The organism is Roseateles chitinivorans (assembly GCF_002761755.1).
Lineage (GTDB): Bacteria > Pseudomonadota > Gammaproteobacteria > Burkholderiales > Burkholderiaceae_C > Roseateles > Roseateles chitinivorans.
In genome coordinates this window covers 1-54,809 of the sequence record NZ_PEOG01000016.1, presented here as the reverse complement: position 1 = coordinate 54,809, position 54,809 = coordinate 1, and the positions used below count along the sequence as shown (strand labels likewise).

Sequence of the window (54,809 nt, the reverse complement as noted above, 5' to 3'; positions counted from 1 at the left end):
AGCGTGCAACCGATGCCGCCGCCCACCAGGTTCATCAACGAGAAGATGTCGTTGGTCTTCATCACGATCTGCGGCTCGAAGCCGGCGATGCGGAAGGCGTCGACGAAGCGGCTGTAGGTGACGAAGCCTTCCTGCAGGCTGACGAAGCGTTCTTCGGCGCAATCGCGCAGGTCGATGGCGGCTTGTCCGGCGTAGGGCGACTGGGCGGGCGCGGCGAAGAAGACGTCGTCGTCGAAGAGGGCGTGGGTCTCGAGTTCCGGCGCGGACTCGGGCAGGCCCATGACGGCGGCGTCGAGGGTGCCGTCGCGCAGGCGCTGGATGAGGTCGGAGTTGGAGCCCAGGATCAGCTCGGCCTGGACCTCGGGCTTGCGGGCCTTGAGCGCCATGATCATCGACGGCACGGTGCCGCTGGTCAGCGAATAGAGCGAGCCGATGCGGATGCGCTCGGCGCCGTAGCCGGCGATGGCGCGGGTGGCATTGATGCCCTCGTCCATGCGCTGCAGGATCTCGCGGGCGACGTCGGCCAGCGCATGGGCCGCGTCGGTGGGTTGCAGGTTGCGGCCCTCCAGCCGGAACAGCGCGCAGCGCGTGCCCGCCTCCAGGGAATGCAGCGCCCGATGCACGCTGACGGCGCTCGTGCCCAGCCGCTCCGCGGCGCGCGCCAGGCTGCCGCTCTCCAAGAACGTGATCAGGATCTCGAGCTTGCGGAAGGTGATTTCTTCGCTGATGCGGGGAAGCATCACATCTCCTCGAAGGCGTTCCTGACGGCGGCGACGATGCGCGCATGGTGCTCGTGGAGCTTTCCGCTCTCCTGGAAGATCTCAGGCAAGGTCTTTCGAAGCTTGTTGCTGACGGACCAGTTGCTCTCTTTCAGCGAGCGGATGATGCGGTCGGCGTCCTGATCCGGCATTTCGACGATGCGCTTGATGCCGGCGCGTGCACGGTCGTTCTGGCGCAGGAGCAACGCCTCTTCGGCCATCTCATGCTCGACGGTCTGGCGCAATACGCCGCTGAGGTAGCGCACATGCTCGCTCAGGTCGGGAAAGCGCCACACATGTCCCGCATCCTCGTCTTCGAGGAACTCGAAGTCGGTCGTGACCCCGTCGAGGCACTGGCGGAGTTCACCGAACCGGTAGCTGGTGGCATAACGCTTCATGAACGGCCGGGACACGACCTCCAGCACCTGGTCGTATTCGGCACGGGCGCGAGCATTGGCGGCGATGGTGGCTGACACCGGAACGACGATGTTCGGCGGCACCAGCCCGTCGCCTGCGAGCAGATGGTTGATCAGGAAACGGTGGATGCGGCCGTTCCCGTCCGCCAGGGGATGCAGATAAACGAATGCGAACGAGATCGCCGCGACCCGGGCGATGCCAGGAACGCCTCGCGTCCGGGCCTCGAAGGCGCGCAACGCGTCCAGCATCGGCTCCACACGGTGCTCGGACGGCGCGATGTAATGAACGAGTTGACCCCGGAAAGTCGTTTCGCCGATGAACACGGGTGATTGCCGAATCCCGGTGCGCAGAGCCGCCTCACCCAGGACCGCAGTCTGCAGCATCTGGAGGTTGGCGGGCGCCATGACGTCGTCCAACCGGCCGCTGAAGTCCTGGATCACCGAGGCGAATCGCTTGACCCGGTCTTCCTGGTCCGCTTCATGTTCGATCGCAAAACTCGCGCGTGATTCCTTGAAGGTGAGCCACGCCGAACTGCGCAGCAACAGCTCGGCGCCGTAGGTGTCGTCGAGTTCCTGAACGCCGGCAGCCACGTCGTACAGCCATTGACGCGACGCTGCCGGCCCAAGGTGGACCAACGGACAGAAGCCAGGCGTGCCTGGCAGGTTGTCATTGATTCGCCAGCGACGGTTGCGATCGGGATTCCGGGTTGTCAGGTAGAGGTCGGAGTCGAGTGCGTCGACGTAGCCGACGTTGCTCGCAGTGTCGGGAACGGGCACGGCCCTGCCGGTGAACCACTCGTAGAAGAAGCCGGCTCGGCGCGCGTAGATCCCCGTCGGTGCGGTCCGCACCCAGGCCGCCACGACTTCAGGATCGAGCTGCTGGAAGAGTCGCGAGAAGAACTCGAAGTTCAGCCGCTCGTACTTGAGACCGAACTCGAAATGACCCGCGAATGAGTCTTCCGGTTGATATTGGGCCGGCCATGTCCGGACCTCGCGTCCATGGGACTCTTCGCGCTGCCGCACACTCCCCAGGACGCTTCGCGTGACCAGCGGCTGCACCGGACTGATCGGGTGCAGTTCCGTCAGTCGCTGAAATCCAAAGTGGGTGGGAGCCATGGCGCCTATTTCGCTAGCGGATCGAATATTTTGCTAGAGAAAGCCAAAATTCTTTCCAAAAGACTAAGCGGCGATCGGTTTCGATGCACTGCAGGCCTCGATCGCGGCTCGCAGTCTTGAGAACCAGTAGGAGTTCGCCGCGCTTTCCCGGCTGGCCTCCTCGATGAGACGAAGGCGAGCTGCCAAACACGGTTCCCCGAGCGCTTCCGCCGCGTCCAGCTCATACACATGGCAGTCCGGCGTGAGCCGCTCCATTAACAGGTCGACGATGCCCTCGTCCCGTCGCCGCGCCAGTCCGACCAGCGCCTCGCCGCGGACATCCGGGTCGGCATCGTCGAGGTTGCGACGCAGCGCCGCGCGGATCGCCGGCGTGTCCTCCATCCGCAGCGTGCCCAGGCCGAAGGTGGCCCAGTCGCGCACCTCGTCCCACGGGTCGGCGCTCAGCCGGATGAGCCCCTCGATCGTCTCCGGCTCCTCGTAGGAGCCCAGCGCCACCGCGACCTGCCAGCGCATCCTCGCGTCCGGATGCGAGGCCAGTCGCAGCAGTGCCTCGACGCTGGCCCCGTGCGGCCGCAGGCCGAGCCCGCCCACCGCCGCGCGGACGACATCGTGATGCGGATCCGCCAGGCCGCGCAGCAGCAGGCGCTGCGTTTCCTCCTCGGCCAACAAGGCGAACCCGCCCTGGGCGCGGTGGCTGAGCTGCGCCGCGATCGACACGCCCACGGCCCGTCGCCGGGCACTCGGGCTGGCGCACAGCGCGATGACCCGCGCCAGCAGCGCGGGCGATCCGCGCCGCTGCAGCGCCTCGATCGCGCGCCAGCCGGCGTCGGCGTGCCAGTGCCGCAGCGCATAGCGCAGCAGGCGGTCGACAGCCAGGGACTTCCAACGGGGGCGGGCGGTGCGCTTCATCGGGCGGAGCTCGCAGTCGCGGAGCCCCGACTCTACCCAGCCCGTCGGGTGCTCATCGCGGGGCGGTCTCCTCGTCGCCGGTCGGCAGGCGCAGCGCGCCGGTGTTGTAGTCGTACTCGAACACCTCGCCATGCCGCGCCCAGGTCACCGCCGTCTGGAGCACGGCACTGGCCTCGGTGTCGTCCAGGTGCTCGCTCAGCAGCCGCAGCACCGGCTTGTCGGGCATCTCGCCGCTGGGCTCCTGCTCCAGGCTGTGGCGGATATGCGCGATCAGCGGCACATGGGTGACCAGTTGCTGGCCGAAGAGATCGCGCCGCAGGCCATGCGAGCCCTCGACGTAGCGCCGGCCCAGCGACGTGAGCTGCAGGTCCCCGCTGTCGAGCTGCGCCAGCCCCAGCAGCGCCAGCGCGTGTGCCACCGGCAGCAGCTCCGCGTCCGGCAGCCCGGCCTCCTCGCAGAGCTGCGGCAGGTCCGCGCGGCCGTCGAAGGGCGGATCGGCGAGCAGCTCCAGCAGGCCATCCATGCGCGCCACGTCGGCGGCGGGCAGGCGCTCGGCCAGCGGCGCCGGGGTGGTGGTCGCATCGACCGCGCCGGCCGCGCGCACCGGACGTGCCGCGCCGGCGGTCATCAGCGCGTAGACCTCGTCGATCAGCGCGCGCACGTCGGCGCTCTCGGGATCGCGCGGCCGCGTCAGCTGCACCGACAGCTGGCAGCGGATGCGCCCCGGATCGCTGGCGAAGATCAGCACGCGGTCGGCCATCATGACGGCCTCCTCGATGTTGTGCGACACCACCAGCATCGCCTGCGTCGGCATGTGCCCGCCGTCCCACAGCTCCAGGATGTCCTCCCGCAGCCGCTCGCCGGTCAGCACGTCCAGCGCCGAGAAGGCCTCGTCCATCAGCAGCACGTCGGGCTCGGTCACCAGCGCGCGCGCGATGCCGACGCGCTGCCGCATGCCGCCCGACAGTTCGCGCGGCAGGGCGCCCTCGAAGCCGGACAGGCCGATCAGCGCGATCGCCGCCTCGGCCTTGGACGCGCGTTCGGCCTTGGCCACGCCGCGCGCCTCCAGGCCGAGTTCGACGTTCTGCTGCACCGTCAGCCACGGGAACAGGGCGAAGGACTGGAACACCATGCTGATGCCGCGCGCCGGGCCCGACAGCGGTTGTCCGCGATAGCGGACCTGGCCGGCATCGGCCGGCACCAACCCGGCCATGATGCGCAGCAGCGTGCTCTTGCCCGAGCCCGACTGCCCCAGCAGCGCGACGATCTCGCCCTCGCGCAGGTGGAAGTCCACATCCGCGAGCACCGGCCGCGGATGCCCGTCGGCCGAGCGGAAGCGCTTGCCGACGCCATGGAGTTCGATGATGGATGCGGTCATGCGGTGCTCCTCACAGGTGCATGCGGTCTTCGGCCAGCCGGTACAGGCGGCGCCAGACGAAGTGGTTCAGGCCCATCACGAACAGGCACATCACGCCGATGCCGAGCGCGATCCGCGGGAAGTCGCCCCTGGCGGTCATCTCCGCGATGTAGCTGCCCAGGCCGTGCGCCTTGAGCGTGGTGTCGCCCCAGGACACGTACTCGGCCACGATGCTGGCGTTCCAGGAACCGCCGCTGGCGGTGATCGCGCCGGTGACGAAGCTGGGGAAGACCGCCGGCAGCAGGTAGCGGCGCCATTTCAGCCAGCCGCTCAGGCCGAGGTTGCGCGCCGCATGCCGCAACTCGGCCGGGATGTTGGAGGCGCCGGCGATGACGTTGAACAGCAGGTACCACTGCGTGCCGAAGATCATCAGCGGCGAGAGCCACACATCCGGATCGAGCTTCCAGCGCACGATCAGCACCACGACCACCGGGAACAGCAGGTTGGCGGGGAAGGCGGCCAGGAATTGCGCCACCGCCTGCAGGCGACCGGACCAGCGGGGATTCATCCCGATCCAGATGCCGACCGGGACCCACACCAGCGCCGCCAGCGCGATCAGCACCAGCACCCGCACCAGCGTCAGCACGCCCAGGCCGAGCACATGGCCGGCCTCGGACCAGCCGACCTCGGCATGGATGAAGCGCACCAGCTGGTACAGCGCCACCATCACCGCGGCGGCCAGCGTCGCATCCCAGGCGCGCTGCCAGGCGGCGACGGCGATGCGCGGGCGCGCGCGGATCGAGGTGCCGTCGTGGTGCCGGCGGAACCAGATCAGGCTGCCTTCGAGCTGGTCCACCAGCCATGCCGCGGCACGGCGCGTGAACGCGGTGCGGCGCAGCCAGTTCAGCATCCAGGAGCTGGGCGCGGTGTCGGTGCCGCTGTCCTCGAAGCGGAACTTGTCCGCCCAGGCCACCAGCGGCCGGAACACCAGCTGGTCGTAGAGCACGATGCCCACGAGCATCGCCACGATCGCCCAGCCGATCGCGCCGAGGTCGCGCGCCTCGATCGCCATCGCGATGTAGGAGCCCACGCCGGGCAGCTTGATGCTCTGGTCGGACACCGAGATGGCCTCCGACGCGACGACGAAGAACCAGCCGCCGGACATCGACATCATCATGTTCCAGAGCAGCCCGGGCATCGCGTAGGGCAGCTCCAGCCGCCAGAAGCGCTGCCAGCCCGAAAGCTGGAACACCCGCGCCGCCTCGTCCAGTTCCGACGGCACGGTGCGCAGCGACTGGTACAGGCTGAAGGCCATGTTCCAGGCCTGCGAGGTGAAGATCGCGAAGATCGCCGCGCACTCGACGCCCAGCAGGTTGCCGGGGAACAGCGCGATGAAGCCGGTCACCGTGATCGACAGGAAGCCCAGGATGGGGATGGACTGGAGGATGTCCAGCATCGGCACCAGCACCTTCTCGGCGGCGCGCACCTTGGCCGCCAGCACCGCGAAGACCGCGCTGAACAGCAGCGCCAGCACCATCGCGGCCAGCATCCGCAGGTTGGTGCGCAGCAGGTAGTAGGGCAGGTGGGACGGGTCCAGCGACAAGGGCAGCGGATCGCCCAGCGCGAACGGACGCGCCATCTGCGCCGCGCCGTAGGCCAGCAGCACGAGCAGGCCCAGCACCAGCGGCAGCAGCGCCCAGTCCCAGCGATTGGTGCCCGCCTCGACCACGGGGCGGGGGAAGAATTGGCGGCGGTCCATGCGCGCTCTCTTCTCTACATGGATTCCAGGGAACAGACGACCCCCTGGGGCCCCCCGCGCGAAGGTCCGCAGGATGCCTGCGGCGGCCTTCAGAAACCTGTCCGGTGTCTGGCCGCGGGCTGTCGATGCCTCAGCGCCGCAGGCTGTGCGCCACCTCGAAGAAGGAGCCGAGCAGCAGGCTGTCGCGGCGCTCCTTCAGGCAGTACAGATGCGTCTCGGTGAAGGCAGGGTCGCCCTGGATGCGCACCGGGCGGAAGCGCGCGTCGGGGATGAACTCCGCCTCGGACACGACGCCGATGCCGATGCCACGCGCAGCCGCCTCGCGCAGCGCCTCGCGGCTGCCGATCTCCATCGCGACGCGCGGCGTGATGCCCGCCTGGCGCAGCGCCGATTCCAGCGCGCGGCGGGTGCTCGATCCCGCCTCCCGCTGCAGCAGCGGCTGCTCGGCGAGCTCCCGCAGCGACACGCTCTCCCGAGCGGCGAAGGGATGGTCGAGATGGACGAAGAGGATGATCGCGTGCCGTGCGTAGGCCATGGTCTCGAAGCCGGGTGCGTCATGGAAGCGCGCCAGCACGCCGACGTCGATCACATAGTTCTCCAGGTCGCCGAAGACCTGCGCCGAATTGCCCAGCCGGATCGAGACGTCCACCTTCGGATAGCGCTGGCGGTAGGCATCGACCATCTCGATGACGTGGAAGGGGCCGACCGCGCCGAGCTTGAGCTGCCCGCGAGTGAGTTCGCCGCAGTCGTGCAGCAGGTTGTAGGCCTCGACCTCGAGCGCGGCCAGCTGCCGCGCGATCGGCAGCAGCTGATGGCCGACGCTGGTGAGTTCGATGCGATGACCGCGGCGATGGAAGAGCTCGACCTTGTGCTGCCGCTCCAGGCCCTGGACCTGGGTCGTCAGCGTCGGCTGCGAGAGCCCGAGCGCGCGCGCCGCCGCGCTGAAGCTGCCGTGACGGGCGACGGCGAGGAAGGCGCGGAGCTTGGCGGCGGACATGTATAGACGCTCTTGATGATTTCTTGCGGTCGGCCATATTGATTCGATCGAGTGACGGTCACGTGACGTTCCTAGGCTGCGTGGGCAGTTCCCCTCAACCCGACCTGGAGTGCCCATGACCCGGACCCGTTTCCCACGCCCGCTGGCGCATCGCCTGCCCGTCTCCTCCACCGCCCTGTTCAACGCGTCGATCGCGGCGCTGATCGCCATGGCCCCGCTGCCCGCGCCGGCGCAATCGGCCCCGAGCCCGCTGGCCTCGTTCACCCGCACGCTCAATGCCGCGATCTCCGGCTACAACCGCGAGCACCTGAACGGCGTCTCGCCGGAAGCCTGCGCCACGGCCTGCCTCGCCGACGCGCGCAAGTCCTGGTGCGTGAGCTTCGACTACTACAAGGCCTCGCAGCAGTGCGACCTCAGCGACAAGCGCGCCGCCGATGTGGGCGGGCTCAAGACCGACTACGCCGGTAACCCCTATGACCATTACGCGCTGAACCCGGGCCCGGGCGTGCCCAACCCGATCGTGGGCCCCTACGGCCGGCGCCATGTGTTGGTGATCGGCATCGACGGCCTGCGGGGCGACGCGCTGTTCTGCGCCGGTTGCGCGACCACGCCGGCGCTGAGCCAGCTCGCCGCGGTCGGCGCTTTCCACGGCAACGTGCTGGCCGGCGGTTCGCAGTCCACCTACAGCGGCCCGGGCTGGGGCACGCTGTTCACTGGCTACTGGGCGGACCAGCACGGCGTCACCAGCAACGACGCGAGCCTGCCGCTGCGCAAGCCGCATGTGTTCGACCGCATCAAGCAGGTTTACCCGACCGCCACGGTCGCGGTGGTCGGCGACTGGGCCAACATCACCGGCAACCTCAAGCCCGCGGGGGCGGACTTCGTCGTGGCCAACGCCGCGAAGAACTCGCAGCAGGCGACGGATGCGGTCAAGGGCTGGCTGTCCTGGACGAATCCGCCGACCGTGATCTTCTATTACCTGCACAACGTCGACATCCACGCCGCCAGCTACGACCCGTACAACGCGTACTACCAGTCGAAGATCGTTGGCGAGGATGCGCAGATCCAGCAGGTGCTGGACGGGCTCGTGGCGCGGCCGACCTATGCGCAGGAGGAGTGGCTGATCGTCGTCGTCTCCGACCATGGCGGCACCGGCAGCGGCCATGGCGGCCAGAGCGCCGGGGAGCGTGATGCGGCGCTGGTGCTGACGAACCGCTACCGCAACCCCACCAAGCCGCCCTATTGCCAGGGCGACCTGACCGGCACGGCGCTCCCGCAGACCGGGGCACTGACGCCTCACGTGCTGGACTTCCTCGGCTTGGTCAACGACACGGCGGGCAGCAAGCACCCCGCCTGCGGCGCCCGCTGAAGGCAAGCTGACCAATCAGCGGAGGGGCACGCCCCCTCCGGCCGGCACCGCCCGACGAGGCCGACCGGTCCGCTCATAGGTCACATGAATGGTTTGGTCGAGAAATCAGTATGGGATCGATGGATCTGCTGTCATGTGCGATTCATAGAGTGCCGGCATCCGCTCACCACTCCTGGATGCCGCCATGTCCCATCCCCGCTTCTCCGCCGCGCGCCGCACCGCGCTGGGCGCCGCCCTGGCCCTGACCGTCTTCGCGGGCCTGCCGCAGCAGGCGTCGGCCCAGCCGCAGGCGCTGACCATCGGCCTGATCCCGGCCGAGGACGCCCAGGCCATGATCGAGTCCAGCCGCCAAGTGTTGGACGCGTTGCAGCAGCAGCTGGGCATGCCGGTGAAGCCCTTCGTCGCCACGGACTACAACGGCGTCATCGAGGCGCTGCGCGCGAAGAAGCTGGACGTGGCCTACCTCGGTCCGTTCTCCTATGTGCTGGCGAGTTCGGTGGCCGAGGTCGAGGCCTTCTCCGTCGCCGTGACGAAGAAGACCGGCCAGAGCGCCTACCGGAGCCTCATCCTCGCCCGCAGGGACAGCGGCCTGCGCAGCGTCGCCGAACTCAAGGGCCGCAACTTCGCCTTCGTCGATCCGAGCTCCGCCTCCGGCCATCTGTTCCCCAAGGCGGGGCTGCGGCAGACCGGGCTGGACCCGGACGCCTACTTCGGTCGCGTCGTGTTCTCGGGCTCCCACGACGCCAGCATCCTGGCGGTCGCCAACAGGAAGGTCGACGCGGCCGCCGTCGCGGACCGCATCTTCAACAGCGCCGTCGCCAAGGGGACGGTCAAGCCGGACGACTTCGTCGTGCTGTGGTCCTCCAGGCCGATTCCCGAATCGCCGATGGTCTGGCGCAAGGACCTCGACCCGGCGCTCAAGGAGAAGCTCGCCCGGGCGCTGGCCAATCTCAAGGAGGTGAAGTGGGGCGACCAGGGCGTGCTCAACGGCTTCCAGCCGACCAGCGACGCCGCCTACGACGTGGTCCGCGACACCGCCAAGGTGCTCAAGCTCGACCTGCGGAGCATGAAGTGATCGCGCTGCGTGGCGTCACCAAGCGCTTCGGCGACAACGCCGTGCTGCGCGGCGTCGACCTGGACGTGCGGCCCGGCGAGTTCCTGGTCGTGCTCGGCCCGTCCGGCGCCGGCAAGTCCACCCTGCTGCGCTGCATGAACCGGCTGGTCCAGGCCGACGGCGGGACGATGACGATCGCCGGCCTGGAAGCGCGCGGCGCCGCACGCGCCACCGAACTGCGCGAGCTGCGCCGGCGCGTGGCGATGGTGTTCCAGCACCACCAGATCGTGCCGCGGCTCAGCGTGCTGAAGAACGTGCTCAGCGGCCGGCTCGGCACGATGGCCGTCTGGCGCTCGGTGCTGCAGCTGTTCCGCGCGTCCGACATCGCGCTGGCCATGGCCTGCCTGGACCGTGTCGGCCTCGTCCACAAGGCGGCGTCGCGCACCGACGCGCTGTCGGGCGGGCAGATGCAGCGCGTGGGCATCGCCCGCGCGCTGGCGCAGCAGCCGCAGGTGATCCTGGCCGACGAGCCGGTCGCGAGCCTGGACCCGCACACCGCGCGCCAGGCGCTGGGCTATCTGAAGCAGGCCTGCCGCGAGCTCGGCATCACGGTGGTCTGCAACCTGCACCAGGTCGACTACGCGCGCGAATTCGGCGATCGCATCGTCGGACTGTCCCAGGGGCGCGTGCTCTTCGATCGGCGGCCGCAGGAACTCTGCGAGGCGGAACTCGAGGCGCTCTACGCGGTCAGCGCCGCGCAGGCCGGCCCGCAGCCGATTGCGCCGGTGACTGCGCCGATGAATGCGCCGATGAAAGACCTGGCAAGCCTGGCCTCGATGGAGGCGTCGGCGCCGCCGGCCACCACTGCCCCGACCTGGAGAACGGCATGACGACGATGACCGCTGTCGACCGCGCCACCCGCGATCGCATCCGCTGGCTGGTGGCGCTGCCCACGACGCCGGGCGGCTGGACCAAGCTGCTGGCGCTGATGGTGTTGGGCCTGTGGGCCTTGCAGTGGAGCGCCCGGGGCGCGCAGCTGAGCCCGGCCGAGCTGGCCAACGGCCTGCCGCAGATCGCCGATTTCCTCGGCCGCACCTGGCCGCCGGACTGGCGCATCCTGGAGCGGCTGTGGGCGCCGGCGCTGGAGACCGTCCAGATCGCCGTGTGGGGCACGCTGCTGGGCGTGATCGGCGCGATCCCGGTGTCCTTCCTCGCGGCGCGCAACCTGCAGGGGCCTCGCTGGCTGTATCACCTCACCCGCCAGGGCCTGAATGTGACGCGCAGCATCAATGAGCTGATCCTGGCGCTGGTGTTCGTGTCGGCCGTGGGCCTGGGCCCGTTCCCGGGCGTGCTGGCACTGGCGGTGCATGGCGCGGGCATGCTGGGCAAGTTCTTCGCCGAGGCGATCGAGGAGATCGACGACGGCCCGCTCGAGGCGCTGCGCGCCACCGGCGCCCGGCCGCTGCAGGTGATCGCCTTCGGCGTGCTGCCGCAGGTGATCACCGCCTGGATCGCGGTGGTGCTCTATCGCTTCGAGGTCAACCTGCGCTCGGCGACGGTGCTGGGCATGGTGGGCGCGGGCGGGCTGGGCTTCGAGTTGGTGGGCAGCCTCAAGCTCTTCAAGTATCCCGAGACCGCGACCTGCATCCTCGTGATCACGGCGATGGTCGTCAGCGCCGACCTGGTGTCGAGCCGGCTGCGCCGTGCGATCCAGGACGCCGGCCGGCATTGAGCGCGAGGAGCCATCCATGACCCCGTGGACCTTCCACAACCCCGTCAAGGTGCGGGCCGGCAGCGGCGCGCTGGCGGCGCTGCCGGGCCTGGTCGGCGAGCGCGACGCGCTGCTGATCGCCTTCCCGGAGGCCGAAGCGCTCGGGCTCGTCGGCCGGGTGCGCGAGCTGCTGGGCGATCGCCTCGTCGCGGTCGAGACCGACATCCGGCCCAATCCCGACCTGCGCTGGCTGGCGCCGCTCTACGAGCGACTCTGGCGCGAGCACCGCGGCGCGCGCTGCGTGATCGCGCTGGGCGGCGGCAGCAGCATCGACTGCGCCAAGGCGATGCTGACGGCGACGCCGTCGGGCCGCTTCGATGAACTGCTCGATCACCTGGTCGACCCCAAGGCCGCGCCCCTGTCGGCCGATGCGCCGCACCGTGCGCTGATCGCGGTCCCGACCACCGCCGGCACCGGCAGCGAGGTCACGCCCTGGGCGACGCTGTGGGACGCCACGCGCGGCCGCAAGCATTCGCTGCAGCTGCCCTGGACCTGGCCGGAGGCGGCGATCGTCGATCCGTCGCTGATGGTGAGCCTGCCCGCGGCCGCCACGCTCGCCAGCGGACTGGACGCGCTGTCGCATGCGCTGGAGGCGTTGTGGAACGTGCATCGCAATCCGGTGTCGTCCAGCTTGGCGGCGAGCGCGGCGCGGGCGATCGTCGCGACGCTGCCGGCGCTGCTGCGCGAGCCACGCCGGCTCGACCTGCGGGAAGCGCTGGCCGTCGCGGCCCTACAGGCCGGCATGGCCTTCTCCAACACCAGGACCGCGCTGGCGCATTCGCTTTCCTACGACATCACGTTGACGCGCGGCACCGCGCACGGCATCGCCTGTTCGTTCAGCCTGCCGCGCGTGATGCGCCTGGCCTTCGGGCGCGACGCGGCGCTGGACGCGCGGCTGCTGTCGATCTTCGACGCCGCCGATGCGGACGGCGCGGTCGCCGCGCTGGAACGTTTCCTGGCCGCGCTCGGCGTGTCCACCGATCCCGCCGACTACGGCATTCCCTCCGACGACTGGGACGCGCGCGTCGCGCAAGCGCTGCGCGGTCCTCGCGGACGCAACTTCATCCAGGCTCACCCATGAACCCCGTTTCGACCGCTTCCACCGCCCCGGCCTCCACCACGACCTCGGCCGGCCCGCGCTATCCGCACCTGCAGGCGGTGATCTTCGACTGGGCCGGCACGCTGGTCGATCACGGCTCGCTGGCGCCGACGCAGATCTTCGTCGACGCGTTCGCGACCTTCGGGATCGCGCTGACGCTGGACGAGGCGCGGGGACCGATGGGGCTGTCCAAGCGCGACCACATCCGCACGCTGCTGGAGGACGCGGGGCTGCAGTCGCAGTGGCAGGCCCGCTTCGGACGCGCGTCGACCACCGGCGACATCGACGCGATCTACGAGCGCTTCATGCCGATGCAAATCGCGCACGTCGGCCGGTATTCGGCGCCCATCCCGGGGGCGGTGGAGGTGCTCGCCGCGCTGCGCGGCGCGGGGTTGAGGATCGGCTCCTGCTCGGGGTATCCGCGTCAGGTGATGGACGTGCTGCTGCCGCAGGCGATGGCCGCTGGCATCTGGGCGGACCACGTCGTCGCCGGCGACGACCTCGCCGCGGGCGGCCGCCCGGGCCCGTTCATGGCGCTGGGCAATGTGCTCGCGCTGGGCCTCGGGGATGTGCGCGCCTGCGTGAAGGTCGACGACACGACCCCCGGCATCGAGGAAGGTCGCCGCGCCGGCATGTGGACGGTGGGGCTCAGCCTGTCGGGCAACGAAACCGGCCTGACGCTCGAGCAGCTGCAGGCGCTGCCGGATGCGGAAGTCGCGGCGAAGCGCGCGGCCGTCACGCAGCGGCTGATGGCGTCGGGGGCGCATCTGGTGATCGACTCGGTGGCGCAGCTGCCGAAGGCGCTCGCGGAGATCGACGCGCGAATGGCGCGAGGTGAGCGACCGTGATCCCGCGGCGGGCGAGTTCGACGACACTCGCCCGATGGCACTGACACTCTTCGGATCGGCCGCGTCCGGCTCCACGGCGGTCGAGGCCGCATTGACGCTGCTGGGCATCGACTTCGACCTCATCGAAGGCGCGACCTGGGAGACCGAGGCCGCTCGGGCGCGTGTCGGCGGGACCAACCCGATGCGGCAGATCCCGACGCTCGTGGACGCCGACGGCCGCGTGATGACGGAGAGCGCGGCCATCCTGATCCATCTGGCCGACACGCACCCGCAGGCGGGGCTCGCGCCGGGCGTCGAGGAACCGCGACGGGCGGAGTTCCTGCGCTGGATGGTGTTCGTGTCCTCGGCGATTTACTCGCTGCATTGGATCAAGCCCGACGTCACGCGCATCGGCGCGCGGCCCGAGCAGCGCGATGCGGTGGTCGACGCGGTCCATGAGCGCATCGCGTTCTGCTGGGGCGTGATGGATGCGCAGGTGATGCCGGACGGGCCGAGTGCTTACCTGCTGGGAGATCGGCTGAGCGTGCTGGATCTGTACGTGGCGGTGGTGTCGCGTTTCGGCCCGTGGCGCGAGCGCTTCGAGCAGGTCGCGCCGCGCATGACGCCGGTGGTGCGGCGCGTCGACGCGGAGCCTCGGCTGCAAGCGTTCTGGCGCGCGCGGTTTCCGCTCGACGACATCTGACTGCGACCGCTGCAGACCCTCAGCCCTCCCTCTCCCGTGCGAGGCGCGTCCGCATGCGTGGCCCGGCGGGGAAGGGCGCTCCTATCATCGGCGGCGAACTTCCAGCCCCATGAGGTCGCCGTGTCCGCCAATCCCTCGATGCCTGCTCCCACGTCCTCGCGCCGCAAGCTGCTGGTGCTGATGCCGACGGCGGAGGAGCACCTGGCCCAGTTCCGCCAGCGCTATGACGTGATCTACGCGCCGACCGCCGAGGCGCGCGCCCAGGCGGTCGCCACGCAAGGCGCGGAGATCGAGCTCGTCGTGACCATCGGTGCCGTCGGCCTGCGCGCGGACGAGATCGCGGCGATGCCGCGGCTGGGGGCCGTCGCGGCGCAGGGCGCCGGCTACGAAGCCATCGACCTGGCCGCCGCCAGGGCCCGCGGCCTCACCCTCTGGAACGGCGCGGGCACCAACGACTCCTGCGTCGCCGACCACGCGATGGCGCTGCTGCTGGCCTCGGTGCGCGGGCTCCCGCAGCAGGAGGCGGCGCTGCGCGCTGGCGTCTGGCGCGACGCGCTGCCGCTGCGTCCCAGCGTCAACGGTCGCAAGCTCGGCATCCTGGGCATGGGCACCATCGGACTGCGCATCGCCAGGCGGGCACAGGCCTTCGACATGGAGGTCGGTTATCACAACCGCCGCGAACGCCACGACGCCCTGGGCTCGCGCTACTTCGGCTCGGTGCTGTCGCTGGCCGAGTGGGCCGATTTCCTCGTCGTCGCCGCGCCCGGCGGTCCGGCCACCCGGCACATCGTCAACGCCGAGGTGCTGAAGGCGCTCGGCCCGCAGGGCCACGTCGTCAACATCGCGCGCGGCAGCCTGATCGACACCCAGGCGCTGGCCGCGGCGCTGGCGGCTGGCGAACTGGGCGGCGCGGCGCTCGATGTCTATGAATCGGAACCCAAGCCGCCCGAGCCCCTGCTGGGCTTCCGGAATGTGATCCTGACGCCGCACATCGCCGGATGGTCGCCCGAATCGGTCCAGGCAACGGTGGATCTGTTCCTGGAGAACGCCCGGCGCTGGGAAGCCGGTGAGCCGGTGCTCACGCCGCTCTGATCCAGGCGCCTGCGGCCGAACGCCCAAAAAAAACGTCCGCGGCCCCCGGAAGGGCAGCGGACGAAGTACTTGAGAACTGAAATAACTGAAAAGAAAGGTCCCCTCGAAAGGGGACCCCGGCTCCGCGGACGGAACGAAGGAGGCGACGGATGATGGGTTGAGGCAGCGGTCTCGAGTTGGGATGCACCGCTAGGCGCAAACCGCAGCCATAGCCCAGCTATGGCGAGGATTTGCAACGACGCGGGGCGCCCAAATCGTGGCTGCTGATCAACCCAGCAGGCCGGTCGCCAATCCCAGGCAGGACATGACGCCGATGCAGACCACCCAGGCATCCGCGTTGTTCAACGAGGTCCAGACCGTTTGCTTGAGCATCTGCATTGCCATCTCCTGCTGCAGCCGGAAGTGGCTGCGATGGATGGCAATGTACTGTATGCCCATACAGTATTCAACAGGGAATCGCCGGATTGTGCGTCTTGCGCCACGGCGACCCGCCGGCCGGGTTGCCGATCACCGGCGCCGGGCGCGGCACGCCGGGTTGCCGCACAGGCCGTACAGCGCCAGCGCATGCTCCACCAGCTCGTAGCCGCGCTCCTCGGCGATCTCTCGCTGGCGTTGCTCGATGCCGGCGTCGTAGAACTCCTCCACCCGGCCGCAGGCCAGGCAGACCATGTGGTCATGGTGCTGCTCGGAGTTGAGCTCGAACACCGCCTTGCCTGACTCGAAGTGCTGCCGCGCCAGCAGCCCGGCCTCGACGAACTGCATCAGCACCCGGTAGACCGTCGCCAGGCCGATGTCCGCCTCCTCCAGCAGCAGCTGGCGGTAGACATCCTCGGCGCTGAGGTGGCGCTGGTTCGATTGCTCGAAGATCTGCAGCACCTTGATGCGAGGCAGCGTGGCCTTCAGGCCGCTGGATTGCAGGCTCTCGATCTGGTGTTTGGGAGAGTCGGGCTTGTGCGAGTCGGGCATGGGCGGGAAGGGGCAACTTGCGGACTGGCGATCAGGCGGCCGCGGTTTCTGGGTTCTTGGCGTCCTCCGGGTCCGGCGACGCGTCGGCCGCGGCGCCGGCCGGAACGCCCTTGCGGGCGCCTTGCGGCTTGCGCAGCCACAGGTACAGGCCGCTGCCCAGCACGACGATGGTCGCCACGTCCAGCAGCGCCCACAGGATCTTCATCGGCATGCCGCCGTAGTCACCGAAGTGCAGCGGCTGCGACACCAGCAGGGCGGTCAGGTACCAGGGCAGCTCCGGCGCCGCGGTCAGGCGCGAGGTCCGGGCGTCGACCAGCAGCGGCTGCAGCAGCTTGGAGGTCAGCGGCGTCGTGCCCTTCAGGAAGATGGTGTTGTGATGCGGGCTGGAGAAGGCCGTGCCCGGGAACGCGATGAACGACACCTTGCGCTGCTGGCCGTGATGCATCGCGGTATCGAGCGAGGCCTGCAGCGGACCGCGGTCCCTGGCCTCGAGCAGCGGCTGGCCCTGGTAAGGCGCCAGCAGCGTGGAGACCTCGGTGTACTGCCAGTACTTCACCAGCAGGTCGGCCCAGGTGTTGATCATCCCGGTCGCGCCCACGACGAAGCACCACACCAGCGTGACGATGCCGACCAGGTTGTGCAGGTCCAGCCACTTGACGCGGGTGGAGCGGTCCTTGCGCACCGCGCCGAAGTCCAGCTTGCGCATGAACGGCGCGTACAGCACCACCCCGCTGACCAGCGCGACCAGCAGCAGCAGGCCCATGAAGCCGAGGAAGAGCTTGCCCGGCAGGCCCGCGAACAGGTCCACATGCAGGCGCAGCATCAGGTCCATGAAGCCTTCGCCGACGCGGTATTCGCGCACCACCAGGCCGGTGCGGGCGTCGACGGCGACGGACTTGAAGTCCTCGGTCGGCGCCGGTGTCGGCGCGAGCGTGAACCACCACAGGCGGGGGTCGTCCTCGTTCTCGCCGGCGTACTGGATGACGCGGGTCGGATGCACCGCGTTCGCGGCCTTGGCCATGACGTCCAGCGACACCCGCTGCCTGTCCATGGCGGCGGGCAGTTCGGGCGCCTCGATCTCGTCGCCGAGCAGGTGGCCGATCTCGTGATGGAAGATCAGCGGCAGCCCGGTCAGGCACAGCAGCAGCATGAACAGCGTGCAGACCAGGCTGGTCCATTTGTGCAGCCAGGTCCAGACGCGGATGGCGCGCGAGCTCAGCATCGTCGTGTCCTCAGAAGTCCGCCGCCAGGCTCAGGTTGAAGCTGCGCGGCTGACCGACGACCAGATAGCTCTGGTCCGGATAGCCGCCCGCCGAGGCCCAGTACTTGCGGTTGGTGAGGTTGTCGATCCGCGCCCGCAGCGTCAGCAGCGTGCCCTGGACCTCGAACAGGTAGCGCGCGCCCGCGTCCAGGCGGGTCCAGGCCGGCACGCGCAGCGTGTTGGCGCTGTCGGCGAAGACCTTGCCGGTGTGCACCACGCGCGCGTCCAGCGCCAGGCCCTGCAGCGCGCGGACCTCCCATTCGGCGCCGAGGTTGGCCTGCACCTGCGGGATGCCCAGCGTGCGCTTGCCTTCGGTGGCGGCCACGCCGGTGCCGTGCTGCTTGGCGTCGAGCCAGGTCAGGCCGCCCAGCACCTTGAGGTCGCGGGTGGCCTCGCCGAAGGCGGTCAGCTCGACGCCGCGATGGCGGTCCTCGCCCTGGGCGGTGGCTTGCGCCAGCACCGCGCGCGGCTTGTCGGTCGTGAAGTAGGAGGCGCCGAAGCCGAGGCGTCCGCCGTCGTACTTCAGGCCCACCTCCTTCTGCTTGGAGGCATAGGGCGCCAGGTCACGCGCCGGCAGGCCGTTCTGCGCGGCCAGGCTGTCGCCCTTGTTCAGGCCCTCGATGTAGTTGCCGTAGACCGACAACTGCCTGGACAGGCGGTAGACGACACCGGCGACCGGGCTGGTCTTGCTCCGGTCGTAGGTGGTGACGACGCCGCCCGGCGTGATCGTGTCCAGGAAGCGGACGGTGGCGCTGATCGAGTCGACCTTGAGCGTCTGATGCCGCAGGCCCAGCGTGATCAGCAGCGAGTCGTCCAGCAGCGACAGCGTGTCGCCGATGGCGACGCTGCGGTTGCGGATGCGGGTGTTGATCCGCGGGTCGTCGACGCTGTTGCCGACATACACACTGTCCGAGAACGCGGGCAGGGCGCTCCGGGCCGGCGTGTAGAGGTTGGTCGGCTGCGTGTTCAGGAAGTCCATCGCATAGCCGTTCTTCGTGTCCAGCGAGAACACGGAGGCCGACACCACCCATTCATGCCCGACCGAACCGGTGCGGAACTTGCCGCGCAGGCCGGCCTCGCCGGTGTCGACGCTGTCCTTGCGGCCGTTCTCGAAGCGATAGAAGGTGCCGTCGCCGGTGGCGGGGTCGGTGACTGTCAGGTTGGCCAGCCGGTTCGCTTCCTTGCTGCGGCGCGCGCCATAGGCGGCCCAGGCGGTGACGGCGTCGTTGAGGTCCCATTCGCCGCGCAGCGTGCCGAAGGTGTCGCGCTCGTTGGAATAGGTCCAGGGCTGGGCGTAGTTGGCCTGGTTGTCCGGCAGGGCCGGCAGCGCGGTCAGGCCGTTGACGGTGACGCTGGGACGGGTGCGGGTGAGCTGGTTGTCCTGCCAGCCCAGGTCGGCGCTCAGGCGCAGGTCGCGGCTGCGCCAGTCCAGGCCGAGCGCGACGACGCTGGTCCTGGCCTTCTCGTCGTCGACCGCGGTGCCGCCGTCGCGGTACGCCGCATTGAAGCGCACGCCGGTGGCCTTGTCCGGGCCGAAGCGCCGCGCCACGTCCAGCGCCGCGCCGCCCGAGCCGCCGCTGCCGGCGTTCACCGTGAGGCGCGTCAGCGGCTCGACCGGCGCGCGCTTGGGCAGCAGGCTGATGTTGCCGCCGATGCCGCTGCCGTTGGGGCTCGCCCCCATTAGGAAGGCGGAGGCACCGCGCAGCACCTCGACGCGTTCGAAGAGCTCCGAGGCGATGTACTGGCGCGGCAGCAGGCTGTAGAGGCCGTTGTAGGCGACATCGTCCGAATTCAGGATGAAGCCGCGGATGAAGTAGGCCTCCTGGAAATTGCCGAAACCGCGCGCCGCGCGGATGCCGGGATCGTTCTGCAGCACCTCGGCGACGCTCCGGGCCTGGCGGTCCTGGATCAGTTCGTTGGTGTAGGCGGTGATCGAGAACGGCGTCTCCAGGTTGTCCTTGGTCCCGAGGATGCCGGCGCGACCGCCGCGCGCCACCTGGCCGCCGGCATAGGCCTTGGACAGGCCCTGCTTGTCCGCGGTGGCGCTGACCGTCACGGCCGGCAACTGCGACGGCATGTCGCCGTCCTTCTCCTTGGGCGCCTCCTGCGCGAAGGCGACCGGGGCGGCGAGGGCGCACAGGCCCAGGGCGATGGCGAGCGCCAGCGGGCGCATCGGGGGGTGATTCATGGGACGGGGACCTTGAGGGAGTTCTTCTTCGGGGAGGGACAGCGGCCGGAGCCGACGGGACACGGTGCCGGCGTCAGGCCGCTTTGCGGGGCCGCCAAGCGAACCAGGCGATCACGGCCACCGGCACGCCGAGCCCGACCCAGGACCAGACGTCGCCCCAGGCGTCCGAGACCAGCGCCGACAGCAGGCCGGAGGTGCTCAGCACGCCCAGCGCGATCGGCCAGGTCCAGAGACGGCGGGATTCGGGAGACAACATCGGCGGACGCCCAATTTGCAAATAACAATTATTCGCATTCTAGGGCGAAGCCAGCGGCGGAGGGAGTCGGGATCGCCTGCCCGAGCGCTCGGAAGGGCGAAATGGGAACGAAGCGGGAAGGGCACCGCAGCCTCGCGGGCGGGCGCGGGCGGACGGGAGGGCGCCCGCGGGGTGGGCGCCACGGACGAGGGATCGTCCGCTAGACGGTGGCGCGGTCCGACGCCGCCTGGCTGGCGCGTTCGGCGCGCTCGGTGTCCTGGCGGGCGAGGTACTGGTGGATGCTGGCCACGACCTGTGCGCCTTCGCCGATCGCGCCGCCGACCCGCTTGACCGAGCCCGAGCGCACGTCGCCGACCGCGAAGACGCCCGGGATGCTCGATTCCAGCAGCTCCGGCTTGTAGGCCGACAGCGGGCAGGCACAGGCGCGGCCGGTGATGATGAAGCCAGCCTGGTCCAGCTCCAGGCCGCACTGCGAGATCAGGCCGGTCTCCGGCTCGGCACCGATGAACATGAACAGGTGCTGCAGCGCCAGCCGGCGCTGCTGGCCGTTGCGGCGGTCGCGCCAGCTGACGGCCTCCAGCGCGTCGCCGCCCTCGAGCTCGCACAGCTCCTGGTGCGGCAGCAGCTCGATGTTGGCGGTGCCCTGGATGCGGTCGATCAGGTAGCGCGACATCGTCGCCGCCAGGCCCGGCCCGCGGATCAGCATGATCACCTTGGCGGCGTGGTTGGCCAGGAACACCGCCGCCTGGCCGGCCGAGTTGCCGCCGCCGACGATCACCACCGTCTGCCGGCTGCAGATGCGGGCCTCGATCGGCGAGGCCCAGTACCAGACGCCTCGGCCCTCGAAGCGCGCCAGCGCGTCGAGGTCGGGGCGGCGATAGCGCGCGCCGGTGGCGATCACCGCGGTGCGGGCCCGCACGGTGCGGCCGTCTTCCAGCGACAGGCGCAGTTCGTCGTCCTCGCCATGGCGCTCGCAGCTCATCTCGGTGACCTTGGCCGGGATCAGCATGTCGGCGCCGAACTTCTGGGCCTGGACGAAGGCCCGGCCCGCCAGCGCCTGGCCGGAGATGCCGGTCGGGAAGCCGAGGTAGTTCTCGATGCGCGAGCTCGCGCCGGCCTGCCCGCCGAAAGAGCGGCAGTCCATCACCAGCACCGACAGCCCCTCCGAGGCCGCGTACACCGCGGCCGACAGGCCCGCCGGGCCGGCGCCGACGATGGCCACGTCGTAGAGCTCGGGGCGCTCGCGCATGTCGACGATGCCCATGCAGCGGGCGACCTCCTCGTCCGTCGGGTCCACCAGCACGTCGCCGCCGGGGCAGATGACCAGCATCTGCACGCCTTCGCTCATGTACTGGTCGGCGAGCGCCTTGGCGTCGTCGTTCTGGTCGGGCTCCAGCTGCTGGTGCGGATAGCCGTTGCGTCCGAGGAAGCTGCGCAGCCGCATCACCGGCGCGGACTTGGCCCGCCCGATCAGCGTCGCGCCGCTGGCGCCGGCTTCGATCAGGCCGACGCGGCGCAGGATGAAGGCGCGGGTGAGGCGCTCGCCGAGGTCGGCCTCGGCGATCAGCAGGGCGCGCAGCTGCGGCGGGCTGACCTCGACCGCCTCGACCTCGGTCTCCGCGATCGCGTCGATGAAGGAGGGCCGACCGCTGAGCTGGCCGACCTCGCCCAGGAAACCGCCCGGCCCGTGCCGATGGATCGGCGTCACATGGCCGAGGCTGTCGCGCTGGGAGACGGTGATCTCGCCGCTGAGGATCAGGGTCATGCCCATGCCGGCATCGCCGGCACGCACGACCCACTCGCCTTGGGAATAGCGCCGGAACCGGCCGAAGCGCGCGACGCGCGCGATGTCGGCGACGCCGAGGGTGGGGAACATCTGGGCACCGCGCGTGTCGGCGATGCTGGGCTGCTGGACCTGGGCCATGGGACCTCCTGGCGCGCACCCTAACCGACGGGCGGGTCAGCGGCAAGCGCCACAAGGGAGAGCCCGGGCAGGGCGCGCGCCCGCCGCGCCGGCGCGCGACTCTGGCACCATGGCGGCCGCCCCTTCCTTCACGATCCGTTCCGGAGCCTTCGCCATGGACCTGCCTTCCCACCAACTGACGATGACCGTGCTGATGACGCCGGACATGGCCAACTTCTCCGGCAACGTGCACGGCGGGACCATCCTGAAGCTGCTCGACCAGGTGGCCTACGCCTGCGCCAGTCGCTTCGCCGGCCGCTACACGGTGACGCTGTCGGTGGACCAGGTGATGTTCCGCCAGCCGATCCATGTCGGCGAACTGGTCAGTTTCCTGGCCTCGGTGAACTACACCGGCACCTCGTCGATGGAGATCGGCATCAAGGTCGTGACCGAGAACATCCGCGACCAGGTCGTGCGGCACGCCAACAGCTGCTTCTTCACCATGGTGGCCGTCGGCGAGGACGGACGGCCGGTCCCGGTGCCGCCGCTGTCGCCGAGCACGCCCGACGAGAAGCGCCGCTGGGAAGCCGCGATCGAGCGCAAGAAGCTGCGGCAGGAACTGCAGCGCCGGCACGACGAGCTGCGCAGCTCGTCCCTGCCGGGCTGATCGGCGGCGTCAGCCGCGCAGCTGCGCCGGATCGAGGTATTGCTGGCGGAAGGTCTCGAAGTCGACCGTGTCGGCCGCCTCGATCGCCGCCTGGGCCTCCAGCGAGGCCCGCGCCGACTGCTCGAAGCGGGCCATCAGGCCCTCGGGCATCGGCTGCGCCAGCACATGGGCACGGGCGGCCTCGGAGCGGGCAGCGACGAAGTCCAGGTGCGAGCAGCGATGTCCCGCGCTCATCGCGGCCAGCACCCGCGCCGAGGGCAGGTCATCGGGCCGGTCCCAGCGCTCGACCGCCTGGGCCAGGGCTTCGCGGTACAGCGAGCCGCCCAGCGTCTGGTCGATCTTGCGCGCGATCGGCGCGAACTCGGTCAGCAGCTCGCGCCCCCAGTCGCGCAGCGCGATCTCGCCGCCGCGGCGCTCCAGCTTCAGACCGGGCTCGCGCCCGGCCGAGGCGGTGCGGTGCTGGTTGCGGGCCAGCGCGCCGAGTTCTTCCGGCGTGTCGTTGGGGCTGTCGGTCAGCCAGCAGTGCAGCAGGAAGATATCCAGGAAGCGCATCGTGCTGGCGGCGATGCCGACCGGCTCGAACGGGTCCAGGTCCATGCAGCGGACCTCGATGTACTCGACGCCGCGCTCGCGCAGCGCATGCAGCGGACGTTCGCCCGAGCGGATGGTGCGCTTGGGACGGATCGTCCCGTAGAACTCGTTCTCGATCTGCAGCAGCGTGGTCGACAGCTGGTTGTATTCGCCGCCCGGATTGACCACGCCGACCTTCTCGTACGCGGGGTAGGGGCGGGTCAGCGCGTCCTGCAGCGAGGCGGCGTAGCCGTCCAGGCTGTTGTAGCTGACCGCCAGCGAGGCCTGCGCATCGCTCTGGTAGCCGAGGCGGCCCATGCGCAGCGAGGTGCCGTGAGGCATATGCAGCGTGCCGTCGGTCAGCGGCTGCAGGCCGTGCTCGCGGCCGGCGACGAAGCTGGCGCACAGCGCTGGCGACGCGCCGAACAGCGTCAGCAGCAGGAAGGAGTGGCGCCGGAAGTTGCGGATCAGCGCGAAGTGGTCGGCGTTGTCCAGGCCCGGCATCGACCAGTTGTAGTGGATGCCGGAGATGGTCTGCATGCGCCGGCCGTAGCGGTGGCCCAGGCCCATGCGGTAGACGCTCTTGGCGCGGCCGATGTTGGACGCGCCATAGCGGCCGATGGGGATGGTTTCATCGGCGGGGAGCAAACAGGGCATGCTCGACGCCCACATCAGTTCCTCGCCCAGGCAGCGGTAGACGGCCTGGTGGATCTCGGTGAGCTGCGCCACGCACGCCTCGGCGGAGGCATGCACGCCGGTGATCAGCTCGAGCTGCGACTCGCTGAAGTCGGTGGTGACCGTCTCATGCGTCAGCGCGGAGCCGAGCGCCGTCGGATGCGGCGTCAGCGCCAGCGAGGCGGCGGTCGGCAGCGCGCGCAGGCTTTCCTTCTCCACGCCGCGGCGCATGCCTGCCAGGCGGGCCGGATCCAGGGCCTCCAGTCGCTTCAGCCAATCGCTCAAAACCCGCTCCTCGTTCGATGTGGGCGCGCAAGTTAACAGATGTGCACGAATTCCGCTTGACTGGGATTTCTTGAGTTTGTGCTAAGCGGGCTCGGGCCCGGGGACCCTCGAAGCCGGGTCCTCAGGCCGGCGCATTCATCCGGCGGCGGGTACGCCGCAGCTGCTGGTCCGAGCTGAAACCGGCGGCCAGCGCGGCCTGCGCCGGCCGCTGGCCTCGCGCCAGTTCGCGCCGGGCGAGTTCGAGCCGGATCGCGCGCAGGTAGTCGAGCGGCGTCGTGCCGCCGTGCTGGGTGAAGAGCCGGGTCAGGTGGCGCGGGGTGACATGGGCGACCTCGGCCATCCGCGCCAGGCTCCAGTCGGCGCGTGGATCGCCGCAGATGGCGTCCTGCACCCGGTGGAGCGCCGGATGCAGATGGTGGCGGTGCGCCAGCATCGGAGACAACTCCGGATCCTGCGCGCCGCGCCGCAGGTAGACCACCATCACCTGAGCGACCGAACCGGCCAGCGCCTCGTCGCAGTGCTCGGCGATCAGGGCCAGCACCAGGTCGATGCCGGCCGTGATGCCGGCGCTGCTGGCCAGCGGGCCGTCGAGCACGAACACCCGGTTCGCCTGCACCTCCGCGCCCGGCGCGGCCGCGCGCAGCGCGTCGAGCGACTCATGGTGCGTGGTGCAGCGCCGGCCCTCGAGCAGACCGGCCCGTGCCGCCAGCAGCGCGCCGGCGCAGATGCTCAGCAGCCGGCCTTCACCGCCGGCCAGCAGTGCCGTGCCTTCGCGGTGCAGCCAGCGCTCGATGCGCAGTTCTTCCTCGCGCTCGGCGGGGCCCGTGGCCGGGTCGTCCGGATGCGCGTGTCGCCGCCCGCTCAGGATCAGCCAGTCGCGCCGCCCGAGCGCCGGCAGCGGCTCCAGCGCGGCCAGCATCAGGCCGACCGAGCTCGACGCCGTCGGCGACGCGGCGCAGTAGCGCAGCCGGAAGGCTTCCGGCTCGCCCCGGCGGCGCAAGGCCTGGTTGGCGAGCCGCAGCGCCTCGGCGGCGCCGGCCAGGTCCAGCAGCAGCGTGTGGCGTTCGACCAGGATCCAGACGTCGACCGGGCCGTCGTCCGGCCGACGCGAGGTCGGGGGGAAGGCAGGAAAGGACATCGCCGCAGTATGCGCCCGCCGCCGGTCCTCAGGCCGCGACGGCGCTGCGCACGGTGGCGCGTTCGAGTGCGGTCTCGACATCGACGATCTGCGCGAAACGGTCCTGCAGCGCGACCTCGGTCCGCAGCTTGAGCGCTTCCACGCCGACGACTACGCCGCTGGCATGCTGGATCGGGAAGGTCAGCGTCGCCTCGGTCACGTAGTCGACGGCCCAGCCCTCGTCGCTGGCGTGGCGCGTCGTCGTCTCGCAGCACTGCTCGGTGCGGATGCCCGCGACGATCAGGCGGCGGATGCCGTACTCGGTCAGCCAGATCGACAGCCCGGTGCCGGCCAACGCGCTGTGGCGGCGCTTGAGGAACTCGGCGGCGATGGGCACGTCGGCCAGCTCGGCCATCGGGCGCACATGGCCGCTGACCAGCGAGAACGGGTTGTCCGGCGTGGCCGGACCGTCGGTGTGGAGGATGCGCACGATCGGCAGGCCGCGCGCGGCGGCGCCGGTCAGCAGCGCGTTGGTGCGGGCCATGTAGGCCTCGAAGCCGGCCGGGTCCCAGTAGGGGCGATGGCGGAACGACTCCTGCACGTCGATCAGCAGGACGGCGGTGTCGGCGGTGGCGATGGGGAAGGTGGTGGTCATCGAAGGCTCCATCAGCGGGTGGTTGATGAAGCTCATCGTGCCGGCGACGCGGCCCGGCGTCGCGCCGGGGCTGGACTGGTTTCGGTCAAATCAGGACATCGCACCGAGCCCATCTTCGCGCCCCCACCCCACGCCCTCTCCGCCAGCGGAAGAGGGTGATCGATCGGCGCCGCATGGTCCCTCTCCCGCCTGCGGGAGAAGGCAAGGCCGAGGGCCAGCGGCCGCCGCGGGCTCAGTCCTCGCGGGTGGTGCGCTGGGCCAGCGGCAGCTTCGCTTCCAGGTCCAGCGCGTCCCAGCCCTTGCGGCCGATGCGGCGCAGGGTGTCGATGTTGGCCTCGTAGATCGCGTCGGTGTCCGGCATGGACTCGACGGCGCGCTCGATGCTCTCCTCGCGCAGCAGGTGCAGCGTCGGGTAGGGCGAGCGGTTGCTGAAGTTGTCGACGTCGTCGGCGTCGGTGCCCTCGAACTGGTAGTCGGGGTGGAAACTCGCGACCTGCAGCACGCCTTCCAGGTCCAGGTCCTCGACCAGCGCATCGGCCGCGCCGAGGAAGTCGTTGAAGTCCAGGAAGTCGTTGAGCACCCATGGGTGGACCAGCAAGGTCGTCTCGGTCTCCTCGGGGTCGGCGCGGTTGAGCGCCAGCAGCTCGCGCGCCAGGTCCTTGAGCAGTTCCTCCGGCGTGCGCGCCGCGCTGACCACGGTGCGCAGCCGCTGGTTGACCTCCACGCTCTTGGCGAACGGGCACAGGTTCAGGCCGATCACGGCCCGCTGCAGCCAGCGCTGGGTGTCCTCGCGGACGGTCTTCTCTTGGTCGGGCGCGATCGGGGCGGTCATCGGGCGGCGGGGCTGGAGGACGGGAAGGGCAGGGCGCGGGTGACGGTGGTCAGGCCTTGGTCGGACGCGGCCGCTTGAACCAGGCGTCGACCAGCCGGACCCACATCGAGCCGCCCAGCGGGATCAGCTCGTCGTTGAAGTCGTAGCTCGGGTTGTGCAGCATGCAGGGCCCCAGGCCGTGGCCGCCCTCGCGATGGCTGCCGTCGCCGTTGCCGATCAGGAAGTAGCAGCCCGGCACTTCCTGCAGGTAGTAGCTGAAGTCCTCGGCCCCCATCGTGGGCTCGAACTCCTGCACATTGGCCGCGCCCAGCATCTCGGTCAGCACGCCTCGGGCGAACTCGGTCTCGGCGGGGTGGTTGATCGTCGGCGGGTAGTTGCGATGGAAGCTGAACTCGCACTGCACCTCGAAGGCGGTGCCCGTGGCCTCGGTGAGCTGCTGCATGCGGCGCTCGATCAGGTCCAGCGTCTCCAGCGTGAAGGTCCGCACCGTGCCCTGCAGCTCGCAGCGCTCGGGGATCACGTTGGTTGCCTCGCCGGCGTGGATCATCGTCACCGAGATCACGCCCGCGTCGATCGGCCGCTTGTTGCGGGTGATGATGGTCTGGAAAGCCTGCACCAGGTGGGCGGCCACCACCACCGGGTCGGTGCCCAGGTGCGGCATCGCGCCGTGCGCGCCCTTGCCCTTGATCAGGATCTTGAATTCGTTGCTGGAGGCGAAGACCGGGCCGGTCTTGAGCGCGAACTGCCCGGCGGCCATGCCCGGCCAGTTGTGGACGCCGAACATGGCCTCCATCGGGAACTTCCTGAACAGGCCGTCCTTGATCATCTCGCGGGCGCCGCCGCCGCCCTCCTCGGCGGGCTGGAAGACGACATAGACGGTGCCGTCGAAATCACGGTGCGCGGCCAGGTGCTTGGCCGCGGCCAGCAGCATCGCGGTGTGGCCGTCATGGCCGCACGCATGCATCTTGCCGGGGTGCTTGCTGGCGTGCGCGAAGGTGTTGTGCTCGGTGATGGGCAGCGCATCGATGTCAGCGCGCAGGCCCAGCGTGCGACCGCTCCTGCCGCCGTCGCGGCCGGGGATGACGCCGACCACGCCGGTCTTGCCCAGGCCGCGGTGGACCTCGATGCCCCAGTCGGTCAGCGCTTTCGCGACCACGTCCGAGGTGCGGTCTTCGTGGAAGCAAAGTTCGGGATGCGCGTGCAGGTCGCGTCGCAGCTTGGCGATGGCCGGCGCGTCGGCCAGGATGGGTTCGATCAGCTTCATGAGCGGGCACTCCGATGTCATCGCGACAGCGCGTCGGGCTTGCCGCGAGCCAGAAAGGCGGCGGCGCCGCTCAGGGCGGCGCCGCTGTGTCGGACCAGTGTACCCGTGGCACCGCACGGGTGCCCGCGGACGCCGCGCCCGTCGGGGCGATCAGCGCCGGATCAGCGCCGGATCAACGCTTCACGCGCCCGTCGCTGGTCAGCAGCGTCATCTCGACGAAGCTCGAGCCGACATGCTTGTTGGGCCGGAAGTTCACGTTGAAGCCGCCGACGTTGTAGTTCTGCAGGCTGTCCAGCCCGGCGACCAGACCTTCGCGGGTCGGGCGGGTCGCGCGGCGGATGCCCTCGCTGATGACCTTGGCGCCGATGTAGCCCTCGATGGCGGTGTAGTTGAACTTCTGGCCGGCCTTGGTGGCGGCGAGCTGGTACTCGTGCACGACGCCGGTGGCGGTGCCGAAGGGGTAGGGCATCACCTGGCTGACCACCACGCCCATCGCGTCCTTGCCCAGTTCCTCCAGCAGCGCCTGCGTGCCGACGAACGAGACGTTGTAGAACACGCCGCCATAGCCGGCCTTGCGCGCGGCGCGGATGAAGGCGGCGCAGCTCTTGTAGGCGCTGATCATGACGATGGCCTCGGGCGGCGCGCCGTTCTGCACCAGGTCCTTGACCGCCTTGGCGACGTCGACGCTGTTGCGCTCGACGGTGGAGGTGGCCAGCGGCTGGAGCGACAGCGGCTTCATCGCGCGCAGCACGCCGTCCAGGCCGGCCTTGCCGTAGGCGTCGTTCTGGTGGAAGACCGAGATCCGCATGAGGCCCAGGTGGGTCAGCTGCTTCACGATCAGGGCGGTCTCGTCGTAATACGAGGCGCGCACGTGATAGACCCAGGGGCTGAACGGATCGCGCAGGGCCTCGGCGCCGGTGAAGGGCGCCACGAACGGGATCTTGGCCTGGTTGACCAGCGGCAGCGCGGCCAGCGAGGTCGGCGTGCCGACGTAGCCGAACAGGGCGAAGACGTCGTCGGCGATCAGCTTCTCGGTGTTGGCCTTGCAGCGGTCCGGCTCGTAGCCGTCGTCCAGCGTGCGCAGCTCGATCAGGGTGCCGTTGATGCCGCCGGCGGCGTTCTGCGCGTCGAAGAAGAGCTTCGCGCCGGCCTGCATCTGCAGACCCAGTTGCGAGGCCGCGCCCGTCAGCGGCGCCGACTGGCCCAGGACGAGGCGTTTGCCCTGCGCCCGGACGGCCGTCGGGAGGGGCAGGGTGGCGAGCGCGCCCAGGGCGCTGGCGGAGGCGAGGAGTTGGCGGCGATCCAAGAGAGGCTCCCAGGGGGTGCGATAGATGTTGTGGCGCACGCCTGACCGGCCGGCGCCAGGAGGCTCGACACGACCTATTCGGCCCCCCAGCGAGCGAGCTTAGCGGTTCGTGCGTGCAGCGTCGCCACCATGTTCGGTAAGAAAACGCAAGGGTGTGGCGCCTGTGCAATAGTTGACGCTCCTTGCCCGCTCTCCGAGAACCGACCGTGAATCTCCCGCCACAGGCCCTCCACCACGACGATCCGGCCCTCGCCCGGACGCCCGCCTCGCGCACCGGTGCGCCGTCCCGGGTGGTCAAGGGGGCCTGCCCGCACGACTGCCCCGACACCTGCGCCCTGCGCATCACCGTCGAGGAGGGGAAGGTCGTCAAGGTGCAGGGCCAGCCGGAGCATCCCAGCACGCACGGCGCGCTGTGCACCAAGGTCTCGCGCTATCCGGAGCGGACCTACCACGCGGAGCGCCTGCTGCATCCGCTCAAGCGCGTCAACGCCAAGCACGAGCCGCCGCGCTTCGAGCGCATCGGCTGGGACCAGGCGATCGCCGAGATCGCCGGCCGCCTCCAGGCGATCGCCGCCCGTGATCCGCAGGCCATCCTGCCCTACAGCTATGCCGGCACGATGGGCCTGCTGCAGGGCGAGGCGATGGCGGGCCGCTTCTTCAACCGGCTGGGCGCCTCCTGCCTGGATCGCACGATCTGCGCCTCGGCGGGCGGCGCTGCGCTGGCGGCGACCTACGGCCACAAGGTCGGCATGCACCTGCCCCACTTCGCGGAGTCACGGCTGATCCTGATCTGGGGCAGCAACTCGATCGCATCCAACCTGCATTTCTGGACCTTCGCGAACCAGGCCAAGCGTGAAGGCGCGAAGCTGGTCTGCATCGACCCGCGCAAGACCGAGACCGCGGACAAGTGCCACCAGCACCTGGCGCTGCTGCCCGGCACCGACGGCGCCCTGGCGCTGGGCCTGATGCACGAGCTGATCGCCCATGACTGGCTGGACCACGACTACATCGCCCGGCATGTCGAGGGCTGGGAGGAACTGCGGACGAAGGCGCTCGCCTGGACCCCCGAACGCACCGCCGCCGAATGCGGCCTGACGGCGGACGAGGTCCGCGGCCTGGCGCGCGACTACGCGACGCTGGCGCCGGCGGCGATCCGGCTGAACTACGGCATGCAGCGGGTGCGCGGCGGCGGCAACGCGGTGCGCCTGATCGCGCTGCTGCCCTGCCTGACCGGGGCCTGGCGCCACCGCGCGGGCGGGCTGCTGCTGTCGAGCTCCGGCTGGTTCGCGCCCTTCAAGAACCCGGCGCTGGAGCGTCCCGAGCTGCGCGCCGGCCGGCCCTCCCGCACGATCAACATGAGCACCATCGGCGACGACCTGCTGCGCGAGGCGTCGCCCGACTTCGGGCCGAGGATCGAGGCGCTCGTCGTCTACAACAGCAACCCGGTCGCGGTGGCGCCGGAATCGCCGAAGGTCGTGGCCGGCTTCCAGCGGCCCGACCTGTTCACCGTGGTGCTGGAGCATTTCCTGACCGACACCGCCGACCTGGCCGACTATGTGCTGCCGGCGACCACGCAGCTCGAGCACCTGGACATCCACACCAGCTACGGCCACACCGACGTGCTGATCAACGAGCCGGCGGTGGCGCCGCTGGGCGAGTCGCGGTCCAACACGCGGATCTTCCGCGAGCTCGCGGCGGCGATGGGCTTCGACGAGCCCGCCTTCCACGATGACGACGAAGCGCTGCTGCGCCAGGCCTTCCGCGACGACATCGACCTGGGCCAGCTGCGCGAGCGCGGCTGGTTCAAGCTGCCGCTCAAGGAGGCGCCCTTCGCCGAAGGCGGCTTCCCGTCGGCCAGCGGCAAGGCCGACGCGCGCGGCGCGGACTACGTGGCCAACTACGAGAGCCGGTCCAGCGCGCCGGCGCTCGCCGCGCGCTATCCGCTGGCGATGATCTCGCCGCCGGCGCGCAACCACCTGAACAGCACTTTCGTGAACGTGAAAAGCCTGCGCGACATCGAGGGCGAACAGGTGCTCGAGATGAGCGCGGCCGACGCCACCGCGCGCGGCCTGGCCGACGGCCAACTGGTGCGGGTGTTCAACGACCGGGGCAGCTATGCCTGCCGGCTGGATGTCAGCGCCCGGGCGCGCGAGGGCGTCGTGCACGGGCTGGGCATCTGGTGGCGCAAGCTCGGTGCCGACGGCCGCAACGTCAACGAGGTGACGCACCAGCGGCTCACCGACATGGGCCGCGCGCCATGCTTCTACGACTGCCTGGTCGAGGTCGCCGCGGCCTGAGCGCCGCGCCGGGATGGCGAGGCCGATGACGACGCCGATGAACACGCAGATCCGTCGAGGACTGAGGGCGCTCCTCGTCGCGCCGTCGCTGCTGCTGGCGCTGGTTGCGCTGGGCGGTTGCGCGCAGCTGTCCTACTACGGGCAGTCGCTGTCGGGCCACCTGTCGCTGGTGCGCGCGGCCAAGCCGGTCAACGACTGGCTCGCGCAGCCCGACCTGGACCCGGAGGTGCGCCGCCAACTGGTGCTGTCGCAGGCGCTGCGCGCCTATGCGTCGTCCGAGCTGGGTCTGCCGGACAACGACAGCTATCGCCGCTACGCCGATCTCCAGCGCGGCGCGGCGGTGTGGAACGTCGTCGCGACGCCGGAGTTGAGCCTGCAGCTCAAGACCTGGTGCTATCCGATCATGGGCTGTGCCGGCTATCGCGGCTACTTCGATCCGAAGGACGCGCGCGAGCTTGCGCAGCAGCTGCGCAAGGACGGCTACGAGCCCTACGTGTACGGCGTGCCGGCCTATTCCTCGCTGGGCTGGAGCAACTGGCTGGGCGGCGATCCGCTGCTCAACACCTTCATCCGCTATCCGGAGGGCCAGCTGGCGCGGATGATCTTCCATGAGCTCGCGCACCAGGTGGCCTACGCGAATGACGACACCACCTTCAACGAGAGCTTCGCGACCGCGGTCGAGCAGATCGGCGTCGCGCGCTGGCTGAAGGACCGCCCGGACGCGCTGCGGGAGGACGAGCAGTCGCGCCGCCGGCAGGACGAGGTCCAGGCCCTGCTGAAGGCGACGCGCGAGCAACTGCGCGAGGTGTTCCAAAGCGCCGCCAGCGACGACGAGAAGCGCGCGGGCAAGGCCGCGGCCTTCGCGCGACTGCGCGCCGACTATGAGGCGATGAAGCGCGACCGCTGGGGCGGCGACACGCGTTTCGACCGCTGGGTCTCGGGCCTGAACACGCCCGCGCTGGCGATCCAGGGCAGCTACACCGACCTGGTGCCGGATTTCCTCAGGCTGTTCGAGCGCCTGGGTGGGGACTGGCCACGCTTCCATGCCGAGGTCCGGCGCCTGGCGAAGCTCCCCAGGGACGAGCGCCGCGCGGCGCTGTCCCGCTGAGGCCGGAAGCGGTTACTTCAGACCTTCGACCAGGTCGATGTAGTCCTGCATCGCCTCGTCGCTGGTCTTGCCTTCCAGCGCCTTCCAGGCGTCCCATTTGGCGCGGTTGACGAAGTCGGTCATGCCGGGGCGATCGCCCTCGACATCGCCGGCCGTGGCCTGCTTGAACAGCGCGTACAGCTTCAGCAGGGTCTGGTTGTCCGGCCGCTCGGGCAGGGTCTTCGAATCGGCGACGGCGGCGTCGAACTGGTCCTTGAGGCTCATGTGTGTCTCCCTTGGCGATGAGCGGGGCGTCCCGTTGGCGACAATCGGGACGGACGGCCGCGATGTTACCCAGCCCGCCTCCCGACGCGGACTGGGGCCGCCTCTCTAGAGATGACGCATCATCCGGACCGCATCGCCCGCCGCCAGACCCCATCCGCCCAGGAGACCGCATTGCCCACTTCCGCCGCGTCGAGCCCATCGCCCTCCCGCCGGAGCGCCAAGTCCACGCCGTCGAAGCCGCCCGCGTCGCGCGCCGCCCGGCCGCGCGGCGCGGAGCCGATGTCCAAGGTCGACACCGCCTGGCTGCGCCTGGACACCGAGGCCAACCGCATGGTGATCCACGGCGTGCTGCTGCTGAAGCCGGCCATCGCGCTCGAAGACCTGCGACGCCGCGTCGCCGAGCGGCTGCTGCGCTTCCCGCGCTTCCGGCAGCGCGTCGTCGAAACCGGTGACAGCGCCTGGTGGGTCGAGGACGCCGAGGTCGACATCGCCCGCCATGTGGTGCCCGAGACCCTTCCGCGCCGCCGCGGTCGATCGCTGGAGGAGGCGCTGCAGGACCGCCTGGCCGAGCTCGCCGCCGAGCCGCTCGATCCGGCGCGGCCGCTGTGGCAGCTGCATCTGATCGAGCATTACGACGGCAGCAGCGCTCTGATCGCGCGCGTGCATCACTGCATCGCCGACGGGATCGCGCTGATCGCGGTGCTGCTGTCGATCACCGATGGCGGCGCGGTGCCGCCCCAGGCGGCGAAGGCGGCCCGGGCCACCCCGGCCACGGGCGCCGACGAGGCCGAGCCGGAATGGCTCGCCGACGCGATGGTCAAGCCGATCAATGCCTGGACGGTGCGCGAGATCCAGGAACGCGCCGGCTCGGACGGGTCCGGCGCTGCGGCCGCCTCGCCGGCCGAGCGCCTGGGCCGGCAGGTGCTCGAGGATGCGGCGGCGCTGACCGAGGCGCCCGATGACGCGAAGACCCGCCTCAAGGGCAAGGCCGGCCGCGCCAAGCGCGTCGCCTGGGGGGCGCCGCTGGCGCTGGATGCGGTCAAGGCGGTGGGCAAGTCGATGAACGTGTCGGTCAACGACGTGCTGCTGAGCTGCCTCGCCGGCGCGATCGGGCTCTACCTGCGCGGCCATGGGGACGACACGCAGGGGCAGGAGATCCGCGCGCTGGTGCCGGTCAACCTGCGACCGTTGGAGACGGCCTGGCAACTGGGCAACCGCTTCGGCATGGTGCCGCTGCCGATGCCGGTGGGCATCACGAATCCGGTCAAGCGGCTCTACGCGGTGCATGCGCAGACGCAGGCGCTCAAGAACAGCCTGCGGCCGGCGCTGTCGCTGGGACTGATGGCGACCTCCGGCACGGTGGAGAAGGCCGCGCAGCGGGCGATGCTCAAGACCCTGTCGCGCAAGGCGACGGCGCTGATGACCAACGTGCCGGGCCCGGCCCAGACGCTGCGACTGTGCGGCTCGGCCGTCGAGCGCGTCATGTTCTGGGCGCCGCAGGCGGGCGACATGAGCCTGGGCATCAGCATCCTGACCTACGCCGGCCAGGTGCAGTTCGGCCTCATCGCCGATGCCGGGCTGTGCCCCGATCCGGAGGCGATCGTGGCCCACTTCGAGCCGGAGTTCCAGCAGCTGCTGACGCTCGCCCTGATGCTGCCCTGGGAAACGAAGGCCTGAGCGCGCGGGGCGGGAGCCCCGGCGCCAGGACCGCCGCGGCTTATTTCGCCGCGGCCTTCTTCGCCGGCTGCGGACGGCCGGCGGCGGTCGGGTAGGCGGCCATGACCTTGACCGGATCGGCGCTGGCCAGGTACTCGGCGTACTGCGTCTGGCCGCAGGCGACCGGCTGGCCCGAGGTCGCTTCGCCGCGGTACTCGCCGCGGCTGTAGACGAAGCGGTACTCGTTGGCGGCGGCCGGCTGCTCGAACTTCACCGCATGCTGGCTGGCGCATTCGGCGCGCAGCGCCTTGGCATCGGCGTTCTCGGAGGCGGCGTGCGCCAGCGGGGCGGCCAGGGCCAGCAGGGCGGTGCAGATCAGGATGCGCGTCATGGAGTCGGTCCCTCGAGGTCGGTGAATGCGATATCCCTAATTTATAGGGTGTCGTTTTTCGACGCCAACCGCGACCAGGGGGTTCGGCCTCGCACGAATCCAGGGTTTCTTCGGAGGACCGCTCCGCGGCTTGCTGTTATTCCGGCCCACTGCGGCGACCGCGCCGACGGGGGTCAGGTCGTGCCGCCGGCCTGCGGCTGGTACTTGCCGGCGAGCTGGAAGAGGTGGTCGCGCGAGCCGGGCTCGAGGTAGGGCAGCAGCAGTCCCAGCACATGGAAGGCGCCGCGCATCAAGGCCTCGCCGGCGCGCTCGGGCTCGAGCGCGTTGCGCGGATCGCGCACGTATTCGTAGCTCAGCCAGTAGCTCAGCAGCACGACCATCGCGTTGGCGGTGGGCACCGCCTCCCGCACCTGCATCGTCAGCGCGCCGCTGGCCTGCAGCCCACCCAGCAGGCCCACCATCGCCTGCGTCTTCTGCTCCAGCACATGCTGGAAGTGCGTCTCCAGCTTGCGGTTCTTGGACAGCAGGTCGTTGAGGTCGCGATACAGGAAGCGGTGCTGCCAGATCAGCTCGAACAGCATGTGGAAGAACAGCCAGGCGTCCTCCACGTTGCGCACATTGCCCACCGCGCCCAGCAGCTCCGACAGCGACTTGTCGTAGCGGTTGAACAGCGCATTGATCAGCTCGTCCTTGGCCGGGTAGTGGTAGTACAGGTTGCCGGGCGAGATGCCGAGTTCCGCCGAAATCAGCGTGGTCGAGACATTCGGCTCGCCGAAGCGATTGAAGAGGTCCAGCGTGACTTCGAGGATGCGTTCGGCGGTGCGGCGCGGCTTCTTGGTGGCCATGGGCCCGTGGGCGTGTTGGGGGGAAGTGGGCGCATTCTGTCATGACCCCAGGCGGGCACGGGGCGGGCCCGCTCCCTACAATCCGCGCCCATGCTCGCAAGCCCCCAACAACAGCCGGCCGCCATGCCCGCGCCGGCCGGCGGTCCGCCCGCCCTGCGATTCAGCAACGTCAGCAAGACCTACCGGGCCGGCCAGTTCCGCGCGCTGGACGGCGTCAGCTTCGACATCCAGCCCGGCGAATTCTTCGGCCTGCTCGGCCCCAATGGCGCCGGCAAGACCAGCCTGATCAGCATCCTGGCCGGCCTGTCCCGCGCCAGCGGCGGACAGGTGTCGGTGCTGGGCCATGACGTCGTCGACGACTATGCCAACGCCCGCAAGAAGCTGGGCATCGTGCCGCAGGAACTGGTCTTCGATCCGTTCTTCAGCGTGCGCGAGACGCTGCGCATCCAGTCCGGCTACTTCGGCGTGCGCCACAACGACGACTGGATCGATGAGCTGCTGCTCAACCTCGGCCTGGCCGACAAGGCCCACAACAACATGCGCCAGCTCTCCGGCGGCATGAAGCGTCGGGTGCTGGTGGCGCAGGCGCTGGTGCACCGGCCGCCGGTCATCGTGCTGGACGAGCCCACCGCCGGCGTCGACGTCGAACTGCGCCAGACGCTGTGGCAGTTCATCGCCCGCCTCAACCGCGAGGGCCACACCGTCCTGCTCACCACCCACTACCTGGAGGAGGCCGAGGCGCTCTGCCACCGGATCGCGATGCTCAAGCAGGGCCGGATCGTCGCGCTGAACCGCACCTCGGAGCTGCTCGCCGGCACCGCCTCGACGATGCTGCAGTTCAAGACCGACTCCGCGCTGCCGCTGGCACTGGCCGAGCGGGCCCGCGTCACCGGGCGGATCGTCCAGCTCACCGCCCACGACGCGACCGAGGTCGAGCAGATCCTGGCCACGCTGCGCCAGGCCGCCGTGCCGATCGAGGACCTGGAGATCGGCCGCGCCGACCTCGAGGACGTCTTCCTGGAAATCATGCAAGGGGGCCGCGCATGAGCGCCAGCCATTTCCCGATCCGCCTCGAAGGCGCGCGTCCGCTCTTCTACAAGGAAGTGCTGCGGTTCTGGAAGGTCGGCTTCCAGACCGTGGGTGCGCCGGTGCTGACCGCCGTGCTGTACCTGCTGGTCTTCGGCCATGTGCTGGAGGACCACGTCAAGGTCTACGGCACCGTCGGCTACACCAGCTTCCTGATTCCGGGCCTGGTGATGATGAGCGTGCTGCAGAACGCCTTCGCCAACAGCAGCTCCTCGCTGATCCAGAGCAAGATCACCGGCAACCTGGTGTTCCTGCTGGTCACGCCGCTGTCGCACTGGGCCTGGTTCCTGGCCTATGTCGGCGCCTCCGTGATCCGCGGCCTGATGGTCGGCGCGGGCGTGTTCATCGCCACCGTGTGGTTCGCGCCGCCGGGCATGGCCAACCCGCTGTGGGTGCTGGCCTTCGCGATCCTGGGCGCGGGGCTGATGGGCTCGCTGGGCCTGATCGCCGGCCTGTGGGCGGAGAAGTTCGACCAGATGGCCGCCTTCCAGAACTTCATCGTGATGCCGATGACCTTCCTGTCGGGCGTCTTCTACTCGGTGCACTCGCTGCCCGCGTTCTGGCAGGGCGTCAGCCACCTGAACCCGTTCTTCTACATGATCGACGGCTTCCGCCATGGCTTCTTCGGCGTCAGCGACGCCTCGCCGTGGATGAGCCTGGGCGTGGTGGCGATCGCCTTCGCCACGGTGGCCGCCTTCGCGCTGGAGCTGCTGCGCCGCGGCTACAAGATCCGTCACTGAACCGCGCCGGCCGGCGCCGCAAGCCCGGCCTCTCCAAGCACGAAAGCGCGCGCGCGAGGCGCCCGAGTAGAATCCCGCCCCATCATGGCCGATCCGACCCCCGCAGAAGTCCAGAGCTACATCGCCCAGGGTCTCGCTTGCAGCGAGCTCCAGGTCGAGGGCGACGGACGCCATTTCTTCGCGACGATCGTGTCGGCCGAGTTCGAGGGCCTGAGCCGGATCAAGCGCCACCAGCGCGTGTACCAGGCACTGGGCGATCGCATGCGCGAGCAGATCCACGCGCTGTCGATGAAGACGCTGACCCCCGCCGAGTTCGCGCAGCAAGGCAGCGCGCATCACCATCACTGAAAGCCACCCGGCTGCGAAGCGGGTGGCGGTGTGGCGCCGTCCGGTGAACCCGCTGCCGTCCCGCTGAACAGCCCGAAGCGCTTCCGCGTGGAGCGCGCGTTCAACGAGGACATCGCATGATCACCCTGGCACTCTCCAAGGGCCGCATCTTCGAAGAGACCCTGCCGCTGCTGGCGGCGGCCGGCATCCAGGTGCTGGAAGACCCGGACAGCTCCCGCAAGCTGATCCTCCCGACCAATCAAGCCGAGGTGCGCGTCGTGCTCGTGCGCGCGACCGACGTGCCGACCTATGTCGAGTACGGCGGCGCCGACCTCGGCGTGGCCGGCCGCGACGTGCTGATCGAGCATGGCGGCCAGGGCCTGTACCAGCCGCTGGACCTGCGCATCGCGCAGTGCCGCATGAGCGTCGCGGTGCGCGACGATTTCGACTACGAGAACGCGGTGCGCCAGGGCTCACGCATCCGCGTGGCCACCAAGTACACCGGCATCGCCCGCCAGCACTTCGCCGACAAGGGCGTGCACGTCGACCTCATCAAGCTCTACGGCTCGATGGAACTGGCGCCGCTGACCGGACTGGCCGATGCGATCGTCGACCTGGTCTCCACCGGCAGCACGCTCAAGGCCAACCGGCTGGTCGAGGTCGAGCGGATCATGGACATCTCCTCGCGCCTGGTGGTCAACCAGGCGGCGCTCAAGCTCAAGCGCGAGGCGCTCAAGCCGCTGATCGACGCGATCGGTTCGGCCATCCCGTCCGCCTGATCGAACCGTCCCCGACGCCTGCCCGGAGCCCCGCCATGAGCCCAGCCCTTCAACTTCGTACCCTCGTCACCACCGATGCGGACTTCGACGCGCAGTTCCAGCGCGTGCTGCACTGGTCGGCCGAGACCGATGCCGCGATCGAGTCGCGCGTCGCCGAGATCCTGGCCGATGTGCGCGAGCGCGGCGATGCCGCGGTGCTGGCGTACACCGCCCGCTTCGACCACCTGGAGGCCACGACGCTCGGCGCGTTGGAGCTGACGCGCGAGGAACTCCAGGCCGCCTTCGATGGCCTGCCCGCCGCGCAGGCACAGGCGCTGCAGCAGGCCGCCGAGCGGGTGCGCCGCTACCACGAGCGCCAGAAGCAGGCCTGCGGCCAGAGCTGGAGCTACCGCGACAAGGACGGCACGCTGCTGGGCCAGAAGGTCACGCCGCTGGATCGCGTCGGCATCTACGTGCCGGGCGGCAAGGCGGCCTACCCGTCCAGCGTGCTGATGAACGCGATCCCGGCCCAGGTCGCCGGCGTGCCGGAGATCGTCATGGTCGTGCCGACGCCGCGCGGCGAGAAGAATCCGCTGGTGCTGGCCGCCGCCTACGTGGCCGGCGTGCATCGCGCCTTCACCATCGGCGGCGCGCAGGCGGTCGGGGCGCTGGCCTACGGCACGGCCACCGTGCCGCGCGTGGACAAGATCACCGGACCGGGCAACGCCTACGTCGCCAGCGCGAAGAAGCATGTCTTCGGCCAGGTCGGCATCGACATGATCGCCGGGCCGAGCGAGATCCTGGTGCTGGCCGACGGCAGCACGCCGCCGGACTGGGTGGCGATGGACCTGTTCAGCCAGGCCGAGCACGACGAGCTCGCGCAGAGCATCCTGCTGTGTCCCGACGCCGGCTACATCGCCCGGGTGCGCGAGGCCATCGAGCGGCTGCTGCCCGGCATGCCGCGCCACGAGGTGATCCGCGCGTCGCTGGAAGGGCGCGGCGCGCTGATCCACACCCGCTCGATGGAAGAGGCCTGCGAGATCAGCAACCGCATCGCGCCGGAGCACCTGGAGGTCTCCAGCGCGGAGCCGCATCGCTGGGAGCCGCTGCTGCGCCACGCCGGCGCGATCTTCCTGGGTGCCTACACCAGCGAGTCGCTGGGCGACTACTGCGCCGGCCCCAACCATGTGCTGCCGACCTCGGGCACGGCGCGCTTCTCCTCGCCGCTGGGCGTCTACGACTTCCAGAAGCGCTCCAGCCTGATCGAGGTCAGCGAGGCCGGCGCCCAGGTGCTGGGCCCGATCGCCGCGACGCTGGCCTACGGCGAAGGGCTGCAGGCGCATGCGCAGGCGGCGGAGTTCCGGCTCAGGCGCTGACGCCGCGCCGCGGCGCGCCCGCGCAGATTTCACGCGGCGGCGGTGGGCAAACCCTGGCTCGCGGATAAACCGCCACATTTGCCGCTGTTTCGAGGTTCGCCCTTTCGTGCGAAGGACCTAGCATGCGTCGATCTCTCCATGACAGGACGGCGAAGCATGAAGATCTCGGATCTGCGCGTCGGGGTGCGCATCTCGTTGGGGTTTGCAGCAGTGTTGCTGGCCACGGTGCTTGTGGGCCTCGTGGCGATCAACCGGATGCAGGCGATCCAGAAGAACGTCGAGGACATGGGCGGGGACTGGATCCCGTCGATCAACGCCATCAACGCGTTGCGGGGGCAGCTCAACGAGCTGCGGCGCGCGGAGATGTCGATGTGCCTGAAGGAAGTGGTCCTCGAGGTCGAGGAGCAGCAGGAACGCATCAAGACGCTGCGCGAGAAGACGCTGCCCGAGCTGGCCAAGACTTATGAGGCGATGGTCAGCACGCCGGAGGAGTCCGAGCAGTGGAAGGAGGCCAAGGCCCGCTACGTCGCCTACCTGGGGATCCAGGACGGGTTGATCGCGGCGCGCAAGGCTGGCAACCGCGGCGAGTATCTGGCCACCGTCAGCGGCGAGTCCAGCAAGGCGTTCAGCGCTGTCATCGCTGCGACGCAGAAGCTGGTGGACATCAACACCCAAGGGGCCGAGGCCGATGTCGCGGAGTCGCGCACGGTCTACAAGGCGGTGCTCACCACGATGGCCGTGCTGATCGTCACCGCGCTGGCGGCCGGCGGCGTGCTGGCCTTCTACCTGACGCGCAGCACCGTCCGGCCGCTGACCGACATGGTGGGCGTCGCCAGCCGCGTCGCCGAGGGCGACCTGACCGTGGCGATCGACACCTCGCGTCGCGATGAGCTGGGACAGCTCGCGCAGGCGCTGTCGGCGATGCAGGGCGCATTGAACCGCTCGCTGTCGACGGTGCGCACCAGCGCGGAGAGCATCGCCATGTCCAGCGGCGAGGTGGCGGCGGGCAGCAGCGACCTGTCGGCGCGGACCGAGCAGATGGCCTCCAGCCTGGAGGAGACCGCGGCCACGATGCAGGCGCTGACCGACACGGTGCGCATGAACGCCGACGCCACGCGCCAGGCGAGCCAGCTCGCGCTCAACGCCAGCCAGGTCGCCGACCGTGGCGGCGTGGTGGTGTCGGAAGTGGTCAGCACGATGGACCAGATCAATGCGGCTTCCCGCAAGATCGCCGACATCATCGGCACGATCGACGGCATCGCCTTCCAGACCAACATCCTGGCGCTGAACGCGGCGGTGGAAGCCGCGCGGGCCGGCGAGCAGGGGCGCGGCTTCGCGGTGGTGGCGGGCGAGGTCCGCTCGCTGGCCCAGCGCAGCGCCGAGGCGGCGCGCGAGATCAAGGGCCTGATCGGCTCCTCGGTCGAGCGCGTCGAGGCCGGCGCGCGCCTGGTGGGCGATGCCGGCGAGACGATGCGCGAGATCGTCGCTGCGGTGCAGCGGGTGACGGACATCATCCAGGAGATCTCGTCGGCCACGCAGGAGCAGAGCACCAGCCTGATCGAAGTCGGCCAGGCCGTGCGGCGCCTGGACGAGGTCACCCAGCAGAACGCGGCGCTGGTCGAGGAATCCTCGGCCGCCTCGGAATCGCTGCGCGAGCAGGCGGGCAGCCTGCAGCACGTCGTCGCGCAGTTCCGTCTCCAGGCCTGAAGCGCGCCACAGCCGGCTGAATCGGAACGTCGCCGCAGGGCCTTTGCGGGACACGAAGTTCGTGGAACACGAACTTCGTGCTACTCTACGGCCTTCATGAAGAACGTCACCGTCACCATGGAAGACAGCGTCGCCGAGTGGGCGAGGCTGGAGGCGGCGCGGCGCAACACCAGCGTCTCGCGGCTGGTCGGCGAGCTGCTCGCCGAGAAGATGCGTCACGACGACGCCTATGAGCGCGCGCTGCAGGACTGGCTGCACCGCGAGCGCACCTGGTCCTCCGACGGCCAGCCCTATCCGGGCCGGGAGCTGCTGTGAGCGCCGGTGTCGAGCTGACCGCCCCGGTGTTCGTGGACACCTCGGTGCTGATCCTCAGCGAGGACGGCGTCGACCCCGCCCGCCGCGCGCAGGCCATGCGCTGGCTGCGCGTCCTGTGGCAGCAGCGCCTGGGCCGCACCTCCAGCCAGGTGCTCAACGACTTCTACCGCGCCGTCACCACGCGCATCACGCCCGCCATGCCCAACGGCGACGCCCGGGCCGAGGTGCGCCGCTACCAGCGCTGGACGCCGTGGTCGACCGACCACGCCACCGTCGAGTCCGCCTGGTCGCTGGAAAGCCGCTTCGCGCTGCCCTATGGCGATGCGTTGATTGTCGCCGCCGCCAAGGCGCAGGGCTGCGAGACGCTGCTCAGCCTGGCGCTGCCGCATGGCCAGCTGTATGACAGCGTCCTGATCGTCGACCCGCTGCGCGCGCTGCCGGCGGGCGTCGCCTTCGCCGACACCGATCCCCTCTCCGACTCCCCGCCGCCGCTGGCGGTCGCCCCATGAAAGCTGCCCTCGATCGAGCCCTCGGTGTCCTGCGCGACGATGTCCGCGCCATGCAGGCCTATGCGGTGCATCCGTCGGCCGGCCTGATCAAGCTGGACGCGATGGAGAACCCGTTCCGGCTGCCTGGCGAGCTGCAGCAGGCGCTGGGCGAGCGCCTGGGCGCCGTCGCGATCAACCGCTATCCCGGCGAGCGCACCCAGCACCTGGCGCGCGCGCTCGCCGCGCATGCCGGCCTGTCCGAGGGCAAGGCGCTGATGCTGGGCAACGGCTCGGACGAACTGATCTCGCTGCTGGCGATGGCGGTGAGCAAGCCGGGCGAGCGCGTCGTCGTGCTGGCGCCGCTGCCGGGCTTCGTCATGTACGGGCTGTCGTCGGCCTACCAGCACCTGGACTTCGTCGGCGTGCCGCTGACCGCCGACTTCGAGCTCGACGAGGCCGCGATGCTGGCCGCCATCGCCGAGCATCGGCCCGCGATCGTCTACCTGGCCTATCCGAACAACCCGACCGCCAACCTCTGGGACGACGCGGTCATCGAGCGCATCGCCCATGCCGCGCCGGGACTGGTCGTGATGGACGAGGCCTACCAGCCCTTCGCCGCCCGCGACGCGATGGCGCTGATGGCGCGCCATCCGCAGGTGCTGATCATGCGCACGATGAGCAAGTTCGGCCTGGCCGGCGTGCGCATCGGCTACCTGATGGGCCATGCCGAGCTGATCCACCACATCGACAAGCTGCGCCCGCCCTACAACGTCAGCGTGCTGAATGCGGAAGCCGGCCTGTTCGCGCTCGAGCATGCCGAGGTCTACGCGCTTCAGGCCGCCGCGCTGCGCGACGGACGGGCCGCGCTGCAGGCCGCGCTGGCGCGGCTGCCCGGCGTGCGGGCCTATCCGAGCGAGGCCAACATGATCCTGGTGCGCGTGCCCGACGCCGATCGGCTGCATGCCGACATGAAGTCGCGCGGCGTGCTGGTCAAGAATGTCTCGGGCATGCACCCGCTGCTGGCGGGCTGCCTGCGGCTGACGGTCGGCACCGCCGACGAGAACGCGGCGATGCTGGCGGCGCTCGAAGCCTCGCTCGCCGCGCTGGTTTCCGCCTGATGCCAGACTGGCGCAAGCCGGCAGAGGTCCACTGTCTTCCTGATCCCCTGGAATCCCCATGAGCTCCGAACGCATCGCCGAAGTCCGCCGCGACACCAAGGAAACGCAGATCCGCGTGCGCGTGAACCTGGACGGCACCGGCCAGTCGACGCTGAACACCGGCATCGGCTTCTTCGACCACATGCTCGACCAGATCGCCCGCCACGGGTTGATCGACCTCGACATCGAGGCCAAGGGCGACCTGCACATCGACGGCCACCACACCGTCGAGGACGTCGGCATCACGCTGGGCATGGCGGTGGCGCAGGCGATCGGCGACAAGAAGGGCATCACCCGCTACGGCCACAGCTACGTGCCGCTGGACGAGGCGCTGTCGCGCGTGGTGGTGGACTTCTCCGGCCGGCCCGGGCTGGCGATGGAGGTGAAGTTCACCGCCGGATCGGTCGGCGCCTTCGACACGCAGCTGACCTACGAGTTCTTCCAGGGCTTCGTGAATCACGCGCTGGTCTCGCTGCACGTGGACAACCTCAAGGGCCACAACGCGCACCACCAGTGCGAGACGATCTTCAAGGCCTTCGGCCGCGCGCTGCGCATGGCGATGACGCCGGACCCGCGCTCGGCCGGCGTGATCCCGTCGACGAAGGGCACGCTGTGAGCGTCATGCCCAGGACGGTCGCCGTCGTCGATTACGGCATGGGCAACCTGCGCTCGGTGTCGCAGGCAGTGATGGCCGCGGCCCAGGACCAGGGCGTGCGGGTGCTCATCACCGCCGATCCCGACGAGGTCTACGCCGCCGAACGCATCGTGCTGCCCGGCCAGGGCGCGATGCGCGACTGCATGCGCGAACTGGCCGACAGCGGGCTGAAGGAAGCGGTGCTGGACGGCGCCGCGCGCAAGCCGCTGATGGGCGTGTGCGTCGGCATGCAGATGCTGCTGGACCACAGCGAGGAGCAGGACACGCCCGGCCTGGGCCTGATCCCCGGCCGGGTGAAGCGCTTCCGGCTCGAGGGGCAGCTGCAGCCCGACGGCAGCCGCTACAAGGTGCCGCAGATGGGCTGGAACCGCGTGCACCAGACGCGGGCGCATCCGGTCTGGGGCGAGGTGCCGGACGAGAGCTGGTTCTACTTCGTCCACAGCTTCTACGCCGAGACGTCGGACCCGCGCGACAGCGCCGGCCAGAGCGAGTACGGCCTGCGCTTTACCTGTGCGGTGGCGCGGGATAACATTTTTGCCACCCAATTCCACCCCGAGAAAAGTGCCGCGTCCGGGCTCGCCCTGTACCGCAATTTCCTGCACTGGGCGCCCTGAGGCCGGGCTTCCGGTCCTGCATCGCACGCCACTTTCTCGCGCGTCCCTCCCTCTCTCCCCCTTCCTCCACCCCTAGCTCCCCGGGCCATGCTGCTGATTCCCGCGATCGACCTGAAAGACGGCAAGTGCGTCCGCCTCAAGCAAGGCGACATGAACGACTCCACGACCTTCGGCGAGGACCCGGCGCAGATGGCGCGACGATGGGTCGACGCCGGCGCGCGTCGCCTGCACCTCGTGGACCTGAACGGCGCCTTCGCCGGCAAGCCGGTCAACGAGGCCGCGATCAAGGCGATCCTGCGCGAGGTCGGCGACGACATCCCGGTGCAGCTGGGCGGCGGCATCCGCGACCTGGACACGATCGAGCGCTACCTGGACGACGGTCTCTCGTACGTGATCATCGGCACCGCGGCGGTGAAGAACCCGGGCTTCCTCAAGGACGCGGCATCGGCCTTCGGCGGCCACATCATCGTGGGCCTGGACGCCAAGGACGGCAAGGTCGCCACCGACGGCTGGAGCAAGCTGACCGGCCACGAGGTCATCGACCTGGCGAAGAAATTCGAGGATTACGGCATCGAGGGCGTGATCTACACCGACATCGGCCGCGACGGCATGCTCACCGGCATCAACCTCGACGCGACGGTGAAGCTGGCGCAGGCCTTGTCCATCCCGGTGATCGCCTCGGGCGGGCTGTCCAACATCGCCGACATCGAGGCGCTGTGCGCGGTCGAGTCCGAAGGCGTGGGCGGCGTGATCTGCGGTCGCGCGATCTACACCGGCGACCTGGACTTCGCCGCGGCGCAGCGTCGGGCCGACGAGCTGAACGGGGACTGAGCGGTGCTGGCCAAGCGGATCATCCCGTGCCTGGACGTGACCGGCGGTCGCGTCGTGAAGGGCGTCAACTTCGTCGAGCTGCGCGATGCGGGAGATCCGGTCGAGATCGCGGCCCGCTACAACGAGCAGGGGGCGGACGAACTGACCTTCCTGGACATCACCGCCACCAGCGACGGCCGTGACCTGATCCTGCCGATCATCGAGCGCGTCGCCTCGCAGGTCTTCATCCCGCTGACGGTGGGTGGCGGCGTGCGCTCGGTCGCCGACGTGCGGCGGCTGCTGAATGCGGGCGCGGACAAGGTCAGCTTCAACTCGGCCGCGGTGGCCGACCCCGAGCTGATCCGCGCGGCCTCCGACAAGTACGGCGCGCAGTGCATCGTCGTGGCGATCGACGCCAAGCGGCGCCAGAACGCCGACGGCAGCGTCGGCTGGGACGTGTACACCCATGGCGGCCGCAAGAACACCGGCCTGGACGCGATCGAGTGGGCGACGCGGATGGCCGACCTGGGCGCCGGCGAGATCCTGCTGACCAGCATGGACCGCGACGGCACCAAGAGCGGTTTCGACCTTTCGCTGACCCGCGCGGTGGCGGACGCGGTCAGCGTGCCGGTGATCGCCTCGGGCGGCGTCGGCTCGCTGCAGGACCTGGCCGACGGCATCACGCAGGGCGGCGCCGATGCGGTCCTGGCCGCGAGCATCTTCCATTACGGCGATCACACCGTCGGCGAGGCCAAGGCGCTGATGGCGTCCCAGGGCATCCCGGTGCGGCAATGAGCGCCTCGTCCGGCGGCCGCGCCAAGGCGAATCCGACCGAGGGCCTGCGCCGTGCGGGCCGCCCCGGTCCCCGGGTGACGGTGGGCGAGGGCGCGATGAAGCCGCGTCCGCCCAAGGCCGCCGGTCCTGGCGAGGTGCGCATCGTCGGCGGGGTCTGGAAGCGCTCCAAGCTGCCGGTGCCGTTCAGCCCGGGTCTGCGGCCCACGCCCGATCGAGTGCGGGAGACGCTGTTCAACTGGCTCGGCCAGGACCTGGCCGGCTGGCGCGTGCTGGACGCCTTCGCCGGCAGCGGGGCGCTGGGCTTCGAGGCCGCGTCGCGCGGGGCTGCGGGGGTGACGCTGCTGGAGCGCGACGCCGCGCTCGCCAGCGCGCTGCGCGCCAACCTGAAGCGCCTGGACAAGGACGGCACCGTGCCGATGGTGATCGAGAACGCCGATGCGCTGGCCTGGATGCGGCGTGCGGCGCCCGGCTCGCTGGACCTGGTGTTCCTGGATCCGCCGTTCGCGCAGGACCTGTTCCTCCCGGCGCTGGCCGCGGCGGCGCCGCTGCTGGCGGAGGGCGGCCTGATCTATCTGGAATCGCCGCATCCGGTGGAAGCGCCGCCGGCATTGGGCTTGTCCGTGTGGAAGGAAGGGCGGGCCGGGGCGGTGCATTACCGCCTGCTGCGACGCGGCGGATAATCCGCGCCCATGACTTCGCAGACCCTGCTGACCGCCGTCTACCCCGGCACCTTCGATCCGATGACCCTCGGCCACGAGGATCTGGTGCGCCGCGCGAGCCGGTTGTTCGAGCGGCTGGTGCTCGCGGTCGCTGCCGGACACCACAAGAAGACGATGTTCAGTGTCGACGAACGCCTGGCCATGGCCCGCGCGCTGGTCGCGCCGTATCCGAATGTCGAAGTGGTCGCCTTCAAGGGGCTGCTGCGCGACTTCGTGATGGAGAACGGCGGCAAGGTGGTCGTCCGTGGCCTGCGGGCCGTCTCGGACTTCGAGTACGAATTCCAGATGGCCGGCATGAACCGGCAGTTGATGCCGGAGGTGGAGACGGTGTTCCTGACGCCGTCGGACCATTACCAGTTCATCTCTTCGACCTTCGTCCGGGAGATCGCCACGCTCGGTGGCGAGGTGTCCAAGTTCGTCTCGCCGCTGGTGCGGGAGCGGCTGGAAGACCGGATCGCCAAGAACCGCATGGAGCAGTAAGGCCATGGCGCTGATGATCACCGACACGAGAGGCGGAAACAGGCAAGGCATGCCTTGCCCCGCCGAGCGCGGCGAGCGCTTGCAAGCGCTTGCCGTGTTCGTCGGTCGCTGGGAGGGCGCAGCATGGCGCTGATGATTACGGACGAATGCATCAATTGCGACGTGTGCGAGCCCGAGTGCCCGAACCACGCGATCTCGATGGGCGAGGAGTACTACCAGATCGACCCCGGCAAGTGCACCGAGTGCGTCGGGCACTTCGACGAACCGCAATGCGCGACGCTGTGCCCGGTCGCCTGCATCCCGGTCGATCCGGCGCATGTCGAGTCGCGCGAGACGCTGATGCAGAAGTACATCCGGCTGACCGAGCAGGCCGCCTGAGGACGTCCTCGGCGGGCGGCGGCGCTCAGAGCGCCCAGCGTTCACCATAGGCCGGCGGTCGCGGCCACTGGTCCGCACGCGGCAGCTCGCCGGGATGCTCCGCGGACCATCGCCGCGCCAGCATCCATCCCCCATGACTGACCACCAGCGCGCCGCCCGACCAGGCCGACGCGCGGGCCAGCAGCGTGGTCAGCGCCTCACCGCCCGCCGGCGCGAAGCGGGCGAAGTCTGCGACCCAGGCGTCGATCTCCGCCTTCGGGATCCCGGCCCATGGCCGACCGTCCCAGTCGCCGAAGTCCAGTTCCGCGAGCGCCGCGTCCTGGTGGTGACGCCATCCCCAGCGCTTGAGCCAGCGTCCGACGTCGGCACAGCGCCGCAGCGGGGACGTCCACACCACATGCGGCAGCCGATGCCGCCGCGCATGGGCCTGGATCCGCCGCGCGAGGCGCTTGGCCCGGCGGCGCGCCACCGGCAGGTCGCAGCGCGCGCCGACACACAGCCCGTGCGCGCCGTCCGGGCGGGGATGCCGCCAGACGCTCAACGCACCGTCAGCGCGGGCGCTGGCGCTGGCGTTCGGGAGGCCGCCGCTCATCGTCAATCCACCGGGAACAGCGGCGCCAGCGCCAGGAAGGCCAACAGGGCGCCGAGCTCCACGACCTGCTGGGTCGCGCCCAGCGTGTCGCCGGTGTAGCCGTGCAGGCGCCGTTCCAGCATCGACTGCATGTAGAAGGTCAGCCCCGCCGCCACCACCACCGCGCCCAGCATCAGCGGCATGTTCTCCGGCGTCAGCCAGGCGCCGGCCGCCGTCGCCAGCACCACCAGGCCCAGCGCGATCGCCAGGCCCGGGCCGCTGATCTGCGTCGCCAGCGGCTTGGCCTTGGCATGGTCGGCGTCGCCGGCATAGGGCAGCGCATGCAGCAGCCAGACCGGCGCCGCCCGCGACGCCACATGCGCCCAGACGATCGCCAGCGCCGCCAGCGCCGGATCGGTGTCCGCCAGGCCCAGCAGCACCGCCGCCTTCAGGCCCAGCACCAGGATCAGCCCCAGCGCGCCGTAGCTGCCGATGCGCGAGTCCTTCATGATGGCCAGCGCCTTCTCGCGCGACACCGCGCCGCCGAGCGCGTCGCAGCTGTCCGCGAGCCCGTCCTCATGGAAGCCGCCGGTCAGCCAGACGCTGGCCGCCATCGCCAGTCCCACCGCCACCGTGGCCGGGAACAGCTGCATCGCCCCCCACAGCACCAGCGCCGAGCAGCCGCCCACCACCGCGCCAACGAGCGGGAAGTAGCGCGCGCACTGCTGCAGCCAGGCGGGCTCGAAGCCGACCCAGCGTGGCACCGGCACGCGGGTGAAGAACTGCAGGGCGATGAAGAAGAGGCGAAGTTGATGCATGGACGCGGCACCGCGGAACCCCGGAATCCCGGGAAAGCGGCCGCGATGATAGGGCGCTTCAGCGCGCGCGATCCCGTGCCAGCAACCCCTCGTAGGCGATCGCGACGTTGGCGCAGAAGATGTCCAGCATCTCGCGCCCTTCGTCGTCGATCGGATCGGACAGCACCATGTAGAGCAGGCTCTCGTTGCCCGAGTGGGTCCGGTAGTAGCCGATGAAGCGCCCGTCCTCGAAGCGGCTCTCGCGCGTGACGAGCGCCAGGTCCAGCGCGTCGCGCACGTCGGGCGGCAGGTCGGTGAGGCGGTGGCCGGCGAGCAGCCCCTGGTACTCGGAGGTGGCGGCCAGCACCTGCAGCCGGCCCTCGGCATGCGAGGCCGCGTACATGCGGCTCGCGCACAGGCCCTGCGCCTGGTAGCCCAGCATGTGCCCGACCTGCTCCAGCAGCGCCGACGCGAAGTGGCGCAGGTTGCTCGAGTCGTGGATCTGGGTGATCGCGTCGATCGAGCGCCGCAGCGCCGCGCGGGACTGCGACAGGATGACGATGTCCCGATAGGAGCGCAGCGCCGAATAGAAGACGGTGATCAGCTTGCGCTTGGTCAGCTCCGTCTTCTCCTTGTAGTCATTGATGTCGTAGGTCTTGATGACGTGCTCTTCCGGCGCCTGGCCCGGCTGCCCGGTGCGCAGCACGATGCGCACCTGCGTGTTGCGCAGCTCCTCGCGGATGAAGCGGGCGACGTCCAGCCCGGCGTGCTCCGACTCCATCACCACGTCCAGCAGGATCAGCGCGATGTCGTTGCGGTCGCGCAGCACGTCGCGCGCCTCGCTGCCGCTGTAGGCATTCAGGAACTGGAGCCTGCGGCCGGCGAACTCGAAGTCCGCCATGACCAGCTGGGTGACCTGGTGCACGGCCGGATCGTCGTCCACGATCATCACCACCCAGGGATCGAGCGCGCGCGTCCGGTGGTCCTCCCCCGGTTCCGGCAGCTCGTCGGCGAACACCATGTCGGTCATCGGTCCCTCCCTGGGCTCTTGATGTGCGGCCAATTATCAGCAGCGGCCGTGACAAGGGAATGCGGACATGCACGCGGGCGTGGCGCGGCGTGTGATCCCCGCACGGTTTCGGCGCCGGCGCCGGGCGCCGCTCGGAGCGCTCAACAGGGCGGGTCCAGCGGCGCCGGCCCGGTGCGGTCCCGGCCCTGGCGCGTGCGCTTGGCCTCGTACATCCGCATGTCGGCGCACTCCATCAGCGCCGTCGCGTCGCGCCAGTCCTCGGGGCAGCGCGAGGCCCCCATGCTCGCCCGCAGCCGCAGCACCCGGTCGAGGTAGCCGAAGGGGCCCTCGACGGCGGCCTGGATGCGATCGAGCGTCGTCTCCAGCGTCGCGGCCGAGCCCGCATGCGTCAGCAGCACCGCGAACTCGTCGCCGCCCAGCCGGGCGACCGTGTCCGACTCCCGGGTCGCCGCGGCCAGGCGGCGGCTGAACTCGATCAGGGCGGCGTCGCCGGCCGCATGGCCGAGGCTGTCGTTGATGAGCTTCAAGCCGTCCATGTCCAGCAGCAGCACGGCGATCGGCGGGTCGCCGCGCTCGACCTCGGCGGTCGCATGCCGCAGCCGGTCCATGAAGAGGGAGCGGTTGGCCAGGCCGGTCATGTCGTCATGGGTGGCGCGGTGGAAGAGGTCGTCGCGGCCGTAGCGGGTGGCCCAGTACATCGCCGCGCCGAGCACCTTGGACATCAGCGAAAGCACCTCCACCTCGCGGTTGCCGAAGTTGCGGGTGCGGGCGGAGAAGGCCTTGAGCACGCCGACCGGCGTGCCCTGGTGCGACAGCGGCAGCACGACCATCGAGCGCAGCCCGACACGACGGCAGGCCTCGAGGTCGACGCGGCTGTCGGACTCGACGTCCTCGCAGATCAGCGGGATGCCCTGGCGCAGGCAGGTGCCGGAGAGGCTGCCGTCGCGGCGCACCCGCACGCCCAGCTGATGGGAGGCGGCGCCGGCGACGGCGCGGTAGACCAGGTCCTCGCCTTCGGCCAGCTCGATCGCGGCACCGTCGGCATCGACGAGCTCCAGCGTGCCGTGGACCGACAGCGACATCACGCCGGCCAGGTCCAGTCCCAGCTGGGCGACCTGGCTGTGGATCTCGATGATGCGGAGAAGCGCTTCCCGGCTCGGCATCGATCGCCCCGAAGAGGACCGCTCCCTGGCCCTGCCGGCGGCCGCGCGCGCACTGTCGTGCGTCGGTGCGCGGCACCACCTTGCCGGCGTGGCGCCAGTCTAGACCTCGCGCCGCCGCGATTCATCCCCTGTTTCCGGTGAAAGGAGGGACTTGGGGGACCGTCGGCCCGGGGATTCTCCGGATGCCGGCCATGTCTTTACGCAGTGGAGACCGACGGTGCGCAGAATCGCGCCCCATGCCCGAAAACAAATCCGTTCCCGCTGGCGACCCCGTCGCGGCCCCCACCGCGACACCCGGCGCGACACCTGCCGCGACACCCGCCGCGATGCAGCCCTTCACGCCCTACCAGCGCCTGGCCGCCGGCCTGATGGCGTTGCTGCAGTTCACCGTGGTGCTGGACTTCATGATCATGTCCCCGCTGGGCGTGATGATCATGCCGGCGCTGCGGATGAGCGCCGGCGAGTTCGGCTCCGCCGTCTCGGCCTACGCCTTCAGCGCCGGCATCGCGGGGCTGCTGACCGCCGGCTTCGCCGACCGCTTCGACCGCAAGCGGCTGCTGCTGTTCTTCTTCGGCGGCTTCCTGCTGGGCACGCTGTGGTGCGGCCTGGCTACCAGCTTCGTTTCGCTGCTGGCGGCGCGCATCGTCACCGGCCTGTTCGGCGGCGTCATCGGCTCCATCGTCATGGCCATCACCGCCGACCTGTTCCCGCCCGCGCAGCGCGGCCGGGTGATGGGCCTGCTGCAGGGCGGCTTCGCGGCCAGCCAGGTGCTGGGGCTGCCGTTCTCGATCTTCCTGGCCTCGCGCTTCGACTGGCATGCGCCGTTCATCGCGATCGTGCTGTTCGGGCTGCTCGCCGCGCTGGTGATCATGGTCAAGCTGCAGCCGGTGAATGCGCACCTGGGCGCGGCCGGCACCGGCCGGCACAGCGCCGGCCGGCATCTGCTGCAGACGGTGCGCGTGTCGCGCCAGCAGCTCGCCTTCGCGCTGACCGCGCTGCTGACGACGGGTGGCTTCATGCTGATGCCCTTCGCCAGCGCCTTCGTGGTGCACAACGTCGGCATCCCGCTGGATCACCTGCCGGTGATCTACCTGGTGACCGGCATCTGCACCCTGGTCTTCTCGCCGCTGATCGGCCGCATGGCCGACCGCGTCGGCGCGATGCCCGTGTTCTACGCCGGTTGCGCGATCACCATCGCCACGGTCGCCGTCTACACCCACCTGGGCCCGTCGCCGCTGTGGCTGCTGATCCTGGTGAACGTGGTGATGTTCGTGGGCATCTTCTCGCGCATGATCCCGGCCCAGGCGACGCTCGCCGGCGTGCCCGCGCCGGAGCAGCGCGGATCGTTCAACGCGATCAATTCGGCGCTGCAGCAACTCGCCGGCGGCGTGGCCTCGCTGGTGGCGGGCCACATCGTCCACATCGGGCCGGATGGCCATGTCAACGACTTCCCGCATGTGGGCTATGTCGTGATCGGGTCGACGCTGGTGGCCGCCCTGCTGATGCGCCAACTGGTGCGTGGCCAGCCGGCGGGCGGCGCGCCGGCGACCGCGCCGTCCCGGTAAGTTCGGTTGTCGACCTGTGATTGATTTCACGGAAGGGTCCGGCTTCCGGTCCAACGGTTCCGAACCGGTGGTCGAGCGGGGGGCGCTGGTGAGGCTTCGGTGAGGGTGACTCCCTAGAATTCAGGGTTTTCACCGACCCGAGACTCGCCCATGTCATCCGCGATCCGGCGCCTGAGCGGCGCCGTTGTCATGTCCGCCGCAGCGCTGACCTCGCTGTCGGCCGCCGCCGCCGGTCCCGTCATCGACACGATGGCCCGCATCAAGGAGTCCCGCACGATCACGCTCGGCGTGCGCGAGTCGTCCCGTCCGTTCTCCTTCGTCAATGAGCAGAAGCAGGGCCAGGGCTACTCGGTCGAGCTGTGCCTGGCGGCCGTCGACGAGATCAAGAAGGAACTCAAGCTGCCGGAGCTGAAGGTCAACTACGTCGTCGTCACCGGCGCGGACCGCATCCCCAAGCTGCAGAAGGGCGACATCGACCTGGAGTGCGGCTCCACGACCAACACCAAGGCGCGGCAGGAGCAGGTCGACTTCAGCTACACGATCTTCGTCGCCGGCATGCGGGTGCTGCTGGCCAACGGCACCAAGGTCGAGACGATCAAGGACCTGGACGGCATGACGATCGCGCTGGCCAAGGGCACGACCTCGGAGAAGCTCTTCAACCAGCTGAACAACTCCGGCGAAGCCCGGATGACGCTGACGCAGTACGCCAACAACGGCGAGGCCTTCAAGGCGCTGCGCGAGGGCAAGGCCCGCGCGTTCGCGCAGGACGATGCGCTGCTGCTGGGGCTGGCCTCCAAGGAGAAGGCGCTGGACAGCCTGAGCCTGGGCGGCATGGCCTTCTCGGTCGAGCCCTACGGGATCATGATGCGCAAGGGCGACGCCCGCCTCGCGACCGTGGTGGACCGCGCCCTGAGCCGCGTCTATGCCAGCGGCGAGATCGACCAGCTCTACGCCAAGTGGTTCCAGACCGCGGCGCTGTCGATCCCGATGAACCGCCTGACCCGCGACGGCTTCAAGCGTCCCAACAAGGAAGCCGGCGTGGCGATGCTGCTGGGTTATTCCATCTGATCCGCGAGCGTCGCTCGAGGAACTCCGGCGGGCCTCAGGGCCCGCTTCGCATTTCTGGCACTCCCTAGGGCTTGGGGGACGCGGGCGGACCCATCGCCCCGACACTGCGCGCTCCTCACTGCCGCAGGATCGTCATGCGCCTGGATGCCTTCCGCCGTTGCCTGATGCCGTTGATGTCGCTGGTGCTGGTCATGGCGGCCCCGCCCGCCCGCGCCTACGAGGCGCCGACCGGCTGGACGATGCGCGTGGTCGACGACGGGCTGCTGCAGCAGCCGGCCGACCTGCCGCCCGGCAAGGTCATGCAGCTCTGGGCGGCGCCGCCGCTGGAGGTCGGTCGCGACCAGGGCCTGGACGCGTTCGCGCGCATCCGGGAGCCCCTGCGGGGGCTGGGCGGGAGCGGACGTCCGGCCTGCCGCGCGCCCGAACTGCTGACCGCCGGCGTGGTGGTGCAGAGCTGCGTGGTGACGGTGGCGGGCG

The 54,809-nt window shown here is 70.0% G+C and carries 56 protein-coding genes (1 of these 56 running past the window's edge); 32 read left to right on the top strand and 24 right to left on the bottom strand.

From position 1 onward, the window contains the following. The 6 genes from CS062_RS07695 to CS062_RS07670 form a co-directional block, all read right to left on the bottom strand. Positions 1–740: the 5' portion of a LysR substrate-binding domain-containing protein gene (locus CS062_RS07695; protein ID WP_099860930.1), read on the bottom strand. It extends 175 nt beyond the left edge of the window; 740 of the gene's 915 nt are visible here — the first part of the coding sequence; the start codon lies at positions 738–740; its stop codon lies off the left edge, out of view. After that, positions 740–2,290, bottom strand: coding sequence for a Fic family protein (locus CS062_RS07690; protein ID WP_099860928.1), 1,551 nt, complete (start codon positions 2,288–2,290; stop codon positions 740–742). Before CS062_RS07690 ends, CS062_RS07695 begins: the two co-directional genes overlap by 1 nt. 63 nt (positions 2,291–2,353) lie before the next feature. Beyond that, complete coding sequence (locus tag CS062_RS07685; RefSeq protein ID WP_158238702.1) at positions 2,354–3,199, bottom strand: HEAT repeat domain-containing protein; 846 nt, start codon at positions 3,197–3,199, stop codon at positions 2,354–2,356. Positions 3,200–3,251: 52 nt separating this feature from the next. Further along, complete coding sequence (locus CS062_RS07680; protein WP_099860926.1) at positions 3,252–4,577, bottom strand: ABC transporter ATP-binding protein; 1,326 nt, start codon at positions 4,575–4,577, stop codon at positions 3,252–3,254. 10 nt (positions 4,578–4,587) lie between these two features. After that, positions 4,588–6,315: an ABC transporter permease gene (locus tag CS062_RS07675; protein ID WP_099860924.1), complete on the bottom strand. Its 1,728-nt coding sequence runs from the start codon at positions 6,313–6,315 to the stop codon at positions 4,588–4,590. A 130-nt stretch (positions 6,316–6,445) separates the two neighbouring features. After that, positions 6,446–7,312, bottom strand: a complete 867-nt coding sequence (locus tag CS062_RS07670; RefSeq protein WP_099860923.1) for a LysR substrate-binding domain-containing protein — start codon at positions 7,310–7,312, stop codon at positions 6,446–6,448. A gap of 115 nt (positions 7,313–7,427) precedes the next feature. Between CS062_RS07670 and CS062_RS07665 the strand changes: the two genes are divergently transcribed. The 8 genes from CS062_RS07665 (at position 7,428) to CS062_RS07630 (ending at position 15,227) form a co-directional block, all read left to right on the top strand. Next, positions 7,428–8,681 (top strand): alkaline phosphatase family protein, encoded by a 1,254-nt coding sequence (locus CS062_RS07665; protein ID WP_099860921.1) that lies wholly within the window; start codon positions 7,428–7,430, stop codon positions 8,679–8,681. Positions 8,682–8,865: 184 nt separating this feature from the next. Continuing rightward, the gene (phnD, locus tag CS062_RS07660; protein WP_099860920.1) at positions 8,866–9,756 is read left to right on the top strand and encodes a phosphonate ABC transporter substrate-binding protein; all 891 of its coding nucleotides are present in this window, start codon (positions 8,866–8,868) and stop codon (positions 9,754–9,756) included. Then, positions 9,753–10,625 carry a phosphonate ABC transporter ATP-binding protein gene (phnC, locus tag CS062_RS07655; RefSeq protein ID WP_099860919.1) on the top strand — a complete coding sequence of 291 codons (873 nt, stop codon included), beginning with the start codon at positions 9,753–9,755 and terminating at the stop codon, positions 10,623–10,625. Before phnD ends, phnC begins: the two co-directional genes overlap by 4 nt. Then, positions 10,622–11,467 carry a phosphonate ABC transporter, permease protein PhnE gene (phnE, locus tag CS062_RS07650; RefSeq protein WP_199174195.1) on the top strand — a complete coding sequence of 282 codons (846 nt, stop codon included), beginning with the start codon at positions 10,622–10,624 and terminating at the stop codon, positions 11,465–11,467. Before phnC ends, phnE begins: the two co-directional genes overlap by 4 nt. 16 nt (positions 11,468–11,483) lie before the next feature. Continuing rightward, positions 11,484–12,587 (top strand): iron-containing alcohol dehydrogenase PsrA, encoded by a 1,104-nt coding sequence (psrA, locus tag CS062_RS07645; protein WP_099860917.1) that lies wholly within the window; start codon positions 11,484–11,486, stop codon positions 12,585–12,587. Then, positions 12,584–13,453: a phosphonoacetaldehyde hydrolase gene (gene phnX, locus CS062_RS07640; RefSeq protein ID WP_099860916.1), complete on the top strand. Its 870-nt coding sequence runs from the start codon at positions 12,584–12,586 to the stop codon at positions 13,451–13,453. The genes psrA and phnX overlap by 4 nt, the downstream gene beginning before the upstream one ends. 34 nt (positions 13,454–13,487) lie before the next feature. Beyond that, positions 13,488–14,135 carry a glutathione S-transferase family protein gene (locus CS062_RS07635; RefSeq protein WP_099861006.1) on the top strand — a complete coding sequence of 216 codons (648 nt, stop codon included), beginning with the start codon at positions 13,488–13,490 and terminating at the stop codon, positions 14,133–14,135. 138 nt (positions 14,136–14,273) lie between these two features. Then, positions 14,274–15,227 (top strand): NAD(P)-dependent oxidoreductase, encoded by a 954-nt coding sequence (locus tag CS062_RS07630; protein WP_099861005.1) that lies wholly within the window; start codon positions 14,274–14,276, stop codon positions 15,225–15,227. 507 nt (positions 15,228–15,734) lie between these two features. Here the strand turns inward: CS062_RS07630 and fur are convergent. The 5 genes from fur to CS062_RS07605 all read right to left on the bottom strand — a co-directional run bounded on the left by fur (position 15,735) and on the right by CS062_RS07605 (position 21,822). Next, positions 15,735–16,193: a ferric iron uptake transcriptional regulator gene (gene fur, locus CS062_RS07625; RefSeq protein ID WP_099860914.1), complete on the bottom strand. Its 459-nt coding sequence runs from the start codon at positions 16,191–16,193 to the stop codon at positions 15,735–15,737. Positions 16,194–16,224: 31 nt separating this feature from the next. Further along, positions 16,225–17,412 (bottom strand): PepSY-associated TM helix domain-containing protein, encoded by a 1,188-nt coding sequence (locus tag CS062_RS07620; protein ID WP_099861003.1) that lies wholly within the window; start codon positions 17,410–17,412, stop codon positions 16,225–16,227. Positions 17,413–17,425: 13 nt separating this feature from the next. After that, positions 17,426–19,642, bottom strand: coding sequence for a TonB-dependent receptor (locus CS062_RS07615; protein ID WP_099860913.1), 2,217 nt, complete (start codon positions 19,640–19,642; stop codon positions 17,426–17,428). A gap of 73 nt (positions 19,643–19,715) precedes the next feature. After that, on the bottom strand, positions 19,716–19,898 hold the full coding sequence (locus CS062_RS07610; protein ID WP_099860911.1) for a hypothetical protein: 183 nt from the start codon (positions 19,896–19,898) through the stop codon (positions 19,716–19,718). A 199-nt stretch (positions 19,899–20,097) separates the two neighbouring features. Beyond that, positions 20,098–21,822, bottom strand: a complete 1,725-nt coding sequence (locus CS062_RS07605; RefSeq protein WP_099860909.1) for an FAD-dependent oxidoreductase — start codon at positions 21,820–21,822, stop codon at positions 20,098–20,100. A 154-nt stretch (positions 21,823–21,976) separates the two neighbouring features. Between CS062_RS07605 and CS062_RS07600 the strand changes: the two genes are divergently transcribed. Then, positions 21,977–22,468, top strand: coding sequence for an acyl-CoA thioesterase (locus CS062_RS07600; protein WP_099860907.1), 492 nt, complete (start codon positions 21,977–21,979; stop codon positions 22,466–22,468). 9 nt (positions 22,469–22,477) lie between these two features. Here CS062_RS07600 and gshA read toward each other — a convergent pair whose 3' ends face one another. The 6 genes from gshA to CS062_RS07570 form a co-directional block, all read right to left on the bottom strand. Further along, positions 22,478–23,944 (bottom strand): glutamate--cysteine ligase, encoded by a 1,467-nt coding sequence (gshA, locus tag CS062_RS07595; protein WP_233217969.1) that lies wholly within the window; start codon positions 23,942–23,944, stop codon positions 22,478–22,480. Between the two features lie 175 nt (positions 23,945–24,119). Beyond that, positions 24,120–25,136 carry a GlxA family transcriptional regulator gene (locus CS062_RS07590; protein ID WP_099860904.1) on the bottom strand — a complete coding sequence of 339 codons (1,017 nt, stop codon included), beginning with the start codon at positions 25,134–25,136 and terminating at the stop codon, positions 24,120–24,122. A 28-nt stretch (positions 25,137–25,164) separates the two neighbouring features. Beyond that, complete coding sequence (locus CS062_RS07585; protein ID WP_199174193.1) at positions 25,165–25,770, bottom strand: cysteine hydrolase family protein; 606 nt, start codon at positions 25,768–25,770, stop codon at positions 25,165–25,167. 232 nt (positions 25,771–26,002) lie between these two features. Then, the gene (locus tag CS062_RS07580; protein WP_099860903.1) at positions 26,003–26,602 is read right to left on the bottom strand and encodes a DUF1415 domain-containing protein; all 600 of its coding nucleotides are present in this window, start codon (positions 26,600–26,602) and stop codon (positions 26,003–26,005) included. A gap of 49 nt (positions 26,603–26,651) precedes the next feature. Then, a complete protein-coding gene (locus CS062_RS07575) occupies positions 26,652–27,866 on the bottom strand; it encodes a M20 aminoacylase family protein (protein ID WP_099860901.1) in 1,215 nt (404 codons plus the stop codon). Positions 27,867–28,038: 172 nt separating this feature from the next. Then, a complete protein-coding gene (locus tag CS062_RS07570; protein WP_099860899.1) occupies positions 28,039–29,172 on the bottom strand; it encodes an ABC transporter substrate-binding protein in 1,134 nt (377 codons plus the stop codon). A gap of 290 nt (positions 29,173–29,462) precedes the next feature. Between CS062_RS07570 and CS062_RS07565 the strand changes: the two genes are divergently transcribed. Further along, a complete protein-coding gene (locus tag CS062_RS07565; RefSeq protein ID WP_233217967.1) occupies positions 29,463–31,469 on the top strand; it encodes a molybdopterin-containing oxidoreductase family protein in 2,007 nt (668 codons plus the stop codon). A gap of 25 nt (positions 31,470–31,494) precedes the next feature. Beyond that, positions 31,495–32,577 (top strand): aminopeptidase, encoded by a 1,083-nt coding sequence (locus CS062_RS07560; RefSeq protein WP_233217964.1) that lies wholly within the window; start codon positions 31,495–31,497, stop codon positions 32,575–32,577. A 12-nt stretch (positions 32,578–32,589) separates the two neighbouring features. Here the strand turns inward: CS062_RS07560 and CS062_RS07555 are convergent, their stop codons facing one another. Further along, positions 32,590–32,841 (bottom strand): acyl-CoA-binding protein, encoded by a 252-nt coding sequence (locus CS062_RS07555; RefSeq protein ID WP_099860895.1) that lies wholly within the window; start codon positions 32,839–32,841, stop codon positions 32,590–32,592. 171 nt (positions 32,842–33,012) lie between these two features. On the opposite strand from CS062_RS07555, the gene CS062_RS07545 reads away from it, so the two are divergent. Further along, positions 33,013–34,518 carry a wax ester/triacylglycerol synthase family O-acyltransferase gene (locus CS062_RS07545; RefSeq protein WP_368372851.1) on the top strand — a complete coding sequence of 502 codons (1,506 nt, stop codon included), beginning with the start codon at positions 33,013–33,015 and terminating at the stop codon, positions 34,516–34,518. A 40-nt stretch (positions 34,519–34,558) separates the two neighbouring features. On the opposite strand, the gene CS062_RS07540 is transcribed toward CS062_RS07545, so the two are convergent. Both CS062_RS07540 and CS062_RS07535 read right to left on the bottom strand, forming a co-directional pair. Continuing rightward, the gene (locus CS062_RS07540) at positions 34,559–34,888 is read right to left on the bottom strand and encodes a hypothetical protein (protein WP_099860890.1); all 330 of its coding nucleotides are present in this window, start codon (positions 34,886–34,888) and stop codon (positions 34,559–34,561) included. A 173-nt stretch (positions 34,889–35,061) separates the two neighbouring features. Next, positions 35,062–35,733 (bottom strand): TetR/AcrR family transcriptional regulator, encoded by a 672-nt coding sequence (locus CS062_RS07535; RefSeq protein WP_099860888.1) that lies wholly within the window; start codon positions 35,731–35,733, stop codon positions 35,062–35,064. Positions 35,734–35,823: 90 nt separating this feature from the next. On the opposite strand from CS062_RS07535, the gene CS062_RS07530 reads away from it, so the two are divergent. From CS062_RS07530 to CS062_RS07455, 17 genes are all read left to right on the top strand, one after another. Then, complete coding sequence (locus CS062_RS07530) at positions 35,824–36,780, top strand: ABC transporter ATP-binding protein (protein ID WP_233217963.1); 957 nt, start codon at positions 35,824–35,826, stop codon at positions 36,778–36,780. Further along, positions 36,777–37,559 carry an ABC transporter permease gene (locus CS062_RS07525; protein ID WP_099860885.1) on the top strand — a complete coding sequence of 261 codons (783 nt, stop codon included), beginning with the start codon at positions 36,777–36,779 and terminating at the stop codon, positions 37,557–37,559. The genes CS062_RS07530 and CS062_RS07525 overlap by 4 nt, the downstream gene beginning before the upstream one ends. Positions 37,560–37,643: 84 nt before the next feature. Further along, positions 37,644–37,907: a BolA family protein gene (locus CS062_RS07520; RefSeq protein WP_091721214.1), complete on the top strand. Its 264-nt coding sequence runs from the start codon at positions 37,644–37,646 to the stop codon at positions 37,905–37,907. A 116-nt stretch (positions 37,908–38,023) separates the two neighbouring features. Further along, positions 38,024–38,665: an ATP phosphoribosyltransferase gene (gene hisG / locus CS062_RS07515; protein WP_099860883.1), complete on the top strand. Its 642-nt coding sequence runs from the start codon at positions 38,024–38,026 to the stop codon at positions 38,663–38,665. A 35-nt stretch (positions 38,666–38,700) separates the two neighbouring features. Continuing rightward, entirely contained in the window at positions 38,701–40,020 is a 1,320-nt protein-coding gene (hisD, locus tag CS062_RS07510; protein WP_099860881.1) for a histidinol dehydrogenase, read from the top strand. A gap of 156 nt (positions 40,021–40,176) precedes the next feature. After that, positions 40,177–41,727, top strand: a complete 1,551-nt coding sequence (locus CS062_RS27250) for a methyl-accepting chemotaxis protein (protein WP_158238701.1) — start codon at positions 40,177–40,179, stop codon at positions 41,725–41,727. 96 nt (positions 41,728–41,823) lie between these two features. After that, positions 41,824–42,042: a CopG family transcriptional regulator gene (locus CS062_RS07500; RefSeq protein WP_088408424.1), complete on the top strand. Its 219-nt coding sequence runs from the start codon at positions 41,824–41,826 to the stop codon at positions 42,040–42,042. Beyond that, on the top strand, positions 42,039–42,551 hold the full coding sequence (locus tag CS062_RS07495; protein ID WP_233217962.1) for a PIN domain-containing protein: 513 nt from the start codon (positions 42,039–42,041) through the stop codon (positions 42,549–42,551). Before CS062_RS07500 ends, CS062_RS07495 begins: the two co-directional genes overlap by 4 nt. After that, positions 42,548–43,648, top strand: coding sequence for a histidinol-phosphate transaminase (hisC, locus tag CS062_RS07490; protein ID WP_099860878.1), 1,101 nt, complete (start codon positions 42,548–42,550; stop codon positions 43,646–43,648). Before CS062_RS07495 ends, hisC begins: the two co-directional genes overlap by 4 nt. 58 nt (positions 43,649–43,706) lie before the next feature. Further along, a complete protein-coding gene (gene hisB / locus CS062_RS07485; RefSeq protein WP_099860876.1) occupies positions 43,707–44,303 on the top strand; it encodes an imidazoleglycerol-phosphate dehydratase HisB in 597 nt (198 codons plus the stop codon). Positions 44,304–44,308: 5 nt separating this feature from the next. Then, positions 44,309–44,956 (top strand): imidazole glycerol phosphate synthase subunit HisH, encoded by a 648-nt coding sequence (gene hisH / locus CS062_RS07480; RefSeq protein WP_199174199.1) that lies wholly within the window; start codon positions 44,309–44,311, stop codon positions 44,954–44,956. A gap of 87 nt (positions 44,957–45,043) precedes the next feature. Continuing rightward, entirely contained in the window at positions 45,044–45,787 is a 744-nt protein-coding gene (gene hisA / locus CS062_RS07475) for a 1-(5-phosphoribosyl)-5-[(5-phosphoribosylamino)methylideneamino]imidazole-4-carboxamide isomerase (RefSeq protein ID WP_099860874.1), read from the top strand. Positions 45,788–45,790: 3 nt separating this feature from the next. Then, the gene (gene hisF / locus CS062_RS07470; RefSeq protein ID WP_099860872.1) at positions 45,791–46,561 is read left to right on the top strand and encodes an imidazole glycerol phosphate synthase subunit HisF; all 771 of its coding nucleotides are present in this window, start codon (positions 45,791–45,793) and stop codon (positions 46,559–46,561) included. Then, the gene (gene rsmD, locus CS062_RS07465) at positions 46,558–47,241 is read left to right on the top strand and encodes a 16S rRNA (guanine(966)-N(2))-methyltransferase RsmD (protein ID WP_438270462.1); all 684 of its coding nucleotides are present in this window, start codon (positions 46,558–46,560) and stop codon (positions 47,239–47,241) included. Before hisF ends, rsmD begins: the two co-directional genes overlap by 4 nt. A 9-nt stretch (positions 47,242–47,250) precedes the next feature. Further along, complete coding sequence (gene coaD, locus CS062_RS07460; protein WP_199174192.1) at positions 47,251–47,760, top strand: pantetheine-phosphate adenylyltransferase; 510 nt, start codon at positions 47,251–47,253, stop codon at positions 47,758–47,760. 4 nt (positions 47,761–47,764) lie between these two features. Beyond that, the gene (locus CS062_RS27185; protein ID WP_259373103.1) at positions 47,765–47,893 is read left to right on the top strand and encodes a hypothetical protein; all 129 of its coding nucleotides are present in this window, start codon (positions 47,765–47,767) and stop codon (positions 47,891–47,893) included. Then, the gene (locus tag CS062_RS07455) at positions 47,884–48,138 is read left to right on the top strand and encodes a YfhL family 4Fe-4S dicluster ferredoxin (RefSeq protein WP_099860871.1); all 255 of its coding nucleotides are present in this window, start codon (positions 47,884–47,886) and stop codon (positions 48,136–48,138) included. The genes CS062_RS27185 and CS062_RS07455 overlap by 10 nt, the downstream gene beginning before the upstream one ends. A gap of 25 nt (positions 48,139–48,163) precedes the next feature. Here the strand turns inward: CS062_RS07455 and CS062_RS07450 are convergent, their stop codons facing one another. The 4 genes from CS062_RS07450 to CS062_RS07435 all read right to left on the bottom strand — a co-directional run bounded on the left by CS062_RS07450 (position 48,164) and on the right by CS062_RS07435 (position 51,699). Beyond that, positions 48,164–48,730, bottom strand: coding sequence for a histidine phosphatase family protein (locus CS062_RS07450; RefSeq protein ID WP_099860870.1), 567 nt, complete (start codon positions 48,728–48,730; stop codon positions 48,164–48,166). Between the two features lie 2 nt (positions 48,731–48,732). Beyond that, on the bottom strand, positions 48,733–49,527 hold the full coding sequence (locus CS062_RS07445; protein WP_099860868.1) for an adenosylcobinamide-GDP ribazoletransferase: 795 nt from the start codon (positions 49,525–49,527) through the stop codon (positions 48,733–48,735). A gap of 58 nt (positions 49,528–49,585) precedes the next feature. Further along, a complete protein-coding gene (locus CS062_RS07440) occupies positions 49,586–50,536 on the bottom strand; it encodes a DUF3369 domain-containing protein (protein WP_099860866.1) in 951 nt (316 codons plus the stop codon). Between the two features lie 140 nt (positions 50,537–50,676). After that, on the bottom strand, positions 50,677–51,699 hold the full coding sequence (locus CS062_RS07435; RefSeq protein ID WP_099860864.1) for a sensor domain-containing diguanylate cyclase: 1,023 nt from the start codon (positions 51,697–51,699) through the stop codon (positions 50,677–50,679). 236 nt (positions 51,700–51,935) lie between these two features. On the opposite strand from CS062_RS07435, the gene CS062_RS07430 reads away from it, so the two are divergent. The 3 genes from CS062_RS07430 to CS062_RS07420 all read left to right on the top strand — a co-directional run. Beyond that, positions 51,936–53,264, top strand: a complete 1,329-nt coding sequence (locus tag CS062_RS07430; protein ID WP_099860862.1) for an MFS transporter — start codon at positions 51,936–51,938, stop codon at positions 53,262–53,264. Between the two features lie 150 nt (positions 53,265–53,414). Continuing rightward, positions 53,415–54,332 carry an amino acid ABC transporter substrate-binding protein gene (locus CS062_RS07425; protein WP_099860861.1) on the top strand — a complete coding sequence of 306 codons (918 nt, stop codon included), beginning with the start codon at positions 53,415–53,417 and terminating at the stop codon, positions 54,330–54,332. A gap of 134 nt (positions 54,333–54,466) precedes the next feature. Further along, positions 54,467–54,809, top strand: a 343-nt coding sequence (locus CS062_RS07420; protein WP_143742277.1) for a hypothetical protein, incomplete at its 3' end; no start/stop codon positions are given.

What these genes read in the sequence shown, in the direction of transcription:
- CS062_RS07690 (WP_099860928.1), bottom strand. Translation starts at nt 2,290, where the DNA reads ATGGCTCCCACCCACTTTGGATTTCAGCGACTGACGGAACTGCACCCG.
- CS062_RS07685 (WP_158238702.1), bottom strand. Translation starts at nt 3,199, where the DNA reads ATGAAGCGCACCGCCCGCCCCCGTTGGAAGTCCCTGGCTGTCGACCGC.
- CS062_RS07680 (WP_099860926.1), bottom strand. Translation starts at nt 4,577, where the DNA reads ATGACCGCATCCATCATCGAACTCCATGGCGTCGGCAAGCGCTTCCGC.
- CS062_RS07675 (WP_099860924.1), bottom strand. Translation starts at nt 6,315, where the DNA reads ATGGACCGCCGCCAATTCTTCCCCCGCCCCGTGGTCGAGGCGGGCACC.
- CS062_RS07670 (WP_099860923.1), bottom strand. Translation starts at nt 7,312, where the DNA reads ATGTCCGCCGCCAAGCTCCGCGCCTTCCTCGCCGTCGCCCGTCACGGC.
- CS062_RS07665 (WP_099860921.1), top strand. Translation starts at nt 7,428, where the DNA reads ATGACCCGGACCCGTTTCCCACGCCCGCTGGCGCATCGCCTGCCCGTC.
- phnD (WP_099860920.1), top strand. Translation starts at nt 8,866, where the DNA reads ATGTCCCATCCCCGCTTCTCCGCCGCGCGCCGCACCGCGCTGGGCGCC.
- phnE (WP_199174195.1), top strand. Translation starts at nt 10,622, where the DNA reads ATGACGACGATGACCGCTGTCGACCGCGCCACCCGCGATCGCATCCGC.
- psrA (WP_099860917.1), top strand. Translation starts at nt 11,484, where the DNA reads ATGACCCCGTGGACCTTCCACAACCCCGTCAAGGTGCGGGCCGGCAGC.
- phnX (WP_099860916.1), top strand. Translation starts at nt 12,584, where the DNA reads ATGAACCCCGTTTCGACCGCTTCCACCGCCCCGGCCTCCACCACGACC.
- CS062_RS07635 (WP_099861006.1), top strand. Translation starts at nt 13,488, where the DNA reads ATGGCACTGACACTCTTCGGATCGGCCGCGTCCGGCTCCACGGCGGTC.
- CS062_RS07630 (WP_099861005.1), top strand. Translation starts at nt 14,274, where the DNA reads ATGCCTGCTCCCACGTCCTCGCGCCGCAAGCTGCTGGTGCTGATGCCG.
- fur (WP_099860914.1), bottom strand. Translation starts at nt 16,193, where the DNA reads ATGCCCGACTCGCACAAGCCCGACTCTCCCAAACACCAGATCGAGAGC.
- CS062_RS07615 (WP_099860913.1), bottom strand. Translation starts at nt 19,642, where the DNA reads ATGAATCACCCCCCGATGCGCCCGCTGGCGCTCGCCATCGCCCTGGGC.
- CS062_RS07610 (WP_099860911.1), bottom strand. Translation starts at nt 19,898, where the DNA reads ATGTTGTCTCCCGAATCCCGCCGTCTCTGGACCTGGCCGATCGCGCTG.
- CS062_RS07605 (WP_099860909.1), bottom strand. Translation starts at nt 21,822, where the DNA reads ATGGCCCAGGTCCAGCAGCCCAGCATCGCCGACACGCGCGGTGCCCAG.
- CS062_RS07600 (WP_099860907.1), top strand. Translation starts at nt 21,977, where the DNA reads ATGGACCTGCCTTCCCACCAACTGACGATGACCGTGCTGATGACGCCG.
- gshA (WP_233217969.1), bottom strand. Translation starts at nt 23,944, where the DNA reads ATGCGCCGCGGCGTGGAGAAGGAAAGCCTGCGCGCGCTGCCGACCGCC.
- CS062_RS07590 (WP_099860904.1), bottom strand. Translation starts at nt 25,136, where the DNA reads ATGTCCTTTCCTGCCTTCCCCCCGACCTCGCGTCGGCCGGACGACGGC.
- CS062_RS07585 (WP_199174193.1), bottom strand. Translation starts at nt 25,770, where the DNA reads ATGACCACCACCTTCCCCATCGCCACCGCCGACACCGCCGTCCTGCTG.
- CS062_RS07580 (WP_099860903.1), bottom strand. Translation starts at nt 26,602, where the DNA reads ATGACCGCCCCGATCGCGCCCGACCAAGAGAAGACCGTCCGCGAGGAC.
- CS062_RS07575 (WP_099860901.1), bottom strand. Translation starts at nt 27,866, where the DNA reads ATGAAGCTGATCGAACCCATCCTGGCCGACGCGCCGGCCATCGCCAAG.
- CS062_RS07560 (WP_233217964.1), top strand. Translation starts at nt 31,495, where the DNA reads ATGACGACGCCGATGAACACGCAGATCCGTCGAGGACTGAGGGCGCTC.
- CS062_RS07555 (WP_099860895.1), bottom strand. Translation starts at nt 32,841, where the DNA reads ATGAGCCTCAAGGACCAGTTCGACGCCGCCGTCGCCGATTCGAAGACC.
- CS062_RS07540 (WP_099860890.1), bottom strand. Translation starts at nt 34,888, where the DNA reads ATGACGCGCATCCTGATCTGCACCGCCCTGCTGGCCCTGGCCGCCCCG.
- CS062_RS07535 (WP_099860888.1), bottom strand. Translation starts at nt 35,733, where the DNA reads ATGGCCACCAAGAAGCCGCGCCGCACCGCCGAACGCATCCTCGAAGTC.
- CS062_RS07530 (WP_233217963.1), top strand. Translation starts at nt 35,824, where the DNA reads ATGCTCGCAAGCCCCCAACAACAGCCGGCCGCCATGCCCGCGCCGGCC.
- CS062_RS07525 (WP_099860885.1), top strand. Translation starts at nt 36,777, where the DNA reads ATGAGCGCCAGCCATTTCCCGATCCGCCTCGAAGGCGCGCGTCCGCTC.
- CS062_RS07520 (WP_091721214.1), top strand. Translation starts at nt 37,644, where the DNA reads ATGGCCGATCCGACCCCCGCAGAAGTCCAGAGCTACATCGCCCAGGGT.
- hisG (WP_099860883.1), top strand. Translation starts at nt 38,024, where the DNA reads ATGATCACCCTGGCACTCTCCAAGGGCCGCATCTTCGAAGAGACCCTG.
- hisD (WP_099860881.1), top strand. Translation starts at nt 38,701, where the DNA reads ATGAGCCCAGCCCTTCAACTTCGTACCCTCGTCACCACCGATGCGGAC.
- CS062_RS27250 (WP_158238701.1), top strand. Translation starts at nt 40,177, where the DNA reads ATGAAGATCTCGGATCTGCGCGTCGGGGTGCGCATCTCGTTGGGGTTT.
- CS062_RS07500 (WP_088408424.1), top strand. Translation starts at nt 41,824, where the DNA reads ATGAAGAACGTCACCGTCACCATGGAAGACAGCGTCGCCGAGTGGGCG.
- hisC (WP_099860878.1), top strand. Translation starts at nt 42,548, where the DNA reads ATGAAAGCTGCCCTCGATCGAGCCCTCGGTGTCCTGCGCGACGATGTC.
- hisB (WP_099860876.1), top strand. Translation starts at nt 43,707, where the DNA reads ATGAGCTCCGAACGCATCGCCGAAGTCCGCCGCGACACCAAGGAAACG.
- hisH (WP_199174199.1), top strand. Translation starts at nt 44,309, where the DNA reads ATGCCCAGGACGGTCGCCGTCGTCGATTACGGCATGGGCAACCTGCGC.
- hisA (WP_099860874.1), top strand. Translation starts at nt 45,044, where the DNA reads ATGCTGCTGATTCCCGCGATCGACCTGAAAGACGGCAAGTGCGTCCGC.
- rsmD (WP_438270462.1), top strand. Translation starts at nt 46,558, where the DNA reads ATGAGCGCCTCGTCCGGCGGCCGCGCCAAGGCGAATCCGACCGAGGGC.
- coaD (WP_199174192.1), top strand. Translation starts at nt 47,251, where the DNA reads ATGACTTCGCAGACCCTGCTGACCGCCGTCTACCCCGGCACCTTCGAT.
- CS062_RS27185 (WP_259373103.1), top strand. Translation starts at nt 47,765, where the DNA reads ATGGCGCTGATGATCACCGACACGAGAGGCGGAAACAGGCAAGGCATG.
- CS062_RS07455 (WP_099860871.1), top strand. Translation starts at nt 47,884, where the DNA reads ATGGCGCTGATGATTACGGACGAATGCATCAATTGCGACGTGTGCGAG.
- CS062_RS07450 (WP_099860870.1), bottom strand. Translation starts at nt 48,730, where the DNA reads ATGAGCGGCGGCCTCCCGAACGCCAGCGCCAGCGCCCGCGCTGACGGT.
- CS062_RS07445 (WP_099860868.1), bottom strand. Translation starts at nt 49,527, where the DNA reads ATGCATCAACTTCGCCTCTTCTTCATCGCCCTGCAGTTCTTCACCCGC.
- CS062_RS07440 (WP_099860866.1), bottom strand. Translation starts at nt 50,536, where the DNA reads ATGACCGACATGGTGTTCGCCGACGAGCTGCCGGAACCGGGGGAGGAC.
- CS062_RS07435 (WP_099860864.1), bottom strand. Translation starts at nt 51,699, where the DNA reads ATGCCGAGCCGGGAAGCGCTTCTCCGCATCATCGAGATCCACAGCCAG.
- CS062_RS07430 (WP_099860862.1), top strand. Translation starts at nt 51,936, where the DNA reads ATGCCCGAAAACAAATCCGTTCCCGCTGGCGACCCCGTCGCGGCCCCC.
- CS062_RS07425 (WP_099860861.1), top strand. Translation starts at nt 53,415, where the DNA reads ATGTCATCCGCGATCCGGCGCCTGAGCGGCGCCGTTGTCATGTCCGCC.